Origin of the sequence: Klebsiella sp. 1SOBk5mer (assembly GCF_046603115.1) — a bacterium.
Lineage (GTDB): Bacteria > Pseudomonadota > Gammaproteobacteria > Enterobacterales > Enterobacteriaceae > Klebsiella > Klebsiella quasipneumoniae.
In genome coordinates, this window is record NZ_JBKIUU010000012.1 from 1 (window position 1) to 56,824 (window position 56,824).

The window sequence follows — 56,824 nt, forward strand, 5'->3', positions numbered from 1 at the left end:
GGTGTCATATTCAACGTGAGAGGTGTTGATGGTGATACCACGAGCTTTTTCTTCCGGCGCGTTATCGATCTGGTCGAATGCGCGAGCGGAACCACCGTAGGTTTTAGCCAGAACGGTAGTGATGGCAGCAGTCAGGGTAGTTTTACCATGGTCAACGTGGCCGATAGTACCAACGTTGACGTGCGGTTTTGTACGTTCAAATTTTTCTTTAGACACGGCTATATTCCTTACTATAGTGCTCTCCCCTTCGGAGAGAGCACGGGACTTAGGTTTTAATCCTGTGGATTATTTACCACGGGCTTCAATAACGGCCTGAGCAACGTTGTTCGGCGCATCATCATACTTCAGGAATTCCATAGTGTATGATGCACGACCTTTGGTCAGAGAACGCAGCTGAGTTGCATAACCGAACATTTCGGACAGCGGTACTTCAGCGTGGATCTTAACGCCGGTTACTTCGGATTCCTGACCGCGCAGCATACCGCGACGACGGCTCAAGTCACCGATAACGTCACCAGTGTTCTCTTCCGGAGTTTCTACTTCAACCTTCATGATCGGCTCAAGCAGAACTGGTTTTGCTTTCTTAAAGCCTTCTTTAAAGGCAATAGACGCAGCCAGTTTAAACGCCAGCTCAGAGGAGTCAACGTCGTGGTAAGAACCGAAGTGCAGACGGATACCCATATCAACTACCGGGTAACCTGCCAGCGGACCAGCTTTCAGCTGTTCCTGGATGCCTTTATCAACGGCCGGGATGTATTCGCCAGGAATTACACCACCTTTGATGTCGTTGATGAACTCGTAACCTTTCGGGTTAGAGCCCGGCTCCAGCGGGTACATGTCGATCACAACGTGACCGTACTGACCACGACCACCAGACTGCTTGGCGTGTTTACCTTCGATATCGGTAACTTTCGCGCGAATTGCTTCACGGTAAGCAACCTGAGGTTTACCGACGTTCGCTTCAACGTTGAATTCACGCTTCATACGGTCAACGATGATGTCGAGGTGCAGCTCACCCATACCGGCGATAATGGTCTGGTTAGACTCTTCGTCAGTCCATACGCGGAAAGACGGGTCTTCTTTAGCCAGACGACCCAGAGCCAGACCCATTTTTTCCTGGTCAGCTTTGGTTTTCGGCTCAACGGCGATGGAGATTACCGGCTCAGGGAATTCCATACGCTCCAGAATGATCGGCGCATCCGGGTTACACAGGGTGTCACCAGTAGTTACGTCTTTCAGACCGATTGCAGCAGCGATGTCGCCCGCGCGAACTTCTTTGATCTCTTCACGTTTGTTAGCATGCATCTGTACGATACGACCGAAACGCTCACGTGCAGCTTTCACGGAGTTCAGTACGGTATCACCAGAGTTAACCACACCGGAGTACACGCGGAAGAAGGTCAGGTTGCCCACGAACGGGTCAGTAGCGATTTTGAACGCCAGTGCAGAGAACGGCTCGTCGTCGCTTGCGTGACGCTCAGCCGGAGTATCTTTACCGTCGTCCAGGATGCCGTTGATCGCCGGAACGTCAACAGGGGATGGCAGGTAGTCAATTACCGCATCCAGCATCGCCTGAACACCTTTGTTCTTGAACGCAGAACCACAGGTTACCAGGATGATTTCGTTGTTCAGAACGCGCTGACGCAGAGCTTTTTTGATCTCTTCTTCAGTCAGTTCTTCACCACCCAGGTATTTTTCCATCAGCTCTTCAGAAGCTTCAGCTGCGGACTCGATCAGGTTCTGGTGCCATTCGTCAGCCAGATCCTGCATGTCAGCCGGGATATCTTCGTATTCGAAGGTTACGCCCTGGTCTGCATCGTTCCAGTTGATGGCTTTCATTTTCACCAGGTCAACAACGCCGGTGAAACCTTCTTCAGCACCAATTGCCAGCTGCAGCGGAACCGGGTTCGCGCCCAGACGGGTTTTGATCTGACCAACAACTTTCAGGAAGTTAGCGCCCATGCGGTCCATTTTGTTAACGAACGCGATGCGCGGAACTTTATATTTGTTTGCCTGACGCCATACGGTTTCAGACTGCGGCTGAACACCACCAACTGCGCAGTAAACCATTACCGCACCATCAAGAACACGCATGGAACGTTCTACTTCGATAGTGAAGTCAACGTGCCCCGGGGTGTCGATGATGTTTACACGGTGCGGTTCATACTGCTTAGCCATACCAGACCAGAATGCAGTAGTCGCAGCGGAAGTGATGGTGATACCACGTTCCTGCTCCTGCTCCATCCAGTCCATGGTAGCGGCGCCGTCATGAACTTCACCGATTTTGTGGTTTACACCGGTGTAGAACAGAATACGTTCGGTAGTAGTGGTTTTACCGGCGTCGATGTGCGCACTGATACCGATGTTACGGTAGCGTGCGATGGGTGTTGTACGAGCCATTTGATTCCTCGTTTATTTCTTTAGGCGTTCAGTTAAGTTATCCAGAGCGGGCGACTCATCTGAAGCGCCCGCCTGGTGACTATGACTCCGAAGGGATTACCAACGGTAGTGAGCGAACGCCTTGTTGGCTTCGGCCATACGGTGAACGTCTTCACGTTTCTTAACTGCAGTACCTTTGTTGTCTGCAGCATCAGTGAGTTCGTTCGCCAGGCGCAGAGCCATGGATTTATCACCGCGTTTACGAGCAGCTTCAACGATCCAACGCATTGCCAGGGCATTACGACGGACCGGACGAACTTCAACTGGAACCTGATAAGTAGAACCACCTACGCGGCGGGACTTAACTTCGACAGTCGGGCGCACGTTTTCGAGCGCAACTTCGAAGGCTTCCAGTTCAGATTTACCAGAACGCTGAGCCAGGGTCTCCAGCGCGCTGTATACGATAGTTTCTGCAGTAGATTTTTTACCATCTACCATCAGGATATTGACAAATTTAGCCAGCAGTTCTGATCCGAACTTCGGATCCGGCAGAATTTTACGCTGACCAATGACGCGACGACGTGGCATGGAAATACTCCGTTGTTAATTCAGGATTGTCCAAAACTCTAAGAGTTTAGTATGACATTAAGATAAATCAGTTTGGCCTTACTTAACGGAGAACCATTAAGCCTTAGGACGCTTCACGCCGTACTTGGAGCGAGCCTGCTTACGGTCTTTAACGCCGGAGCAGTCAAGCGCACCACGAACGGTGTGGTAACGAACACCCGGAAGGTCTTTAACACGACCGCCACGGATCAGGATCACGGAGTGCTCCTGCAGGTTGTGACCTTCACCACCGATGTAGGAGGTGACTTCGAAACCGTTAGTCAGACGCACACGGCAAACTTTACGCAGTGCGGAGTTCGGTTTCTTAGGAGTGGTGGTATATACGCGAGTACATACGCCACGTTTCTGCGGGCAGGCTTCCAGCGCTGGCACGTTGCTCTTTGCAACTTTGCGCGCGCGTGGTTTGCGTACCAGCTGGTTAATTGTTGCCATTAAATAGCTCCTGGTTTTAGCTTTTGCTTCGTAAACACGTAATAAATCGCCTCATATATTATGAGGACGCAGAATTTTAGGGCGGTGCCGAAAAGGTGTCAAGAAATATACAACGATCCCGCCATCACCAGGCCAACTGACCGGCATGTTTGACTGTGAGTCTGACGAAATCAGTATAGCTAACCCTGCCGACACTGTCCGCAATTTGACCAGTTAGCCCGCGGGCGTCAACGTCGTCTTGCAGCACGTAAAGGGTTATGGGGGCGGATTGCAGGATCTCAAGGAAGCGACCGCCGGCGATAGCCGCCGCGATGCCATCAGACAGCAGTAACAGATCGTCACCCTGCTCCATCAAGCGAAGCATTGCTGCGATATCGGCATGCCAGGGAGAAACACTGAGCGTATGGAGCATGGGGGCCTCAGAAACGCAAAATCACATCAAATTCATGCAGACGGGCGCGCAGGGCATCCGGCGCCAGGCATTCGACATCCACCACCCACGGGGTCGCGGGGTCCAGGCCGCGCTCTCGCGCCGACTCCGCGCACAGCCAACACTGGTCGATATCATATAGCGACAGCAGTTTAAAAGTGGCGATGTAATCGCGGGCCAGCACAGCGCCAGGCCGCTGAGCGGGCAACAGCTGAAACACGCCGTCGCCCACGAAAAACACGCCAATCCCGTCGGTGAGGGCGGAGGTGGCTAATAAGGCGTCGAGGCCTTCCCTGCCGGCGGCGCTGCCGTGCGGCGCGGAGGAAAAAACGAAAGCCACACGTTTCATCAAAACTGTACCATCCGATCGCAAGTAAGCGCCGCTTCCGCCAGCGCGCCAAGTCCGCTCAACGTAAAACCCGGCTGCAGATTATGGCCAGGCAGAGCGAGCTGTTGCGCTTCGCGCTCGTCCGTTACGCCACGACGCAGGGCGGCCGCCACGCAGATATGCAGCGCGACGCCGTGCTCATCGTGGAGGGATTGCCACCCGCGCACCAGATCGAACTCATCGCTGGCGGGCGCCGTCAGCTGGTTAGCGTTAAGCACGCCTTCGCGATAGAAAAAAACGCACGCCAGCTCATGGCCTTCCTGCAGCACGGCCTGCGCAAATTGCCAGGCGCTGCTCGCCTGCTGCGTGCCATAGGCAGGGCCGGTCACCGTGAGGGCAAAACGCATTACTTATCCAGCCCCTGGAAATCGCCGCTTTTGAACTGGCGAATATAGAGGTAGACGGTGTGCTTGGAGATGTTCAGACGATCGGCCACCTGGTTAATGGCGTCTTTAATATCGAAGATCCCTTTCTCGTAGAGATTCAGCACGATTTGACGGTTTTTAGCATTGTTGGATACGCTGCGATCGGCATTCACCTCTTCGATGGTGAATTCCAGAGTCTGGGCGACCAGATCGTCAACCGAGGAAGCAAAGTTCACCGGCGAGTTAACCTCGGGCGTTTCTGGCGGAATAAAGGTGCTCATGATCTGGGAAAACGGCACATCCAGATTCATATTGATGCACAGCAGACCAATCACCCGGTGATCGCGGTTGCGGATGGCAATCGTCACCGACTTCATCAGGACGCCGCTTTTGGCGCGGGTAAAGTAGCATTTGGAAACGCTGCTATCGGCGCCCGTCATATCGTGCAGCATGCGCAGCGCAAGATCGGTAATCGGTGAACCGATTTGGCGGCCGGTATGTTCACCATTGGCGATACGGATGGCAGAGCATTTCAGATCCTGCAAAGAATGCAGCACGATTTCACAGTGCGAACCGATGAGCATCGCCAACCCGTCCACCACCGCTTCATAAGATTTAAGAATATCGAAATCGGTCTGGTCAAAGGGACGTTGATCCAGCAGGTCAAGCTCGCTGGTTTCGTTGGTTAAAAGCGACCTGGACATGAAAAAAAGCACTCCTTTTCAGGAGCCTGTCGTTATTGTCAGGGCAGGCTCATCATCATTATTAAGCTATCTAAAGTAATACAGCGCCTGAGGATCTTTCCAGTTTTAATTATATCTGCGCTCAATAAAAAAGCCGCCGCCTCTGACGAGACGGCGGCCTGAACCCGATTACTTCTTAGCGTCAGCTTTCGCGTCCGCGGCTTTCGCATCGCCAGCGGCTTCCGGCTGAGCATCTGCCTTCGGCGCCGGTTTGATATCCAGCAGCTCTACATCAAAGACCAGCGTAGAGTTGGCCGGGATGCCCGGGACGCCGGTTTTGCCGTAGGCCAGATCTGGCGGAATGACCAGCTTGATTTTGCCGCCTTTCTTGATGTTCTTCAGGCCTTCAGTCCAGCCCGGGATCACCCCGTCGAGACGGAAAGAGAGCGGCTCGCCGCGGGTATAAGAGTTATCAAACTCTTTGCCGTCGATCAGCGTACCTTTGTAGTTAACCACCACGGTGTCGCTGTCTTTCGGCGCATCGCCAGTGCCTTCTTTCTCGACTTTATACAGCAGGCCAGTTTTCGACGTTTTCACGCCCTTCTCTTTGGCAAAGCTGTCGCGGAAAGCTTTACCTTTGGTTTCGTTCTCAGTGGCGTCTTTTTCCATTTTCTGCTGAGCCGCGGTCTTCACGCGCGTTTCAAAGGCCTGCAGAGTCTGTTCGATCTCCTGGTCGGACAGTTTGCTCTTATCGGCAAACGCGTCCTGTACGCCGGCGATCAGCTGGGCTTTATCCAGCTTAATGCCGAGTTTTTCTTGTTCTTTCAGGGAGTTTTCCATGTAACGCCCCAGGGACGCGCCCAGCGCATAGGCCGATTTCTGATCGTCATTTTTAAATGCCGATTTACTCTCAGCCGCCGGGGCTGCTTTCGCCGCGGTATCTGCAGCAAAGGTCAGCGGTGCATTCAGGGCGACGGCCATTGTGGTCGCCAGCAGCGTTACTTTAAACAGTGATTTCATCCATTTCTCCAGGGCCGGGGCCTCTCACCCCAGGGTTATCGTAAAAAGCAAAAAACGTACTATAGAACGTCGCCGTTAAAATCTACATACGGACGTTCCTGAATATCGCCTCTTTTAGGACTATTTTTGTATGAATAAGTTTCCTGTAGGACGCAGCGATGCTGCGCGCCGGGGGAAACTTAAGTAGAATCCGCCCGCAGGATCAGACTAAAGAGGTTACCCATGCACGATAGCACATTAGAAACGCGCCTTGCGGAGCTGGAAAGCCGGCTGGCGTTTCAGGAAATCACCATCGAAGACCTCAATAAAACCGTGACCGCCCACGAGATTGAGATGGCGAAGATGCGCGAGCATATGCGTCTGATGATCGAGAAGCTGAAGGCGACCCAACCCTCCCATATCGCCTCCCAGGCCGAAGAGACGCCGCCGCCGCATTATTGAGGCGTAAAAAAAGCGGGTCTCCCCGCTTTTTTGTCGTCTTCGTGCCGAAGCGCGAAGATTAGTGGCAACCGCAGCCACCGTGGCCGCCGCAGCCGCCTTTACCATGGTCGTGGCCATGATCGTGGTCGTGACCGTGACCGCCGCAGCAGCCATCGTGACCATGATCGTGGTCGTGATCATGACCATGCGCGCCGTGCACGTGACCGTGCTCCAGCTCTTCAGCGGTCGCTTCGCGGATGGCGACAACTTCCACATTGAACTTCAGGTTCTGGCCTGCCAGCATGTGGTTGCCATCAACCACAACGTGGTCGTCTTCAACTTCAGTAATCTCTACGGGTACCGGACCCTGATCGGTTTCCGCCAGGAAGCGCATGCCAACCTGCAGTTCATCAACGCCCATGAAGACGTCTTTCGGTACACGCTGCACCAGGTTTTCGTCATACTGACCGTAAGCGTCGTTAGCGCCAACGGCTACGTCAAATTTGTCGCCCACTTCGTGGCCATCCAGCGCGTTTTCCAGGCCGGAAATCAGGGAGCCGTGACCGTGCAGGTAATCCAGCGGCGCGCTTACCGGAGACTCATCAACCAACACACCGTCTTCTGTACGTACCTGATAGGCCAGGCTGACCACCAGGTCTTTTGCTACTTTCATGATATCTCCTGAGATGGGAAGAATAGTGGCGCAGATTGTAGCGGAATTCTGCTGCCGTGTACCCTTTAGCTTAAAAAAAGCCGACGGATAACGCTAGTCGGGATGAAAAATGCCAATCACCTGCTCCTCTTTGCGTACATGCTCACGGGCCTCTTTATCCGCCTCACGCATCTGATGACCGCACTTAACGCATTCAACAACATCGACATTATTTTCACGCCACATCGCCAGTGAATCCTGCGCCTGGCACGCCGGACATTTCGCCCCGGCAATAAAACGTTTACGTACTGCCATATGATTTACCTTTATTCAAACTCGTCCCAGCCGTCCAGCTGCCGGCTCTCTTTCTGCATTTCGCGCTGAAAAATCTCTTCCAGTTCGCGCCGGGCTTCCCGCACGCGTGATATCTGTACCGTATCAGTATGCACCGGCATTAACTCACGCAGCATTCGCATATCGAGGCGTCGGAAGTGCAGCTGCGCGCGCTGGGCCTGGTGAGGATGCATCCCGAGGGTGATGAGCGCTTTACGCCCCAGCTCCAGCGCGCTGGAGAAAGTCTCACGGGAAAACTGCGTCACGCCGGCCTGCAGAAGCTCATGCGCCTCGACGCGCCCGCGAGCGCGCGCCAGGATGTGCAGATGTGGAAAGTGTTGTTGACACATCTCCACCAGCCGCATGGTGTCTTCCGGCTCATTACAGGTAATGACGATCGACTGCGCCTCCTCCGCCCCCGCCGAGCGCAGCAGCTCCAGCTGGGTGGCGTCGCCAAAATAGACTTTATAGCCATAGTTGCGCATCAGATTCACCGCGCTGATGTCTCGCTCCAGCACCGTAATACGCATCTTATTGGCCATCAGCAGGCGACCGATGACCTGGCCGAAACGGCCAAAGCCAACAATAATCACCTGCGGTTTATCGTCCTCTACCCACGGCGCCTCATCGGTATCCTCCGCTGGATTCAGGCGTCGCGACAGTATCTTATCGATCCCTTTCATCAGCAGCGGCGTGGTCATCATCGACAAGGTGACGGCCACCAGCAGCAGCGCCATCTGGTCGTGCTGGAACAACCGCTGAGAAGCGGGCAGCGAAAAGAGGACAAACGCGAACTCGCCGCCCTGGCTTAATACGCCCGCAAACTGCATACGCTCGGAACTCCGCAGGCCATAGAGACGGGCCAGCAGATAGAGCACCAGCATTTTTACCGCCACCAGCACCGCCACGCTCACTGCCACCCACAGCAGATGGGTGTACAGCACGCCAAGGTTCAGCGCCATACCGACGGAGATAAAGAACAACCCAAGCAGCAGCCCCTTGAACGGATCGATGGCGATCTCCAGTTCATGGCGATACTCACTTTCCGCCAGCAGCACGCCGGCGATAAAAGTACCCAGCGCCATCGACAGCCCCAGCGCCTCCATAAACAGGGCTGATCCAAGGACCAGCAGCAGCGTGGCGGCAGTGAACACTTCCCTGACCCCGGAGCTGGCGATAAAGCGGAACACCGGCCGCAGTAAGTAGCGTCCGCCAATCAGCATCCCGGCAAACGCCAGGACCTTCATGCCGACCGTTAGCCAGTTCACATGCTCATCCGCGGAACCCGCCAGCAGAGGCACCAGCGCCAGCGCCGGGATCACCGCCAGATCCTGAAACAGCAGGACCGAAAAGCCTAACTGCCCTGATTCGCTGCGGCTCATTCCCTTCTCGCGCATCAGCTGCAGTGCCATCGCGGTAGAGGACATCGCCAGGCCGATCCCGCCGACCACCGCCGCCTGCCATGAAAATCCTGTCGTCATCAACAGACCGCCGAGGATCGCCGCGCTGAGCATCACCTGCGCCGCGCCAACGCCGAAGATGGAGCTTCGCAGCCGCCATAGCTTGGCGGGATTGAGCTCCAGGCCGATGATAAACATCAGAAACACCACGCCGAGTTCAGAGAAATGGAGAATTTCATCCACATCGCTGATAAACCCGAGCCCCCACGGACCAATGGCGATCCCGGCCAGCAGATAGCCCAGCACCGCGCCAATCCCCAGTCTTGAAGCCAGAGGGACGGCGATAACGGCCGCGAACAAAAACAGCACCCCCGCCAGCAGCAAATCAAATCCCGCCATGGACACCTCCGGCGGCAAGGGGGTTGGCCAGCCAGTCCCGATAGGCCAGGGCGCGGCTGCGTAGCTCCTCTGGCTGTTGCCGCCGGGCCCAGTAGACGATAATGGGGCTCATCCAGTGCATACGGCACATGCCGGCGGTCAGTTCAAAAGGACGTAAAATATCGTTCATCGGATAGCGATTCGCATCGCGACGGTAGGCGCTCTCAGGTTCGCCGGTGGTGATCACGCTGCGCCAGTACTTTCCCGCCAGTTCGTTCCCTCCGGCGCCGCTGGCGAAGCCGCGGCTTAAGACACGATCCAGCCACTCCTTGAGCAGCGCCGGACAGCTCCAGGTATATAAAGGATGCTGGAAAACGATCACCTCATGCTGGCGCAGCAGGTCCTGTTCGTGAGCAATATCGATAAAAAAATCCGGATAGTGCGCGTAGAGATCGTGCACGGTGACGTTTGGCAACTGTAAGGCCGGTTGTAATAAAACCCGGTTGGCCACGGAATCCTGAGATTCTGGGTGGGCATACAGCAGCAACACTTTCGCTGTCTGAGACATCATTCCCCTCCCGTAGGTCTTCTGGCGGCCTGCACAGCCCTGGCGTTTTGACACAGCCAGAATGACTTTGTGTATCGTCTTCGTTTTGGGCTACCATGGCGGCCCGGTGAAGCGATTCGCTTCCACACTACATTATCATAATGACAAATTAACATAGTCTGAACATACGGCGCCTTATGATTGTTTTCTCCTCGTTACAAATTCGTCGCGGCGTACGCGTCCTGCTGGACAACGCCACCGCTACCATCAACCCTGGCCAGAAGGTCGGTCTGGTGGGGAAAAACGGCTGCGGGAAATCGACGCTGCTATCGCTTTTGAAAAACGAGATAAGCGCTGACGGCGGCAGTATGACCTTTCCCGGCAACTGGCAGCTGGCCTGGGTGAATCAGGAAACCCCGGCCCTGCCGCAGCCGGCAATCGATTATGTCATTGACGGCGATCGCGAATATCGCCAGCTGGAAGCCGCGCTCCAGCAGGCTAACGAGCGCAACGACGGCCATGCCATCGCCACCGTCCACGGCAAGCTGGACGCCATCGACGCCTGGACCATCCGCTCCCGCGCCGCCAGCCTGCTGCACGGCCTGGGTTTCAGCAATGAACAGCTCGAGCGGCCGGTCAGCGATTTTTCCGGCGGCTGGCGTATGCGTCTTAACCTCGCGCAAGCGCTGATCTGCCGCTCCGATCTGCTGCTGCTCGATGAACCGACTAACCACCTCGACCTTGATGCGGTGATCTGGCTGGAGAAGTGGCTGAAGGGCTACACGGGGACGCTGATCCTGATCTCCCACGATCGCGATTTCCTCGATCCTATCGTCGACAAAATTATCCATATCGAACAGCAGACGATGTTTGAGTACACCGGCAACTACAGCTCGTTTGAAGTGCAGCGCGCCACCCGGCTCGCTCAGCAGCAGGCGATGTACGAAAGCCAGCAGCAGCGTGTCGCGCATCTGCAAAGCTATATCGATCGCTTCCGCGCCAAAGCCACCAAAGCCAAGCAGGCGCAGAGCCGTATTAAAATGCTGGAGCGGATGGAACTCATCGCCCCGGCGCACGTGGATAACCCGTTCCACTTCAGCTTCCGCCAGCCGGAGAGCCTGCCAAACCCGCTGCTGAAGATGGAGAAAGTCAGCGCCGGCTATGGCGAGCGTATTATCCTCGACTCCATTAAGCTCAATCTGGTGCCGGGGTCGCGTATCGGCCTGCTGGGCCGCAACGGCGCAGGGAAATCGACGCTGATTAAGCTGCTGGCTGGCGAACTCCAGCCCGTGAGCGGCGAGATCGGCCTCGCCAAAGGCATCAAGCTCGGCTACTTCGCCCAGCATCAGCTGGAGTTCCTGCGCGCCGATGAGTCGCCGCTGCAGCACCTGGCGCGCCTGGCGCCGCAGGAGCTGGAGCAGAAGCTGCGCGATTATCTGGGCGGCTTTGGTTTCCAGGGGGATAAGGTCAGCGAAGAGACCCGCCGCTTCTCCGGTGGAGAAAAGGCGCGTCTGGTGCTGGCCCTGATCGTCTGGCAGCGCCCTAACCTGCTGCTGCTCGACGAACCGACCAACCATCTCGACCTCGATATGCGTCAGGCCTTAACCGAAGCGCTGATCGACTTTGAAGGGGCGCTGGTGGTCGTATCGCACGATCGCCACCTGATCCGCTCCACCACCGACGATCTGTACCTTGTCCACGATGGTAAAGTCGAACCGTTCGACGGCGATCTGGACGATTATCAGCAGTGGCTCAGCGACTCGCAAAAACAGGAGTCCCAGAGCGGCGACGCGCCAAAAGAGAGCGGCAACAGCGCGCAAGCGCGCAAAGACCAGAAGCGTCGGGAAGCGGAGCTGCGCAGCCAGACCCAACCGCTGCGCAAAGAGATCGCCCGTCTGGAGAAAGAGATGGACAAGCTCAACGCGCAGCTGGCCAGTGCGGAAGAGAAACTTGGCGACAGCGAACTCTACGACGCCTCGCGGAAAGCGGAACTGACTGAATGCCTGCAGCAGCAGGCCAGCGCGAAATCCGGGCTGGAAGAGTGCGAAATGGCCTGGCTGGAGGCTCAAGAGCAGCTGGAGCGCATGCTTCAGGAAGGCTAACGCCGCCTCATCATTCTGCCTGCGACGGCGCGGGCAGAATGGGTTTCTGCCATTCCCATGCTCAGGCCATCAATGACATCAATGGTTTGTTTTCGGTGTCACCGGGCGTCATTGGCCACAAGACCACATATTGGCTAACTCCCGCGCGCCCTGCGCGGTATAGTCATCATCACGTTTATTAATTATTCTGGTGCTATGGTTGAAATCATCCCCACAGACATGACGCCCCCCGAAAACGATTCGCGTGAGTTCCATCCCATGCGCGGCGTGGGCAATCGTCATCTGCAAACCATGCTGCCGCGGCTGATCCGCCGTAAATTGCGCTTTACCCCGCACTGGCAGCGCCTTGAGCTGCCGGACGGCGATTTTGTCGATCTCGCCTGGAGCGAAGACCCGCACCAGGCGCGCCACAAGCCGCGCCTCGTCGTCTTTCATGGTCTGGAAGGGAGTCTGCACAGCCCGTATGCCCATGGCCTGATCCACGCGGCGATGCAGCGCGGCTGGCTGGGCGTGGTCATGCACTTTCGCGGCTGCAGCGGCGAACCTAACCGCAATCACCGCATCTATCACTCCGGCGAAACGGAAGATGGCACCTGGTTTCTCCACTGGCTGCAGCGCGAGTTTGGCCCCGCGCCGACCGCCGCCGTCGGCTATTCGCTGGGCGGCAACATGCTGGGCTGCCTGCTGGCAGAAGAAGGCGACCGCTGCCCGCTGGATGCGGCGGTGATCGTTTCCGCGCCTTTCATGCTGGAAGCCTGCAGCTATCATATGGATAAGGGCTTCTCGCGAGTTTATCAGCGCTATCTGCTCAATCTGTTAAAAGCCAACGCCTCACGTAAGCTGAAAGCGTATCCTGGCTCGCTGCCCGTCGATTTACGCCAGCTCAAAGGGATGCGCCGCATCCGGGAATTTGACGACATGATCACCGCCAAAATCCATGGTTTCGCCGATGCGCTGGATTATTACCGGCAATGCAGCGCTATGCCGCGGCTCAGCGATATCACTAAGCCGACGCTCATCATCCATGCGAAAGACGACCCGTTTATGGACCACCACTCCATTCCCCCGCAGGAGCAACTGCCGGCGAACGTTGAGTATCAATTGACTGAACAAGGCGGCCACGTCGGCTTCGTCGGCGGCACCCTGCGTAAACCGGAGATGTGGCTGGAAAGACGCATTCCCGACTGGTTAAACCGCTGGCTGGAGGTTCCCGTATGATTATTCCCTGGCAGGATCTGGATCCCGAAACGCTGGATAACCTGATTGAAAGCTTTGTGTTACGCGAAGGCACCGATTATGGTGAACATGAACGTTCACTTGCCGATAAAGTCGCCGATGTAAAACAGCAGCTGAAACGCGGAGAGGCGGTCCTCGTGTGGTCGGAACTGCATGAGACGGTCAATATTATGCCGCGCGCCCTGTTTAACGGCTAAGGCGACGCCACTACATCGTTTAACCAGGGAGTTGTTATGTCTGCCAAACATCCGGTGATCGCCGTCACGGGCTCCAGCGGCGCGGGCACTACCACCACCAGCCTCGCCTTTCGCAAAATCTTCGCGCAGCTAAATCTTCACGCCGCGGAGGTGGAAGGCGACAGCTTTCATCGCTACACCCGCCCGGAAATGGACATGGCGATCCGCAAAGCGCGGGATCAGGGCAAACATATCAGCTACTTTGGCCCGGAGGCGAACGACTTCGGCCTGCTGGAGCAGACCTTTGTCGACTATGGCCGCCATGGCAAAGGCCAGTCGCGTAAATACCTGCACACCTATGACGAAGCCGTGCCGTGGAATCAGGTGCCGGGAACCTTCACCCCATGGCAGCCGCTGCCGGAGCCGACGGACGTGCTGTTCTATGAGGGGCTGCACGGCGGGGTTGTCACGCCGCAGCATGATGTCGCCAGCCATGTCGACCTGCTGGTCGGGGTCGTGCCTATCGTTAACCTGGAGTGGATCCAGAAACTCATTCGCGACACCAGCGAACGCGGCCACTCCCGGGAGGCGGTGATGGACTCTGTCGTCCGATCGATGGAAGATTACATTAACTTCATCACCCCGCAGTTTTCCCGCACCCACATCAACTTCCAGCGCGTGCCGACGGTGGACACCTCCAACCCGTTTGCCGCGAAAGCGATCCCCTCTCTGGACGAGAGCTTTGTGGTGATCCATTTCCGCAATCTGCAGAACATCGACTTCCCCTGGCTGCTGGCGATGCTACAGGGCTCGTTTATTTCGCACATGAACACCCTGGTGGTGCCGGGCGGTAAAATGGGGCTGGCGATGGAGCTTATTATGGCGCCGCTGGTCGAGCGTCTGATGGAAGGCCGAAAGATCGGCTAACAGAAAAAACCCCGGCCAGGCCGGGGTTGAGATAATTCACATCAGCAGGCGAAGACTACGCCTCGATCACTTCATAGGAGTGGGTGATCTTCACCGCTTTTTCCAGCATCAGCGCCACCGAGCAGTATTTCTCTGCCGACAGATCCACCGCGCGGGAGACTGCGGCATCTTTCAGCGCCTTACCGGTGACGATAAAGTGCAGATTAATATGCGTGAACAGGCGCGGCGCCTCTTCCCGACGCTCAGAGGTCAGCTTCACTTCGCAGTTGGTCACGTCGTGACGCCCTTTTTGCAAAATAGAGACCACATCGATCGCACTGCAACCGCCCGCCGCCATCAGCACCATCTCCATCGGGCTGGGCGCCTTATCTCCGGAGTTGCCATCCATCAGAATCTGGTGTCCTGACGCGGACTCCCCGATAAAGGTTAACCCTTCAACCCATTTCACACGCGCTTGCATAAAATTTAACTCCAGTATCGCAATATTCCTGTCAGATTACGCGCACATAACAATTCTCGCAACGGAAGGCGACCTGCGTCATGCTGAAGCGAGACACCAGGAGACATGCGGCGAAAGCTATGCTAAAACAGTCTGGATGCTACAGTAATACATTGATGTACTGCATGTATGCAGAGGAGTTCACATTACCGGCTGTCGAAAAATCATCAGCCAGCTTCCCAGGTATAGGGAAACAATACGATTGCATGCCCGGACGCCGTGTAGTGTCGGCGCCCGGAGATAGCTTATAACAGAGGATAACCGCGCATGGTGCTTGGCAAACCGCAAACAGACCCTACCCTTGAATGGTTCTTGTCTCATTGCCACATTCATAAGTACCCATCAAAGAGCACGCTGATCCACCAGGGTGAGAAAGCAGAAACGCTGTACTACATCGTTAAAGGCTCCGTGGCTGTACTCATCAAGGATGAAGAAGGTAAAGAGATGATCCTCTCCTACCTCAACCAGGGCGATTTCATCGGTGAATTAGGCCTGTTTGAAGAGGGTCAGGAGCGTAGCGCCTGGGTACGGGCGAAAACCGCATGTGAAGTGGCCGAGATCTCTTATAAGAAATTCCGTCAGCTGATCCAGGTGAACCCGGACATTCTGATGCGTCTCTCTTCGCAAATGGCTCGCCGTCTGCAGGTGACGTCTGAGAAAGTGGGCAACCTCGCTTTCCTCGACGTGACGGGCCGTATCGCCCAGACGCTGCTGAACCTGGCGAAGCAACCCGATGCCATGACCCACCCGGACGGTATGCAAATTAAAATTACCCGTCAGGAAATTGGTCAGATCGTCGGCTGTTCTCGTGAAACCGTTGGCCGTATTTTGAAAATGCTGGAAGATCAGAACCTGATTTCCGCCCACGGTAAAACTATCGTCGTCTACGGCACCCGTTAAGTTGCTAAGCGGCGTATTGCTCCTGCAGTACGCCGTTTTTGTTTTTCCCTCATGTGGCGCAGGCTGATTTACCACCCGGAAGTCAACTATGCACTGCGGCAAACGCTGGTGCTGTGTCTGCCTGTGGCCATCGGTCTTCTGCTCGGCCATCTCCAGCAGGGACTCCTGTTTTCCTTAGTTCCCGCCTGCTGCAATATCGCCGGTCTCGACACTCCGCATAAGCGCTTTTTTAAGCGTCTGATTATCGGCGGCTGTCTGTTTGCCGGATGCAGCCTGGTGGTGCAGCTGCTGCTCGCCCAGACCATACCTTTGCCGCTTATTCTCAGCGGCCTGGCGCTATTGCTCGGCGTCACCGCGGAAATCAGTTCGCTGCACGCGCGCCTGCTGCCCGCGTCGCTGATCGCCGCCATCTTTACCCTGAGCCTGGCGGGCAATATGCCCGTCTGGGAGCCGCTGTTGATCTACGCCTTCGGCACGCTATGGTACGGCGTGTTTAACTGGTTCTGGTTCTGGCTGTGGCGCGAACAGCCGCTGCGGGAGTCGCTCAGTCTGCTCTACCGGGAACTGGCCAATTATTGCGAAGCCAAATATAGCCTATTGACCCAGCATACCGATCCCTCGACCGCCCTGCCGCCGCTGCTCATCCGCCAGCAGAAGGTGGTCGATTTAATCACCCAATGCTATCAGCAGATGCATATGCTGGCCGCCAACCAACGTAACGACCACAAACGTCTTCTGCGAGCGTTCCAGATGGGGCTGGATCTACAGGAGCATATTTCGGTCAGCCTGCATCAGCCGGAAGAGGTGCAAAAGCTGGTTGAGCGCAGCCATGCCGAAGCGGTGATCCGCTGGAACGCGCAGACCGTCGCCGCCCGCCTGCGGGTGCTGGCGGATGACATGCTCTATCATCGTTTTCCGCAGCGTTTCCAGATGGATAAACAGATCGGCGCCCTGGAAAAAATCGCCCGCCAGCATCCGGATAACCCGGTCGGCCACTTCTGCGCCTGGCACTTCAGCCGCATCGCCCGGGTGCTGCATACCCAGCGCCCACTGTATGCCCGGGATCTGATGGCTGACAAAGAGCGTCGTTTACCGTTGTTTCCCGCGCTAAAGAACTATCTGTCGCTGAAGTCGCCCGCGCTGCGCAACGCCGCCCGCATCAGCGTGATGCTGAGCATCGCCAGCCTGATGGGCAACGCCCTGCATTTGCCGAAGCCCTACTGGATCCTGATGACCGTCCTCTTCGTGACACAGAACGGCTATGGCGCCACGCGGGTACGTATTGTCCACCGGGCGGCGGGGACGCTCGCCGGCCTGATCATCGCCGGGCTGACCTTGCACTTTCACGTTCCGGAGAGCTATACCCTGAGCGGGATGCTGCTGATCACCCTGCTCAGCTATCTGATCATCCGCAAACACTATGGCTGGGCGATGGTGGGGTTTACGGTGACGGCGGTATATACCCTGCAGCTGCTGACGCTTAACGGCGAACAGTTTATTATCGCCCGGCTGATGGACACGCTGATCGGCTGCCTGATCGCCTTCGGCGGGATGGTCTGGCTGTGGCCGCAGTGGCAGAGCGGCCTGCTGAAAAAAAACGCCCACGATGCGCTGGAGGCCGACCAGCAGGCGATTCGCCTGATCCTCAGTCCCGACCCCAAAGCGCCCGCGCTGGCCTACCAACGCATGCGCGTCAATCAGGCGCACAACGCGCTCTACAACTCCCTGAATCAGGCGATGCAGGAGCCCGGGTTTAATACCCACTACCTGGAAGATATGAAGCTATGGGTGACGCACAGCCAGTTTATCGTCGAACACATCAACGCCATGACCACTTTGGCCCGGGAGCATACGATGCTCACCCCGGATCTTGCCCAGCGCTATCTCGAATCCTGTGAGATTGCCCTGCAGCGCTGTCAGCAGCGGCTGGACAGCGATGGCCCCGGCAGCGCAGGGGATGTCAATATTATGGAGTCACCGGAAAGCGAGGTGCCGATCGGTCCGTTAAGCACCCTGGAGCAGCATCTGCAACGCATTCTGGGCCATCTGAACACCATGCACACCATTTCGTCAGTGGCATGGCGTCAGCGGCCGCATCACGGCATCTGGCTGCGGAAGATCAGCCGTTAATCACCTTTGCCACGGCCTGGGCAAAGCGCGCCATCCCCTCGGCAATATCCTGCTCTTCGATGATCAGCGAGGGAACAAAACGCATCACGTCCGGCCCGGCGTTAAGCACCATGACGCCGGCTTCCGCAGCGGCATAGAGAAAATCACGCGCGCGGCCCTTGTGCTGCGGCTTGAGTTCGGCGCCAATCAGCAGGCCCATCCCGCGAATATCACTGAACAGATCAAACTCGGCATCCAGCTGCTGCAGGTGTTTGACGAACAGTTCGCGTTTGGCGTTCACGCCATCCAGCACCGCCGGGGTATTGATCAGATCGAAAGCGGCGTTGGCGACCGCGCAGGCCAGCGGGTTGCCGCCGTAGGTTGAGCCATGGGAACCCGCATGGAAGGCGCTGGCGATCTCGTGGGTAGTCAACATGGCGCTGACCGGGAAACCGCCGCCCAGCGCTTTGGCGCTGGTGAGAATATCCGGGGTTACGCCATAGTGCATATAGGCAAACAGCGATCCGGTACGCCCCATTCCGCACTGCACTTCATCAAAGACTAACAGCGCCTGGTGTTGATCGCACAGTTCGCGCAGCCCCTGCAGGAACGCCGGCGTCGCTGCCGTCACGCCGCCTTCGCCCTGAATCGGCTCCACCACCACCGCGCAGGTGTGGTCATCCATCACCGCTTTTACCGCCTGCAGGTCGTTGAAGGGAACATGGACAATATCCGCCGGTTTCGGGCCGAAACCATCGGAGTACTTCGGCTGCCCGCCGACGGAGACGGTAAACAGGGAGCGACCATGAAAGGCATTATGGAAAGCGATGATTTTGGTTTTGTACGGGCTATGGCGGGTCACCGCATAGTGACGCGCCAGCTTAAAGGCCGTTTCATTGGCTTCGGTACCGGAGTTCATAAACACCACTCGCTCGGCGAAGGTGGCATCGACAAGTTTACGTCCCAGGCGCAGCGCTGGCTCATTGGTAAAGACGTTGCTGGTATGCCACAGCGTTTCGCCCTGCTCGTGGAGCGCCGCCACCAGCGCCGGGTGGCAATGGCCGAGCGCCGTCACCGCGATACCGCCGGCGAAATCAACATACTCTTTGCCCTGCTGATCCCAGACGCGGCTGCCTTTTCCCTTTACCGGGATGAATTCTGCCGGTGCATAAATTGGCAAAATAACTTCATCGAATGTGGCGCGGGTGATTGCCGGTTGTTCAGTTGCCATGTCTTGCCCATCCCTCTTCGTTATGCAGATGCGATTATGATAATCTAATCACAAAATATGCATAAAAAATCAGTCAATGGCAACCGAAATCACCGCTTAATAAAGTTCGCCAGCAATTGATGGCCCTGTTCGCTGAGGATGCTTTCCGGATGGAACTGCACGCCCTCGAGATCCCAGTCGCGATGACGGATCCCCATAATCTCACCGCTGGCGCTGCGGGCGGTGACGATAAACTCAGGCGGCAGCGTCGGCGGGTCAATCACCAGCGAATGATAGCGGGTCACCGTCAAAGGATTATTCAGCCCCAGAAACACCCCTTCGCCGTTATGCTCGATAAGCGAGGTTTTTCCATGCATCACCTGCGCCGCCCGCACAATGGTCGCGCCAAACGCCTGGGCTATCGCCTGATGCCCGAGGCAGACGCCCAGCAGCGGCGTTTTCCCTGCATAGTGACGGATTACCGCGAGGGAAATCCCCGCTTCATCCGGCGTACAGGGACCAGGCGAAATCACTATCTTCTCCGGCGCCAGCGACGCTATCTCCTCCAGCGTCAACGCATCGTTGCGCCTGACCAGCACTACCGCCCCCAGTTCGCAAAAGTACTGATACAGATTCCAGGTGAAAGAGTCATAGTTATCGATAAGCAGGATCATAGCGGCTCCGGAACAATCAAACCGGGCTATTCTACTCAGATTCCCGCGCTTCGCTTACCACTTTGCGAAAGATCGCCGCCAGCGGGTCCGGATCGCCCATCGCGCCCTGCTGACAGGCGGTGCTCCAGGCGGCAGGATCGACGTCACGCCAGTCAAGAAGGTAGCCGGCATGTATCGCCAGCTGTTCAAAGAAAATGCGCTGGGTCAGGCCATTGCCGAGACGAAAAGGGTGCAGCACATTAATTTCACCATAGAACCAGCTCAGGCGTTCGATAAAGGTATCCCGCGGCAGACCGCAGAGATAATCCTCCTGCTCCAGAGCCTGCATCAGGGCATTCCCCTCCTCTTCGATGCGGGCAAAGTGGCAGAACGGCGTATCGCCCAGGTAGAGGTTCACTTCACGCAGCCTACCCGCCCAGTCAAACAGATCCTGATACAGCTGATGATGAATAGCGCACAGATAGGGTAAGCCGCGCACCCGCGGGCCCAGCGGCAGAGTGGCCGCCCGCAGGGACGTCATCTCCAGGGCAGCCTGCTGCAGCGTTTTAGCCTGGCGGATGCCGAGGCGGTTGCGCAGGACGTTCAGCGCCGGATAGAGGTAAGGATCGCGTTCATCGCCAAATTTATCGCTCATACTCCCTCCGCAGCGTCGCGAGGCGAGCCTGCGCCTCCTCGGCAGTCAGCGTAACCAGCGGCACCGATACGCCTTCGAGGCGACGGCTGGCCTGAAAATTGCTATTACGTGTCTGTTCCCAGAGCCGGGATTTTTGCTTATCGGTGAGTGGACGCATCGTCGCCCCCCTTATCGTCCCCTGTGTGCCACAAGTATAAGCAGCAATTACAGGTTATGCCGGGAGGCAACCGGGCGCGGCGATAAACCACCGCGCCGCGGGAGGATTAGGGCAGCACTTTCGCAGAGAGGATAACAACCGGTTTAGACGGCACATTCTGGTATGGGCCGACGTTATGGGTCTGGACCTGGGAGATCTTATCCGCAACGTCCATGCCTTTGACTACCTTGCCAAACACCGCATAGCCAAAGTCGCGCTGGCCATGGTCGAGGAAGGCGTTATCCGCCACGTTGATAAAGAACTGGCTGGTGGCGCTATCCTGATCGGCGGTACGCGCCATCGCGATGGTGCCGCGGGTGTTGCGCAGGCCGTTGTCTGCTTCATTCTTGATCGGCGGGTTAGGCTGTTTCTGCTGCATCTGCTCGTTAAAGCCGCCGCCCTGCACCATGAATCCCGGGATCACGCGGTGGAAGGTGGTGTTGTTGTAGAAGCCGCTGTTAACGTACTTCAGGAAGTTATCCACGGAAATCGGGGCTTTCTGGCTGTTTAACTCAAGCTCAATGTTACCTGCCGAGGTGGTCAGCAGCACATGCGGATCGCCCTTTGCCGCCATGGCCGGGGAGAAAGCTGAAATGGCGAAAACGGCAGCCATCGCCGCCAGTGTTGATTTGAGCATGGAAATTCCTTAACGGAGCAGAATAAAAGCGAGTGCCTTGATTCTAAAGAGCCTTTGCATCCTGGGCCAGCCTTTTACCAAATTTTACTTAGCTGTAATAATTGTAACCGCGCAAACGTTCTCCCTGGCGTCGAAAAAAGCGTGATGCAAGTCACATTAAAACATGCAAAAGATAACGTATTTCACAATAAACATTTAATTACATCACCTGAACGACTAAAATCTGTCCGCCCGGCGCAGCGTCAACGCGCTTTACCTTTCTATTCACAGGCCAGTCATGACTAACAGCAACCGTATTAAGCTCACATGGATCAGCTTCTTCTCCTACGCCCTGACCGGCGCGTTGGTGATCGTCACCGGTATGGTGATGGGTAACATTGCGGATTATTTCCATCTGCCCGTTTCCAGTATGAGCAACACCTTTACCTTCCTGAACGCCGGTATTCTGATCTCCATCTTCCTCAATGCCTGGCTGATGGAGATCGTGCCGCTGAAAACTCAGCTGCGTTTTGGCTTTATTTTAATGGTGCTGGCGGTGGCCGGCCTGATGCTCAGCCACAGCCTGGCGCTGTTCTCCGCGTCGATGTTCGTTCTCGGCCTGGTCAGCGGGATCACCATGTCGATCGGGACCTTCCTGATCACCCATATGTATGAAGGCCGTCAGCGCGGGGCGCGTCTGCTGTTTACCGACTCCTTCTTTAGCATGGCGGGAATGATTTTTCCGATGGTCGCCGCGGTCCTGCTGGCGCGCAGCATCGAGTGGTACTGGGTCTACGCCTGTATCGGTCTGGTGTATGTCGCTATTTTCGTCCTGACATTCGGCTGTGACTTCCCGGTGCTCGGCAAAAAAGCGCAGAGCGAAAACAGCCAGCCGGTGGTGAAAGAGAAGTGGGGCATCGGCGTGCTGTTCCTCTCCGTCGCGGCGCTGTGCTACATCCTCGGTCAGCTGGGCTTTATCTCCTGGGTACCGGAATATGCCAAGAGCCTGGGCATGAGCCTCGGCGATGCCGGTAAACTGGTGAGCGATTTCTGGATGTCCTACATGATCGGCATGTGGTCATTCAGCTTTATCCTGCGCTTCTTCGACCTGCAGCGCATCTTAACCGTCCTCGCCGGCCTCGCGACGGTGCTGATGTACCTGTTTATCAATGGTTCGCCGGAGCATATGCCGTGGTTTATTCTGACCCTGGGCTTCTTCTCCAGCGCCATCTACACCTCGATCATTACGCTCGGTTCGCAGCAAACTAAAGTCGCTTCACCAAAGCTGGTGAACTTTATCCTCACCTGCGGCACCATCGGCACCATGCTGACTTTCGTGGTTACCGGCCCGATTGTGGCTGCCAGCGGTCCGCTGGCAGCGCTGCACACCGCTAACGGCCTCTACGCCGTGGTGTTCGTGATGTGCTTTATCCTCGGCTTCGTCTCCCGTCACCGCCAGAACAACGCGCAGGCGGCGTCTCACTAAGCCTTCGGCCCCTTTGCGTTCGCAAGGGGGCTGTTCCTCATAAAAGAGAGCGCCTCGCCACCGCGGTCGGTCTGGATCCAGGTTTGCGCCAGCTGGGTAATCGCGATCACCCTTCCCTGGCGAATTGACCAGCGCACCGGCACCTGGCAGCGTACCGCCTCAAAGCCATTCTCCGCCGGGAGGATGATCAGGTTAGCCGGGTTGCCGCTGACGATGCCGTAATCGGCCAGGCCAAACGTGCGAGCGCTGTTGTCAGTGATAAGCTGCAGGCCGTCGTTAATCTGCTGGTAGCCCATCAGCTGGCAAACGTGCAGCCCCATATGCAGGACCTGCAGCATATTACCGGTCCCCAGCGGGTACCACGGGTCAAAGACATCATCATGACCAAAGCAAACGTTGATCCCCGCCGCCATCAGCTCCTTCACCCGGGTAATGCCCCGTCGCTTCGGGTAGTCGTCAAACCGGCCCTGCAGATGAATATTGACCAGCGGATTGGCGACAAAGTTGATGCCGGAGAGCTTTAGCAGGCGGAACAGGCGCGAGGTATAGGCGCCATTATAGGAGTGCATGGCGGTGGTATGGCTGGCCGTCACCCGTGGCCCTATCCCCGCCTTCAGCGCCAGCGCGGCAACGGTTTCAACAAAGCGCGACTGTTCATCGTCAATTTCATCGCAGTGAATATCCAGCGGGCGGTCATATTTCTGCGCCAGTCGAAAGGCGATATGCAGCGATTCCACCCCATATTCACGGGTGAACTCAAAGTGCGGGATCGCCCCGACGACATCCGCCCCCAGCTTCAGGGCCTCTTCCAGCAGCGCCTCGCCGTTGGGGTAAGAGAGGATCCCCTCCTGCGGAAAAGCGACAATCTGCAGCTCGACCCATGGCGCCACCTCCTTTTTGACCTCCAGCATCGCCTTTAGCGCCGTCAACGTTGGATCGGAGACATCGACATGGGTACGGACAAACTGCACGCCATTGGCGATCTGCCACTTGAGGGTTTTCCACGCCCGGGCTTTAACGTCCTCATAGCTGAGCAGCGCTTTCCGCTCCGCCCAGCGCTCAATCCCCTCGAACAAGGTGCCGGACTGGTTCCAGTTCGGCTCACCGGCCGTCTGGGTGGTATCCAGATGGATATGCGGCTCAATAAAAGGCGGGATCGCCAGTCCGCCGCGAGCGTTCAGCACCTCGTAGCTTTCGTCCCGCGCCTCCCCCATCGGTGTGATCTCGCCAAAGCGGCCCTTATCTATCGCTATCTGCCACAGGCCGTCGCGGTCTGCCAGGCGTACGTTCTGAATCAACCAAAGCGGCGCTGCTGTCATATCACCCTCTCTATTCAATACGGCTTGTTTTCTACTCAACCCCAATCGCGACCCACCCAATTCTTGTACACAAAATCGGCAAAAAGGAAAAGCCAGCGTTTTCCACAACTTAGAAAATTACAGACAAATCAATTATATACCCATTAAGTGGTAGGTGAAGTTGTCATTGATTTGCATCAATAAGCCTGATGGCTGAATCGTTAAGGTAGGCGGTAATAGAAAAGAAATCGAGGCAAAAATGAGCAAAGTCAGAATCGCTATTATCGGTAACGGCATGGTTGGCCATCGCTTTATCGAAGAGCTTCTCGATAAGGCGCCTGCCGGACAGTTCGACATTACCGTGTTCTGTGAAGAACCGCGTATCGCCTACGACCGTGTCCACCTGTCGTCTTATTTCTCCCACCATACCGCAGAAGAGCTGTCGCTGGTCCGCGAAGGTTTCTATGAGAAACACGGCGTCAAGGTGCTGGTCGGCGAACGGGCCATCACCATCAACCGCCAGGAGAAAGTGATCCACTCCAGCGCCGGGCGCACGGTGTTCTACGACAAGCTGATTATGGCGACCGGCTCATACCCCTGGATCCCGCCGATTAAAGGCGCGGAAACTCAGGATTGCTTCGTCTATCGCACCATTGAAGATCTTAACGCCATTGAATCCTGCGCCCGTCGCAGCAAACGCGGCGCGGTGGTCGGCGGCGGCCTGCTCGGCCTGGAAGCCGCAGGCGCCCTGAAAAACCTCGGTGTCGAAACCCATGTTATCGAATTCGCGCCGATGCTGATGGCCGAGCAGCTCGACCAGATGGGCGGCGAGCAGCTGCGGCGCAAAATTGAAAGCATGGGCGTGAAAGTTCACACCAGCAAAAACACCAAAGAGATCGTTCAGCAGGGCACCGAGGCGCGCAAAACCATGCGCTTCGCCGACGGTAGCGAGCTGCAGGTCGATTTCATCGTCTTCTCTACCGGGATCCGCCCGCGCGATAAACTGGCCACCCAGTGCGGACTGGCGGTTGCCCAGCGCGGCGGCATCATGGTCAACGATAGCTGCCAGACCTCCGACCCGGATATCTATGCCATCGGCGAATGCGCCAGCTGGAACAACCGCGTGTATGGCCTCGTCGCGCCGGGTTATAAAATGGCCCAGGTGGCCGTCGACCACCTCCTCGGCAGTGAAAACAGCTTCACCGGCGCCGACCTCAGCGCCAAGCTGAAGCTGCTGGGTGTAGACGTGGGCGGTATCGGCGATGCCCACGGCCGCACGCCGGGCGCCCGTAGCTACGTCTATCTCGACGAAAGCAAAGAAGTTTATAAGCGTCTGATCGTCAGCGCCGACAACAAAACCCTGCTCGGCGCGGTGTTGGTCGGCGACACCAGCGACTACGGCAACCTGCTGCAACTGGTGCTGAACGCCATCGAGTTGCCGGAGAATCCGGATTCGCTGATCCTCCCGGCCCACGCCGGCAGCGGCAAGCCGTCGATCGGCGTCGATAAACTGCCGGACAGCGCGCAAATCTGCTCCTGCTTCGACGTCAGCAAAGGCGACCTGATCGCCGCCATCAATAAAGGCTGCCATACCGTCGCGGCGCTGAAAGCGGAAACCAAGGCCGGTACCGGCTGCGGCGGCTGTATCCCGTTGGTCACCCAGGTGCTCAACGCCGAGCTGGCGAAACAGGGTATCGAGGTCAACAACAACCTGTGCGAACATTTCTCTTACTCCCGCCAGGAGCTGTTCCACCTGATCCGCGTGGAAGGCATCAAAACCTTCGACGAACTGCTGGCCAAACACGGCCAGGGCTACGGCTGTGAAGTGTGTAAACCGACCGTCGGCTCCCTGCTGGCCTCCTGCTGGAATGAGTACGTCCTCAAGCCTCAGCACACGCCGCTGCAGGACACCAACGACAACTTCCTCGCCAACATCCAGAAAGATGGCACCTACTCGGTCATTCCGCGCTCCGCGGGCGGCGAAATCACGCCGGAAGGGCTGGTCGCCGTGGGCCGTATCGCTCGTGAATTCAATCTGTACACCAAAATCACCGGTTCCCAGCGCATCGGCCTGTTTGGCGCGCAGAAAGACGACCTGCCGGAGATCTGGCGGCAGCTGATTGAAGCGGGCTTCGAAACCGGCCACGCCTACGCCAAAGCGCTGCGGATGGCGAAAACCTGCGTCGGCAGCACCTGGTGCCGCTACGGGGTCGGCGACAGCGTCGGCTTCGGCGTCGAACTGGAAAATCGCTACAAAGGCATCCGTACGCCGCACAAAATGAAGTTCGGCGTCTCCGGCTGTACCCGCGAATGTGCGGAAGCCCAGGGCAAAGACGTCGGGATCATCGCCACCGAGAAAGGCTGGAACCTGTACGTGTGCGGTAACGGCGGGATGAAGCCGCGCCACGCCGATCTGCTGGCCGCGGACCTCGATCGCGAGACGCTGATTAAGTATCTCGACCGCTTTATGATGTTCTACATCCGCACCGCCGATAAGCTGACCCGCACCGCGCCGTGGCTGGACAACATGGAAGGCGGGATCGACTATCTGCGCAGCGTCATCATCGATGACAAGCTCGGTCTGAACGACCATCTGGAAGAGGAGCTGGCTCGCCTGCGCGCCGCCTTCGCCTGCGAGTGGACCGAGACCGTCAATAACCCGGCGGCGCAGACCCGCTTCAAACACTTTATCAACAGCGACCAGCGCGACCCGAACGTTCAGGTGGTGCCAGAACGTGACCAGCATCGCCCGGCCACGCCGTATGAGCGCATCCCGGTTACTCTGGTGGAGGAAAAAGCATGAGCCAGTGGGTAAACATCTGCAACATTGACGACATCCTGCCCGCCACCGGCGTCTGCGCCCTGCTCGGTCAGCAGCAGGTGGCGATCTTCCGTCCCTATCATGACGACAGGGTGTTCGCTATCAGCAACATTGATCCGTTCTTTAACGCCAGCGTACTGTCTCGCGGCATTATCGCCGAGCATGACGGCGCCCTGTGGGTTGCCAGCCCGCTGAAAAAACAACGTTTCCGCCTGAGCGACGGCCTGTGTATGGAAGATGCCAGCCACTCTATCGCCCGTTTCGACGCCCGGGTAAAAGACGGCCACGTTCAGCTTAAGGCGTGAGTCCCGCATCCTCCCCCCGGCCACGGGGGGAGATATAAGTAACACTTCTGACCGACAGCGCATGAGTGCGGGATATGTCGCATGTTTTGTATTACCTTTGCTGCTATTCTACGACCACTCATTTTCTACCCCTTATTTTTATGAGGTTATTCTGTGGATCACTTACCCATATTCTGCCAGTTGCGCCAGCGTGATTGTTTACTGGTTGGCGGCGGGGATGTCGCCGAACGCAAGGCCCGTCTGCTGCTGGATGCTGGCGCAAACGTCACGGTCAATGCGCTCGACTTTACCCCGCAGTTTCATGTGTGGGCCGATTCACAGATGCTAACCCTGGTGCAGGGGGAGTTTATCCCCTCGCTGCTGGACAACTGCTGGCTGGCCATCGCCGCTACCGATAATGAGACGGTGAACCAGCAGGTCAGCGACGCGGCCGAAGCGCGGCGTATCTTCTGTAACGTGGTGGATGCCCCACGCCAGGCCAGCTTTATCATGCCGTCCATTATCGACCGCTCGCCGCTGATGGTCGCCGTCTCCTCGGGCGGGACATCCCCGGTGCTGGCGCGCCTGTTGCGCGAGAAGCTGGAGTCAGTCTTACCCCTGCATCTTGGCCAGCTGGCCCGCTACGCCGGCCATCTGCGCGCGCGCGTGAAGCAGCAGTTTGCCACCGTAGGCGAACGCCGCCGCTTCTGGGAGAAGCTGTTCGTTAACGACCGGCTGGCGCAGTCGCTGGCCAATGACGATCGGCAGGCGGTGGCGGATACCACCGAGCAGCTGCTGACCGAGCCGTTAGAGCATCGCGGCGAGGTCGTCCTGGTTGGCGCCGGCCCTGGTGACGCCGGGCTGCTCACGCTCAAGGGCCTGCAGCAGATCCAGCAGGCCGACGTGGTGGTCTATGACCGGCTGGTCTCCGACGACATTATGAATCTGGTGCGCCGCGATGCCGACCGGGTGTTCGTCGGCAAGCGCTCAGGCTATCACTGCGTGCCGCAGGAGGAGATCAACCAGATCCTGCTGCGCGAAGCGCAAAAAGGAAGACGCGTGGTCCGGCTGAAAGGCGGCGATCCCTTTATCTTTGGCCGCGGCGGAGAGGAGCTGGAGACCCTCTGCGAGGCGGGGATCCCCTTCTCGGTTGTGCCCGGCATCACCGCCGCCTCCGGCTGCTCCGCCTACTCGGGGATCCCGTTGACCCATCGCGATTTCGCCCAAGGCGTCCGCCTGGTCACCGGCCATCTGAAAACCGGCGGCGAGCTGGACTGGGCGAACCTGGCGGTGGAGAAGCAAACCCTGGTGTTCTACATGGGTCTGAACCAGGCGCCGGCGATCCGCGAGAAGCTTATCGCCCACGGCATGGCGGAAGATATGCCTGCCGCCATCGTCGAGAACGGCACCGCCGTGACGCAAAAAGTGGTCAGCGGCACCTTAGGACAGCTAGATATTCTGGCGCAGCAGATGGCCAGCCCGGCGCTGATCATTGTCGGCCGCGTGGTCGGTCTGCGGGATAAACTGAACTGGTTTTCGAACCATTAACCTTCGCCTGACGGCGTGAACGACAGGCATAAAAAAGGGCGGGATAATCCCGCCCTTTTTAGCTGTTGCGTCGCTTACGGCTTGGCGACAAAGCCAATCGCTTCGTATACCGCTTTCAGGGTTTGAGAAGCCCGCGCGCTGGCCTTTTCTGCGCCGTCCTTCATCACCTGATTGAGAAACGCTTCGTCGTTACGGAAACGGTGATAGCGCTCCTGCAGGTCAATCAGCATGCCCGATACCGCTTCGGCGACTTCGCCTTTCAGGTGGCCATACATTTTGCCTTCGAAATGCTGCTCCAGCTCAGGAATGGTTTTCCCGGTGACCGCGGAGAGGATATCCAGCAGGTTGGAGACGCCCGCTTTCTCTTTCAGGTCGTAGCGCACCACCGGCGGCTCGTCGGAGTCGGTGACCGCACGTTTGATCTTCTTGACCACCGATTTCGGGTCTTCCAGCAGGCCGATGACGTTGTTGCGGTTGTCGTCGGACTTGGACATCTTTTTCGTCGGCTCCAGCAGCGACATCACGCGCGCGCCGGATTTAGGGATAAACGGCTCAGGCACTTTAAAAATATCGCCGTAGATGGCGTTAAAACGCTGGGCGATATCGCGGCTCAGTTCAAGGTGCTGTTTCTGATCTTCGCCCACCGGAACCTGGTTGGTCTGGTACAGCAGAATGTCAGCGGCCATCAGTACCGGATAATCAAACAGACCGGCGTTGATGTTCTCCGCGTAGCGCGCGGACTTGTCTTTAAACTGGGTCATGCGGCTCAGTTCGCCGAAATAGGTGTAGCAGTTCAGCGCCCAGCCTAACTGGGCATGTTCCGGCACGTGAGACTGAACGAAAATAGTGCTTTTCTGCGGGTCGATGCCGCAGGCCAGATACAGCGCCAGGGTGTCCAGCGTCGCCTTACGCAGCTGCTGCGGATCCTGGCGCACGGTGATGGCGTGCTGGTCCACGATGCAATAGATGCAGTGGTAATCGTCCTGCATGTTTACCCACTGACGCAGCGCACCCATGTAGTTGCCAATGGTCAGTTCACCTGAGGGCTGTGCGCCACTAAAAACGATGGGCTTAGTCATGTTTCAATTCCTGAGTTTCACTGTGCGGTAACCCGAGAGCGGGTAAGAGTTCATTAAACTGGTCGAAGAGATAGTCCGGCTCGCTCAGCGCAAGCGGTTCGCCATAGTTATAGCCGTAGGTCAGGCCAACAGAGCAGCAGCCTGCCGCTTTGGCCGCCTGAATATCATTACGGGAATCGCCGACGAACAGCAGCGCCTCCGGCGTCAGGCCGAGCTTTTGCGCCACCAGCAGCAGCGGTTCCGGATGCGGCTTTTTGTTCTGTACGTCATCGCCGCCGATCACCACGGTAAAATATTTCGCAATATCGAGCGCGTCCAGCAGCGGGGCGACGAACGGCGTCGGCTTATTGGTCACCAGCGCCAGCGGCAGGCCTTTGGCCTGCAGCGCGCCGAGCGTATCGGCCACTGCCGGAAACAGGAAACTGCCCTCTTCCGCCGCTTCGGCGTAATAGCGGTCAAACAGTTTACGCAAAATGCGCAGCTGTTCGTCTTGCGGAATATCATGATCGTCGACGGAAGGCTTGCCCATCGCCGCACGTAACGTTGCACGCTCCTGACGAGCCCAGGTCAGCGCCCGCTCCATCAGAACATCGGCGCCGTTGCCGATCCAGGTCACGACGCGTTCTTCTCCCGCCACCGGCAGCTCCAGGGCGTAGAGGGCGTTATCAACGGCGGCGGTCAGACCCGGCGCGCTGTCCACCAGCGTGCCGTCGAGATCAAACGCGATGCCGCGGATCGCCTGTAATTTATCCATGACTTACCTTCGCTAATTCATTACGCATGTGATCAATGACTTTCTTGTAGTCCGGCTGGCCGAAGATCGCCGAACCGGCAACGAACATATCCGCACCCGCCGCGGCGATTTCGCCGATATTGCTCGCTTTCACTCCGCCATCCACTTCCAGGCGAATATCGTAGCCGGACGCATCGATGCGCTGGCGCACTTCACGCAGTTTATCCAGCGTCTGCGGAATAAAGGACTGGCCGCCAAAGCCCGGGTTAACCGACATCAGCAGGATCACGTCCAGCTTATCCATCACGTAATCGAGATAGCTCAGCGGCGTCGCGGGGTTAAACACCAGGCCCGCTTTACAGCCGTGCTCTTTGATAAGCTGCAGGCTGCGGTCGACGTGTTCGGAGGCTTCCGGGTGGAAGGTGATGATGCTGGCGCCAGCTTCGGCAAAATCAGGAATGATGCGGTCGACCGGCTTCACCATCAGGTGGACGTCGATCGGCGCGGTAATACCGTAGTTACGCAGCGACTTCAGCACCATCGGGCCAATCGTCAGGTTCGGCACGTAGTGGTTGTCCATGACGTCGAAGTGCACGACATCCGCACCCGCCGCCAGCGCCTTCGCGGTATCCTCACCCAGACGGGCAAAATCAGCCGACAGAATCGAAGGGGCAATCAAATACTGCTTCATCCGCATCTCCTTGAAATTTATTTGGTCTTAGGCGGACGGTAGAGCGCTAAGAGCTCGTCCACCTTTTTACGCGTACCACCGTTGCTGCTGATGCTGCGCCGAACCTTCACAATATGCGTTTCTGCCGCGTTTTTATACCACTCCTGCGTCAACGGCGTGCGGTGGTTGGAAATCAGCACCGGGATCCGTTTCTTCATCAGCGATTCCGCCTTTTGCGCCAGCAGCACCTGTTGCTCCAGGTTGAAGCTGTTAGTGTGGTAGGCGGTAAAGTTCGCCGTCGCCGTCAATGGCGCATAGGGCGGATCGCAATACACCACCGTGCGGCTATCCGCACGCTGCATGCACTCTTCATAAGATTCGCAGTAAAACTCAGCGTTTTGCGCCTTGTCGGCAAAATGATAGAGCTCAGCCTCGGGGAAATAGGGCTTCTTATAGCGGCCAAACGGCACATTGAATTCGCCGCGCAAATTGTAGCGACACAGGCCGTTGTAGCCGTGACGGTTCAGATACAGGAACAGCACCGCGCGACGCAGCGGATCCTGGCTCTGGTTGAATTCATCTCGGTACTGGTAGTAGCGCTCAGCGACGTTGTTTTCCGGGGTAAACATCTCGCGGGCGGCAGCGACATACTCGTCGGTGCGCAATTTGACGATGTTGTACAGGCCGATTAAATCACTGTTGATATCCGCGAGGATATAACGAGAAAAGTCGGTATTGAGAAATACCGACCCGGCGCCCACAAAGGGCTCGATTAAGCACTCACCTTCCGGCAAATGCTTTTTAATATCGTCAAGCAGGGGGTACTTCCCCCCTGCCCACTTTAGAAAAGCGCGATTCTTTTTCATGCTGCCTAACTAATTACACATTCTCCGGCTGTGGAGAAAGCTCCGACAGCATCCTGCGCTTAAGACTACCCCACGGCATTATTTCAGATCAGCCTGAACCTGATGCAGTGGTTTTGCCCATGGATTTTTCGCCTGCACGTCCGGCGGCAGCGAGGTGACCGCGCGTTTCGCTTCATCTTTCGATGAATAGATACCGCTCACCAGCACGTACCACGGTTGGCCGTTACGCGACGTTTCATAGACAACATATCTGTCCAGCTTCTCTTTCTTCGCCCAGTTGTTCAGGTTTTCATAGTTAGAGGAGCTGCTGAGCTGCAGGGTATAGTTACCCGACGGCGCAGATTTCATCGAGCTGACGTCACCTGCCGTTTTACCGCTCTTCGCCGCCGGCGCTGCCGCGGCTGCCGTTGCAGCTGGCGCTGCGGTCGTCGCGGTCGTGGCTGGTTTGCTCTGCGCGGTGGCTGCCGGTTTACTTTCGCTGACGGTCGTTTTCGCCGGAGCGGTAGTGGCCGCGCTTTCAACATGCTTCGGCTGGACCGGTTTCGTTTCTACCGGCGCTTTCGCCACCGCCTGTGGTTTCGGCTGCGGCTTCGCTTCGATGACGGTGTGCTTACGCTCGGCCGGACGCGGCGTTGCCGCCGTCTGACGTTCGGTCGTCTGGCGCGGCGCCGCGGCGCCACTGGCGCCATTACGGATCGGCGCGACGGTTGCCGGTTCAGTTGGCAGCGTCGAGTTAGCTACGGCGCCGTCCAGCTGGCCCTGCTGCTGGGTCAGCGCGTTATTCAGATCGCCCTGAACTTCAACACGCTGCTGGCCCTGCGGCTCTGCCGCTGCCTGGCCCTGGGTCGGGTTCGCGGCAATAGGCGGTACCGTGACGTCCTGCTGTGTGGTGGTATTGGCGGCTGTCTGATCCTGGCCGGCAGCTGGCGTGCTGGCGGACTGGTCGTCAGATAGATTAATGCTCTTCTCGCCGGAAGCGGTCTGCTGGCTGGACGAAGATGGCGATTTCAGCGCGGAACCGATACCTACGATTAACAGCAACAGCACCAGAATCCCCACGCCCATCATGATGTACTGGCGGGAAGCGGGTTTCGCCGGCGCTTTTTTACGCTTACGCGGACGACGCTCTACAGGCTGCTCTTCGAGCATCTCCTCATCTTCCGCATCCAGTTCTTCTTCGAACTCTTCCTCTTCACGCTCACGACGGGCCTTGCCGGCGCGCGTCGGACGGCCTTCATCGGCATCAAGATCAACATCGTCAAAATTGATCTGCGGATCGGCATCACGCTCGGAAGACTGACGGGAACGACCAGCACGACGATCGTTGCGATCGGCTTTCATATCGTCTTCTGGTTTGAAATCATCCATTTAACACCCCACTAAAAGGCTTATGCTCACGATTATTGCACATCACCCGAAATGATAACGCCGCGCGAACGCGGCCAGACCTTCTTATTGTTGCGCCTGCTGAGTATCAGCAATCGCGCCAAGAACCACATCATGCGGCACTCCGCCGCGCAGCTCGCTGCTTCCTATTGCGAGCGGGAGCACCAGCCGCATTTCGCCAGCCAGTACTTTCTTATCGCGCATCATATGGGGCAAATACGCCTGCGCACTCATTTCCTGCGGGCCGCGTACCGGTAAACCTGCACGCTTGAGCAGATCGATAAGGCGCTGAGTATCCTGCGAGCGGAACTGCCCCAGCCGCTCGGACGTATGCGCTGCCATCACCATACCTGCCGCCACCGCTTCGCCGTGCAGCCAGTTACCGTAGCCCATTTCAGCCTCGATAGCATGGCCGAAGGTATGTCCAAGATTGAGTAAAGCACGTAACCCGGTTTCACGCTCGTCGGCAGCCACAACTTCCGCTTTCAGCTCACAGCAACGGCGAATGCAGTACGCCATGGCCTTTTCATCCAGCGCCAGCAGGGCATCAATGTTGTTTTCCAGCCAGCTGAAGAATGCGCCGTCGAGGATCACCCCATACTTGATGACCTCAGCCAGTCCGGAAGCGAGTTCGCGCTTCGGAAGCGTCTTCAGACAGTTAAGATCAACCACCACGGAAACCGGCTGCCAGAAGGCGCCAATCATGTTTTTGCCGAGAGGGTGGTTCACTGCGGTTTTGCCGCCGACCGACGAGTCGACCTGCGACAGCAAGGTGGTAGGGACCTGGATAAAACGCACGCCGCGCTGATAGCTTGCCGCGGCGAAACCGGTTAAATCACCGATAACACCGCCGCCGAGCGCCACCAGCGTGGTGTCGCGGCCATGGGGTTTTTGTAACAGCGCGGTAAATACGGTATCCATCACCGCCAGGCTTTTATACTGCTCGCCGTCGGGCAGGATCACGCTGTCAACGTTGACCCCTGCCTGCTCCAGTGCAGAGCGGACGGTATCCAGATAAAGCGGCGCCAGCGTTTCGTTGGTGACCAGCATAGCCTGGTCGCCCGACTTGAGTGGCAGGAAGGAAGCTGGATCGTTAAACAAACCAGCCGCGATGGTAATCGGGTAACTACGTTCCCCGAGGGTAACAGTAAGCCTCTCCATAACGCGACATCCACCTCAATGACTTTTACTCTGACGCACTTTTATTAAGCCAGAATCAGTTGCTTTCCAGCATATGAATAATCTGGTTCGCGACGACTTTCGCACTCTGATCGTCTGTGCGGATAGTCACATCGGCGATCTCTTCATACAGCGGGTTACGCTCGTCAGCCAGCGCTTCCAGTACTTCACGAGGCGGCGCATCGACTTGTAGCAAAGGACGCTTTTTATCGCGCTGCGTACGGGCCAACTGCTTCTCGATCGTTGTTTCCAGGTAGACCACCACGCCGCGGGCGGAGAGACGGTTACGCGTTTCACGGGATTTTACAGAGCCGCCGCCAGTCGCCAGCACAATCCCCTGTTTTTCCGTCAACTCATTGATAATTTTTTCTTCACGGTCGCGGAAGCCTTCTTCGCCTTCAACATCGAAGACCCAGCCCACATCAGCGCCAGTGCGTTTCTCAATCTCTTGATCAGAATCGTAAAATTCCATGTTGAGCTGTTGGGCTAACTGGCGCCCAATAGTGCTTTTGCCGGCACCCATAGGCCCAACCAGAAAGATATTGCGTTTCTCTGCCATTTTTTCGGTACTACTAAGACTATTCGTTAATGATAAACCCGCTTCGCAGACACCCAGCGCCGCAGGGCATGAACTGAAACCTCATATGCAATAGAGCGAGAGTCAGACTAAAAATTATCTCAATACTCCGGCTGGTTTGGCAACTGAATAAAATCGCCGGACAATAAAGGGAGGATTGATGTCGTACCCGACTCTCAAATCGGTACCCCTTGTATGCTAAATCCGTCCTCACGTCAAACACCTGAAACGTGTTTAGCATGAAAAACCTGCTTAACGTACTGCCAGAATCCGTGGCGTAATAAAGACAACCAGTTCACGGCGTTCATTATCTTTCCCGTCGCGGCGAAACAGACGCCCCAGCACCGGGATATCGCCAAGCAGCGGGACGCTGTCGCGGGCGGTTTTGTTTTTCTGCGAAAAGATGCCGCCCAACGCCAGGGTCTCGCCGCTGCGGACTTCCACCAGGGTCTCGATCTCCTGTTTATCAATGGCCAGCGCCTCGCCGTTATCCTGCTTCAGCACCTGACCTGGCGTGTTCTCGCTTATTCGCAGCTTCAACCGCACTCTCCCCTGCTGCAGCACCGTCGGCGTCACCTCCATGCCCAGCACCGCCTCTTTAAACTCCACCGACGTGGCGCCGCTTTCACCGCTGGAGACCTGATAGGGGATCTCGCTCCCCTGCTTGATGCTGGCGGGCTGCATATGGGAGGCGAGCAAACGAGGACTGGCGATAATCTCGACCTGCTGCTTGCGCTCCAGCGCGGAAAGCTCCAGCTCAAGCAAGCGCCCGTTAATTTTGCCGATGTTAAAGCCTGCGCGGGTGCTGGCATCGTTGACCGACACATCGCTGCTTAGGGTGGTGATGTGCCCGGATCCCGGGGTGCTTTCAGCCTCCGCCAGCCGCCACTTCACCCCCAGTTCACGCAGGCTGGTTTCGCTCATCGACACGATATGGGCGGCCAGCTCCACCTGTCCGACCGGCAGATCCATCTCCTGCGCCCAGGCCTTCAGCGCCGGCAGATGCCGCGCATCATCGCGGATCAGCAGCCGATTGGTCCGCTTGTCCGCCATCAGGTTTCCCCGGGCGCTAAGCAACTTACCGCCGCTTTTAGCCAGCTCCTCGGCATCGGCATAGTGCAGCGTCACGCTCTCCGCCAGCAGCGGCAGGTTCTGCAGACGTTTCGCCTGTTCAGCTTCGCGCTGCGCCAGATTGGCTTTTTGCCAGGCCTGCGTATGCGCGTAGATGACCGTCCCCTGCTGTTGCAAAGAGAGGCCTGCGCTATCCGCCACTGCCCGCAGCGCCTGGGTCCAGGGGACCTTCTGCAGGCGCAGGGAGAGCGTGCCGCTGACGTCCGGTGCGACAACGAGGTTCTTATGGTTCATTTCGGCCAGGGCTTGCAGCACCTGGGCCACTGGCGCGTCGTCAACGACCAGCGAAACCGGCTTGTCATTTCGCGCGGCGACCACCGCCAGCGGTAGCAGCAGAAGCAGCAGGCTTATCCATCGCATCATCTTGTTTTCCTTCACGTTGCCAGCGCCACGCTGGCGGTTCACATCCCGGGGGCGTGACGATGTCCAGCTCGCCGGCCGTCAGCCGACTCACCCGCCAGCCCGTGGGCAATTGCTCATCCAGGCGTACCCGTCGCCACATGCCGCTTCCGTCCTGCAAAAACCCCGTCCAGCCTGCGCCATCGCCGGCCGCGCCGCCATAGCGCCATTGCGACAGCTGCGCCGTGCGGCAAGGATCTTCAACCGGCAGGAAAGGATCGCGCCCGGCCGCCAGCAGCGACAGCGGCAACCACAGAAAAATCCAGCATTTACCGCCCATCTTCCGCCTCCAGCTGCAGCCGCATGCGCAGCGCCTGCCCCTCGCGCTCCAGCGAGAACGAACGCGGGTTCATCCCGCAGCGCGCCAGCCATGAGAACAGGGCGGGTACCGTCGGCCAGGAGAGAGTCAGCGCCATCTCACCGCCGCTCCCCTGCGGATGCCAGGCGATTAGCTTCGCGCCGGCGAGCGGAATGGCGATGGGCGAGAACGGCTGCTTGTCGATGCGTTCCCCGGAACTTTCACCGGCGGGGATGCGCAGCGCCATGATCCGCCGCCACTGCGTTTGCAGAGCGCCATCGCGGGACAGCGCCGCCAGCGGCTGGGGGGCATCGCGCCAGAGCGCCACGCTGCCCCCCATCAGCCCCATCGCGAGCAGGATCAACAGCCCCGCCCGGGTGCGCCGGGTGTTAATCCGCATCGGTGCGCGCTCCCGACAGGGTAAAACTGAACCGCCAGCGCCCCTCGGCGTCGCGCTGCGTTCCGCCGGCTTTAGCCGGCGCGAATCCCGCGACGCTGGCCAGAGCAGCCTCCACCCGGGCCAGCGCCTGCAGGTTGAGGGCCAGACCATCCAGCGTCAGGCGCGCCCCCTGGTACTCCAGCCGCGTCAGCCATGCCTGAGCGGGCAGGCCTGCCGCGAGCGCCATTAGTCGGGGTTGCCAGGCGGCGATCGTCGATCTGCGCTGGCGCTGCTCGCGCTGGCGTTGATGCTGCTGCCATGCCTCGCGCATCGCCTGTTCGCGCTGTTTGAGCGAGGCGAGCAACGCTGCGTCGGCTGTCGTGTGGATCCTCGCCAGGGCGTCGCGCTGTAGACCCGCTGTTCGCCCCGCCTGCAGAGTCGTCCCCACCAGCAGCACGATACCGGTGGCTAACAACAGGGCGTAGCGCAGGCGCTGGCGGCGACGCAGGTCACGCCAGGGGAGAAGATTAACGACATACGTCATGGCGCCCGCCTCCCAGCGCCAGCCCAAGGGCAATGGCGTAGCGATCGCCGTCGGCTGGCAGCGGAGGCTGCCGGCGGTGAACCACCTGCCAGACATCAAAACGACTGCCCTCGTCGCCCGCATCAGCGCACAGGCGCAGAGGAACCTGAAGTTGCCCCGCCAGCTGGCTTAAGGATCCTATCGCATCGCAGGCGTCACAGCCCCAGGCCTCCTGGGTCGCCCATAGCCAGTACTTTTCATCCCGCCACGCCAGGCCTTGCTCTGCTGCCGTCACCCAGGGGAAAAAGGCGCCGAGCGCGCTGGCATCCGGTACGATGGCCGCCACCCGCAGCCGCAGCCGCCCTGCCAGCTCCCGCAGAACATTGATATCCAGCCGCTGCGCCGCCGTCACCTGCCAGCCGTCATCCCGCGAGGTGGGCGCATAATCAATACATAGAGAGGAGGCGGGCATCGCCAGCTGTTGGGTCATGGCGCTGGCTATCCACGTCGCCTGTTCCCGCTCTCGCAGGGCGAACTGGGGATAAGGCAGGCGTTTTTGCAGCGTGCGAGCCGCGGGAAAGGCGATACTGATCTGATGCTGCACCGGTAGCTCCCGCCGCCAGTCGGCCAGCCGTGAGCCGAGGGCGCTAACGTCCTCCACCATCCCCTGCCGCACCAGACCTGGCGGCAGCGGAATGCGCCACCAGCGGCGCAGTGCCCAGTGTGAGCGCTCATGCAGTAGCGCGACAATGGCAATGCTATCCTGTTGGATATGCATTCCGATCCGCCAGTTTCTGAAAGCCATGCTTACGATCTCCTTATCCGGCAAAACTGTCCGGCTATATCAATGCACCTGGCTTGCCTTTATACTACCGCGCGTTTGTTTATAAACTGCCCAAATAAAACTAAATGGGAAAACACCGGTGAAGTTCGTAAAGTATCTATTGATCCTTGCAGTCTGTTGCGTACTGCTGGGAGCAGGCTCGATTTTTGGCCTCTACAAATACATAGAGCCGCAACTCCCCGACGTCGCAACCCTGAAGGATGTGCGTTTGCAGATCCCGATGCAGGTCTATAGCGCCGACGGTGAGCTTATTGCGCAGTACGGCGAAAAGCGCCGTATCCCTGTAACGTTGCAGCAAATTCCCCCCGAGCTGGTGAAAGCGTTTATCGCCACCGAAGACAGTCGTTTCTATGAGCATCACGGCGTCGATCCGGTGGGTATTTTCCGCGCCGCCAGCGTGGCGATGTTCTCAGGCCACGCCTCGCAGGGCGCCAGCACCATCACCCAGCAGTTAGCGCGTAACTTCTTCCTCAGCCCCGAGAAGACGTTGATGCGTAAGATTAAAGAGGCCTTTCTGGCCATCCGCATCGAGCAGCTGCTGAACAAAGATGAAATCCTTGAGCTGTATCTGAACAAGATTTACCTCGGCTACCGCGCCTATGGCGTCGGCGCCGCGGCGCAGGTCTATTTTGGCAAACCTATCGACCAGCTGACCCTCAGCGAAATGGCGGTGATTGCCGGTCTGCCGAAAGCCCCGTCCACCTTTAACCCGCTCTATTCGATGGATCGCGCCACAGCCCGTCGCAACGTGGTGCTGTCGCGTATGCTGAGCGAGGGGTACATCACCCAGGCGCAATACGATGAAGCGCGCAGCGAACCCATCGACGCCAGCTACCACGCGCCGAAAATCGCCTTCTCAGCGCCTTATCTGAGCGAAATGGTGCGCCAGGAGATGGTGAATCGCTATGGCGAGCAGGCCTATGAAGATGGCTACCGGGTGTACACCACGATTACCCGCAAAAACCAGCAGGCGGCCCAGCAGGCGGTCCGCAATAACGTGCTGGATTACGATATGCGTCACGGCTACCGCGGCCCGGCCAGCGTGCTGTGGAAGGTCGGCGAAACGCCGTGGGAGGCGAAAAAGATCGTCGACGCCCTGAAGCGCCAGCCTGGCTTAGGCCCGCTTTCTCCTGCGGTGGTCACCTCCGCGAATGCCCAGGAGGCCGTCGCGCTGTTGGCTAACGGCGACTCCGTTTCACTGACGATGGACGGCGTGCGCTGGGCTCGTCGCTTTATCTCCGATACGCAGCAGGGGGCGACTCCGCGTAAAGTCAACGACGTCGTGCAGGCCGGGCAGCAGATCTGGGTTCGCAAAGTGGGTGACAGCTGGTGGCTGTCGCAGGTCCCGGACGTCAACTCGGCGCTGGTCTCCATTAACCCGCAAAACGGCGCGATTATTGCCCTTGTCGGTGGGTTTGACTTTAACCAGAGCAAGTTTAACCGCGCCACCCAGGCGCTGCGCCAGGTCGGCTCCAACATCAAGCCGTTCCTCTACACCGCTGCGATGGATAAAGGCTTAACTCTGGCCAGCATGCTCAACGATGTGCCAATCTCGCGCTGGGACGCCGGGGCCGGCTCCGACTGGCGGCCGAAAAACTCGCCGCCGCAGTATGCCGGTCCGATTCGTTTACGCCAGGGCCTGGGGCAGTCGAAAAACGTGGTAATGGTGCGCGCCATGCGCGCCATGGGCGTTGACTATGCCGCCGAGTACCTGCAGCGCTTTGGTTTCCCGGCGCAAAACATTGTCCACACCGAATCGCTGGCGCTGGGCTCCGCCTCCTTTACGCCTCTGCAGGTCGCCCGCGGGTATTCGGTGATGGCCAACGGCGGCTTCCTGGTCAACCCGTTCTTTATCAGTAAGATTGAGAATGATCAGGGTGGGGTCCTCTTCGAGGAGCGCCCGAAAATCGCCTGCCCGCAGTGTGATTTACCGGTGATTTACGGCGATACGCCAAAATCCAATGTGCTGGAAAACAAAGATGTGGAAGATGTCGCCACCTCGACGGAACCGCAGAATGGCAACGTGCCGCCGCAGCCGCAGCTGGAGCAGGCCAATCAGTCACTGGTGGCGCAGAGCGGCGCCCAGGAATACGCGCCGCATGTGATCAATACCCCGCTGGCCTTCCTGATCAAGAGCGCGCTGAACAGCAACATCTTTGGCGAACCGGGCTGGATGGGAACCGGCTGGCGCGCCGGCCGGGATCTGCAGCGGCATGATATCGGCGGCAAAACCGGAACCACCAACAGCTCGAAGGACGCCTGGTTCTCAGGCTACGGGCCGGGCGTGGTGACCTCGGTTTGGATCGGCTTTGACGATCATCGTCGCGATCTTGGCCGGACCACCGCATCAGGGGCGATTAAAGATCAGATCTCCGGTTACGAAGGCGGCGCCAAAAGCGCCCAACCGGCCTGGGACAGCTTTATGAAGAGCGTGCTGGAAGGCGTTGCGGAAGAGCCGTTAACGCCGCCGCCGGGAATCGTCACGGTGAATATCGATCGCAGCACCGGTCAGCTGGCGAACGGGGGCAACAGCCGGGCGGAATACTTTATTGAGGGTACCCAGCCCACGCAGCAGGCGGTCCATGAGGTGGGCACCACCCTGACGGACGGCGGCGGTGAAACCCACGAGCTGTTCTGACAAAAAAAGCGCCTGCGGGCGCTTTTTTATTGCTGCTTAGCGTGAACGCTCGTTCAGAGTCTCCCCTGGGCCTGCAGCCATTCCCGCACTAAAAACAGCGCGCTGACGTTGCGGGCCTCGTTAAAATCTTCTTCATCCAGCAGCGACATCAGCTGCGCCAGCGGCCAGCGCACCTGCGGCAGCGGCTCGGGCTCATCGCCCGGCAGCGACTCCGGATAGAGATCTTCCGCCACCAGGATATTCATTTTGCTGGAGAAGTAAGAGGGAGCCATACTGAGCTTCTTCAGGAACGTCAGCTTATTGGCGCCGAAGCCAACCTCTTCTTTCAGCTCGCGATTGGCCGCTTCATCCACGGTTTCACCCGGATCAATCAGCCCTTTGGAGAAGCCCAGCTCGTAGGATTCCGTCCCGACGGCATACTCGCGAATCAAAATAATATGATCATCCACAATCGGCACAATCATTACCGCTTCGCGGGTGGAAGGCCGCATACGTTCATAAACACGACGCACACCGTTGCTGAATTCCAGATCGACGCTTTCGACATTAAAGAGGCGCGAACGGGCGACAGTTTCAACATTGAGAATGGTGGGTTTTTGTAATGATTTGCTCATTGTCATCGGTCTATGCTGTGATTAAGCAGTCATTGTGCGATACGCAACACGCTTTCGGCAATCCAAATCGCCACTTATTTACAGAGTTGTAACCTTTTCCCTGCAAAGGTGAAAGTAATAAAGATAAAAAAGTCAATAGCTTGAATTCTGTTTGAGAATTTACCGATTTCTGCGCTTTAACGTTTTTGGTAAGCTTATACACTGCTGCATGACATATTCACTACCCTGCAAGCAGGTGCGCCGCTAACACTGCAGCTTGACGTTAGTCTTCACGTTCACCGACGATTTCGTAAGAAAAATATAACTATGATGGGATGGGCATGGGCACCTTTCTGATATTCCTTACAGCTCTGCTAATCTGCGTATTGCTCATTGGATGGTGGTATCGCACGCACGCCAGACGCCGCCGGCTCCCCCTACTGCACGCCTTTAGCGATGCCACCACGCGGCCGCTCCCTGCCGATGAGCGCCAGGCCATCGAAAAGTATCTTGCCGAACTGAGCCGCGCCCAGCAGGTGCCCGCGTCCGGCGCCACCAGCGCGCCCGTCGCTCTGGCGCTAAACGAACAGAGCGATACCGTCTATGGGTTGACGCGAGCCATCACCCGCTACGGGATCACCACCGACGCGCCGAATAAATGGCGCTATTTTCTCGATTCGGTGGAGGTACATCTGCCGCCGTTCTGGGAACAGCATATCAACGATGAAAACAGCGTTGAGCTGATCCCCACCGACAGCCTGCCGCTGGTTATCACCCTTAACGGTCATACCCTGAGCGACTATCGTCAGGAAGCGCAAAGCTACGCTCTGGAACGCGCCTCGGCCACCCAGGCCTCGATTCGCGGCGAAGAGAGCGAACAGGTAGAGCTGCGGCAGATCCGGCGGGAAAGTCCGGAAGAGCACGCCCTGAATCGCCCGGACGGTCTGCGGGAAGCGATCCTGATCGTCGCCTCTTTCCTGGTCTTTTATTTCAGCCTGATTGGGCCAGCCGTCTTTACCCCGTGGCTGGTAGCCGCCGGTTTGCTGCTGCTCGCCGCCGGCCTGTGGGGGATCTATGCCGCGCCGCGCCGCGCCGCGCTGCGCGAAATCCACTGCCTGCGCGGCGTCCCGAAGCGCTGGGGGCTGTTCGGCGAAAACGATCAGGAACATATCAATAATATCTCGCTGGGCATTATCGATCTCATCTATCCGCGCCACTGGCAGCCCTGGATCGCCCAGGACCTCGGACAGCAGACCGATATTGATATCTATCTCAACCGCCATGTGGCCCGTCAGGGACGCTACTTGTCGCTTCATGATGAAGTGAAAAATTTCCCGCTGCAGTACTGGCTGCGCAGCGCGATTATCGCCGCCGGCGCCCTGGTGGTGGTGATCATGCTATGGGCCAGCGTACCGCTGAATATGCCGTTTAAGTTCACCCTGTCGTGGCTGAAGGGGGCGCAGACGATTGAAGCCACGACCGTCAGCCAGCTGGAAAAGGCCCATGTGCGCATTGGCGATACGCTGCGCCTGACCGGTACCGGGATGTGCAACATCCGCACGCCGGGCAGTTGGACGGCCAAAGAGGATTCGCCGTTCCTGCCTTTCGATTGTTCGCAGATTGTGTGGAACGATGCCCCTCCTCTGCCGCTGCCGGAGTCTGACATTGTCAGCAAAGCGACCGCCCTGATGGAGTCCGTCCAGCGTCAGCTGCACCCGGAAACCGACGACGACTCCCGCGTCAGCCCGGCGCTGCGCTCCGCCATTCAAAAATCTGGCATGGTGCTGCTGGATGATTTCGGCGATATCGTTCAGAAAACTAACGATCTCTGTTCGGCTGCCGATGATTGCCTGCGCCTGAAGAACGCGCTGGTTAATCTCGGCAATACCCGTAACTGGGAGACGTTAACCAAGCGCGCGTCCGCCGGGAAACTGGATGGTGTGAACGTGCTCCTGCGACCAGTCAGCGCCGAGTCGCTGGAGAATCTGGTGACCACCTCAACCGCCCCCTTTGTAATGCGTGAAACCTCGCGAGCGGCGCAGGCGCTCAACAGCCCGGCCCCGGGCGGCTTCCTCATCGCCAGCGACGAGGGCAGCGTGCTGGTCAATCAGCCGTGGCCGGCGGTAAGCCTGTATGATTACCCGGCGCATGAGCAGTGGGGCGAACTGCGGCGGCTGGCCGGTATGCTGATGCATACCCCCTTCCATGCCGAAGGGATCGTCACCAATCTGTTTACTGACGCCAACGGCACCCAGCATATCAACCTGCACCGCATTCCCGACCGCAGCGGCCTGTGGCGCTATCTGGGCATCACCCTGCTGCTGCTGTCGATGGTGGGATGCATGGCTTACCACGGCGTGCAGGCGCTGCGTCGTTATCAACGCCATCGCCAGCGTATGGAAGAGATTCAGAAATATTACGAAAGCTGCCTGAACCCGGTGCTGCTCCCCTCGTCTGACCCGCAAGATTAATTTCCCCGGCGGCAGGGTGTGATACCCTGTCGCCCATTTCCCGCTCGCTGGAGAGTCATCATGCATTTTGATATCGCCTGGCAGGAGGTCGATACCGTTCTGCTGGATATGGACGGCACGCTCCTGGATCTCGCTTTCGATAACTATTTCTGGCAAACGCTGGTGCCGGAAACCTGGGGGGCCGCCCGCGGCCTCAATCTGCAACAGGCGAAAGAGGCCATGCACCAGGAGTATCATGCCGTGCAGCATACGCTAAACTGGTACTGTCTGGATTACTGGAGCGAGCGCCTGGGTTTGGATATTTGTGCGATGACCAGCGAACAGGGTCCGCGCGCCACGCTGCGTGAGGATACCGTGCCGTTCCTTGATGCGCTCAAGGCCAGCGGTAAGCGACGTATTCTGTTGACCAATGCCCATCCCCACAATCTGGCGGTGAAACTCAAACACACCGGCCTGGATGCGCACCTTGATTTATTACTTTCCACCCACACATTTGGTTATCCGAAAGAGGATCAGCGTCTGTGGCGCGCCGTGGCGGAGGAAACCGGCCTTGAGGCGCATAAAACGCTGTTTGTCGACGACAGCGAGGCGATTCTGGATGCCGCGAGGGAGTTTGGCATTCGCTACTGCCTGGGCATTACCAATCCCGACTCCGGGCTGGCGGAAAAGCAGTATCTGCGCCATCCGGGGCTGAATGATTACCGACGACTGATCCCTTCGCTTACCCCGAAGGAGAGGCGATGAAAGAGAAGCCTGCCGAAACCGTCAGACTGGATAAATGGCTTTGGGCCGCCCGCTTTTACAAGACCCGCGCGCTGGCGCGGGAGATGATTGAAGGCGGCAAGGTGCATTACAACGGACAACGCAGCAAACCAGGGAAAATCGTCGAACTGGACGCCATGCTGACGCTGCGTCAGGGCAACGACGAGCGGACGGTGCGCATCGTCGGTATCACCGAGCAGCGCCGCCCGGCAAGCGAAGCCGTCACCCTGTATGAAGAGACGGCGGAGAGTATCGAGAAGCGTGAAAAAATGGCCCTGGCGCGCAAAATGAACGCCCTGACCATGCCGCACCCTGACAGACGTCCGGACAAGAAAGAGCGCCGCGACCTGATGAGATTTAAACACGGCGAGAGTGAGTAACTCGCGCCAGAAAGAGAGATGATTATGACTCAACACGATCAATTACATCGTTATCTGTTTGAAAACTATGCCGTGCGCGGCGAGCTGGTGACGGTGTCGGAAACCCTGGAACAGATACTGGCGAATCACACTTATCCCCAGCCGGTGAAAACGGTGCTGGCGGAGCTGCTGGTCGCCACCAGTCTGCTGACTGCGACCCTGAAGTTTGCCGGCGACATTACCGTGCAGCTGCAGGGCGATGGGCCTTTACAGCTGGCGGTGATCAACGGCAATAACCAGCAGCAGCTGCGCGGCGTCGCGCGCGTGCAGGGCGAGATTGCGGACGATGCGGATCTGAAAGCGATGGTCGGCAACGGTTATCTGGTCATTACCATCTCCCCGGAAGAGGGTGAGCGCTATCAGGGCGTGGTCGGTCTGGAAGGCGATACGCTGGCCGCCTGCCTGGAAGATTACTTCCAGCGTTCAGAGCAGCTGCCGACGCGCCTTATCATCCGCACCGGCGAACATGAAGGCCAGCCGATGGCGGGCGGGATGCTGCTGCAGGTGATGCCGGCCCAGGATGCCCAGACTGCCGACTTTGAGCACCTGGCGACGCTCACCGAGACCATCAAGGCGGAAGAGCTGTTCACCCTGCCGGCGAACGATGTGCTGTGGCGTCTGTACCATGAAGAAGAAGTCACGGTCTACGATCCGCAAAGCGTGGAGTTCAAGTGCACCTGCTCCCGCGAACGCTGCGCCGGCGCGCTGAAGACGCTGCCGGACGAAGAGATAGATAGCATCCTTGCCGACGAAGGCGAGATTGATATGCACTGCGACTACTGCGGTAACCACTATATCTTCAACGCCATGGACATCGCCGAGATCCGTAACAACGCCTCTCCGGCCGACCCGCAGGTCCATTAATCCTCACTTCTTCTTCAGGCGCCGGGCGGCGATGTGGTTTGTCGCCCGGTGCCTGACTTTTATTTATTCACGAGTTGAATCGATTCTCGCTGAAAGAGTTACGTAATTTTATTCCAGGAAAGCGATTACATTCACATTTCAGCAGTTTTTTTAATTACTTTTTAACCATTGAGAAACATCTAACCCCACCATCCGGCCATTTCCTGAGATAATCCACTTCACTTCGTGACAGGAGTCACCGTTTTTTTCGTCATTCTGCGGAATGTCGAGATACGTAAATCTATGAGCCTGGTCGCGGTCAATACCCGGTAATAAACCCTACAATTTACAGCAGTACATCTTGGCTAAGGAGCAGTGACATGCGCGTTAATCATGGTTTAACCCCGCAGGATCTCAAGGCTTATGGTATCAATGACGTTCAGGATATCGTCCACAACCCCAGCTACGACATGTTGTTTCAGGAAGAGCTCGACCCCAACCTGGAAGGCTACGAACGTGGCGTATTAACCAGTCTGGGTGCTATCGCCGTCGACACGGGCATTTTTACCGGTCGTTCTCCGAAAGATAAGTACCTCGTGCGCGACGACACCACCCGCGATACCGTCTGGTGGTCCGATAAAGGCAAGGGTAAAAACGACAACAAGCCGCTTTCGCAGGAAACCTGGCAGCATCTGAAAGGGCTGGTGACACAGCAGCTGTCCGGTAAACGCCTGTTTATCGTCGACGCCTTCTGCGGCGCTAACGCCGATACCCGTCTCAGCGTACGTTTCATTACCGAAGTGGCCTGGCAGGCGCACTTCGTGAAGAACATGTTCATTCGCCCGAGCGACGAAGAGCTGGCGGAATTCGCGCCGGACTTCATCGTGATGAACGGCGCGAAGTGCACCAACCCGCAGTGGAAAGAGCAGGGCCTGAACTCGGAAAACTTCATCGCTTTCAACCTCACCGAGCGCATTCAGCTGATCGGCGGCACCTGGTACGGTGGCGAAATGAAGAAAGGGATGTTCTCGATCATGAACTACCTGCTGCCGCTGAAGGGCATCGCCTCCATGCACTGTTCTGCCAACGTCGGCGAGAAAGGCGATGTCGCCATTTTCTTCGGCCTCTCAGGCACCGGCAAAACCACCCTTTCCACCGATCCGAAACGCCGCCTGATTGGCGATGACGAACATGGCTGGGATGACGATGGGGTGTTTAACTTCGAAGGGGGCTGCTACGCCAAGACCATCAAGCTCTCTGAAGCGGCCGAGCCGGATATCTATCACGCCATCCGCCGCAACGCCCTGCTGGAAAACGTGGTGGTGCGCGCCGACGGCACGATCGATTTCGATGACGGTTCAAAAACCGAAAACACCCGCGTCTCCTACCCCATCGACCATATCGATAATATCGTCAAACCGGTCTCCAAAGCGGGTCACGCCACCAAAGTGATCTTCCTGACGGCCGATGCGTTCGGCGTACTGCCGCCGGTCTCCCGCCTGACCGCCGATCAGACGCAGTACCATTTCCTGTCCGGGTTTACCGCCAAACTGGCCGGCACCGAGCGCGGCGTGACCGAACCCACGCCAACCTTCTCCGCCTGCTTCGGCGCCGCCTTCCTGTCGCTGCATCCGACGCAGTACGCCGAAGTGCTGGTCAAACGTATGCAGGCGGCTGGCGCGCAGGCTTATCTGGTCAATACCGGCTGGAACGGCACCGGCAAGCGCATCTCGATTAAAGATACCCGCGCCATCATCGACGCCATCCTCAATGGCTCGCTGGACAACGCGGAGACCTTTACCCTGCCGATGTTTAATCTGCAGATCCCGACGGCGCTCCCGGGCGTGGATACCCAGATCCTCGATCCGCGCAGCACCTATGGTTCCCCGGAGCAGTGGCAGGAAAAAGCCGACCAGCTGGCGAAGCTGTTTATTGAGAACTTTGAGAAGTATACCGATACGCCAGCGGGCGCCGCGCTGGTGGCGGCAGGGCCGCAGCGCTAACGGACGCAGAGAGGAAAAAGCCGGGCTTGCCCGGCTTTTTATTGCGCAACGTTTTGACCAGCCAACCGCGGGCGCGATCAGCTCTCTTTGGTCGGTTTCATCGGCGTCAGCACCCGGTGCACCGGCAGCCAGGCGCGGATCAGTAACCCGCCGCGTTCGCTGGAGCCAATCTCCAGCCGGCCGTTGTGATTGTCGATAATACGCTGAACAATCGCCAACCCCAGCCCGGTTCCGCTGGTGCTGCGGGCGCTGTCGCCGCGCACAAACGGCTGAAACAGGTGCTCCCGCTGCTCAGGTTTAATCCCCGGTCCGTCATCTTCAACCTGGAACCACGCCCGGCTCGCTTCGCTGCCGCTGCTGACCTTGATCCAGCCATTGCCATAGCGGGCCGCGTTGACCACCATATTCGCCAGCGCGCGCTTGATAGACAGAGGATGCATGCGTACCGGAATTTCGCCGGCCTGCAGGGCGGTGGCGATCTCCCGCTCATAGCCGCTCTCCGCAGCGATCACTTCCCCCAGCACCGCATTCAGATCCGCCAGTTCCAGCGGCATCTCCTGCCCGGTGCGCAGGTAGTCGATAAACTGCTCGATGATGGCATTGCACTCTTCGATATCTTTGTTGATCGACTCCGCGAGATAGCCGTCCTGCTCGCCCATCATCTCGGTGGCCAGACGAATGCGGGTCAGCGGAGTACGTAAATCATGGCTGACCCCGGCCATCAGCAGCGTACGGTCGTCGGCCAGCTGCTTCACGCCCGCGGCCATGTGGTTGAAGGCGCGGGTCACCGATCGCACCTCAGAGGCGCCGTACTCGCGCAGCGGCGGCGGGATAATGCCGCGCCCGACCTGCAGCGCCGCATGCTCCAGATCCACCAGCGGGCGGTTCTGAATACGGATAAACAGCCAGGCGCCGCCTATCGCCAGCAGCATGATCGCCAGGGTATAGCGGAACAGCGGCGAGAAGTCGCCCTGATGGATCTCGGTCAGCGGCACCCGCACCCAGATATTGGGCGACAGCCAGGTCTTCAGCCACACCACGGGGGAGCTTTTATTGACCTCCACCCGCACCTCAGTGGGGCCGCCAAGCTGATGAGCCATCTGCTGGCTCAAGAATTCATAATGCTGCGCCCAGCGCAGGCCTGCGTCTTCCGCCGCTTCATTGGAATAGAGCGAAATCCCCAGCTCGCGATAAATTTCACGACGAAACGCCGGGGGCACCACCAGTTGGGTGCCATCCTCCAGCTGCAGCTTATCGGTCATCAGCATACGCACTTCGTAGGCCAATACTTTATTAAACTGCTGGAGGCTCGGCAGGATCGCGAAATTCAGTACCACCAGATAGGTCGTCACCAGGCTGACGAACAGCAAGGTGACGATCAGGAGCAGCGTGCGAGCAAAGGAGCTGCGCGGCGAAAAGCGCACGCGTTTCATGCCTTAGAACCGTCCGGGACGAAGACGTAGCCCAGACCCCAGACGGTCTGGATATAGCGCGGATGCGCCGGGTCCTCTTCCACCATGCGGCGCAGGCGGGAGATCTGTACGTCGATGGAACGCTCCATCGCAGAGTATTCGCGGCCGCGAGCGAGGTTCATTAACTTATCGCGCGACAGCGGCTCACGAGGATGGCTCACCAGCGCCTTCAGGACCGCGAACTCGCCGCTGGTCAACGGCATCGGCTCGTCTTCACGGAACATTTCGCGGGTGCCCAGGTTCAGTTTGAATTTACCAAAGGCGATAACCGCCTCTTCCTGCGACGGCGCGCCCGGCAGCTCGTTCGCCTGACGGCGCAGCACCGCCCGGATGCGGGCCAGCAGTTCGCGCGGGTTGAACGGCTTCGGAATATAGTCGTCAGCCCCGATCTCCAGGCCCACTATCCGATCGACCTCTTCGCCTTTCGCCGTCACCATAATGATCGGCATCGGGTTGCTCTGGCTGCGCAGACGGCGGCAAATCGAGAGACCATCTTCCCCGGGCAGCATCAGATCCAGCACCATCAGGTGGAAGGATTCGCGGGTTAACAGACGATCCATCTGTTCGGCGTTCGCCACGCTACGAACCTGGAAGCCCTGCTCGGTCAGATAACGTTCGAGCAGCGCACGCAGGCGCATGTCGTCATCCACAACCAGAATCTTATAATTCTCTTGCATTGTTTGTACTCCCAAAGGTTCACTGCAATAGTCAGTGCGTATTCTCAAAAAAGCCCGGCGCGCTCACCAGCTAAATCTGGTATACATTCCAGGCTAAATTGTTACAAAGCATATTTAACAGCAGGTTAAGTATACATTTAATCATAAGACACAGTATTTATCCTGTCGGTATTATTGCGCGCTACAAATTGTGCGCAACGACAGACTGTCAGAAGGTTGAACTCACGATGAAAACGCCGCTGATCACCCGCGAGGGATATGAAAAACTGAAGCAGGAGATGGACTACCTGTGGCGCCAGGAGCGCCCGGAAGTGACCAAAAAGGTGACCTGGGCCGCCAGCCTTGGCGACCGCAGCGAGAACGCGGATTACCAGTACAACAAAAAGCGCCTGCGCGAGATCGATCGCCGGGTCCGCTATCTGACCAAATGTCTGGAACAGTTAAAGATCGTCGATTACTCCCCGCAGCAGGAGGGCAAAGTCTTCTTCGGCGCCTGGGTAGAAATTGAAAACGATGAAGGCGATATCAAGCGCTTTCGCATCGTCGGTTACGATGAAATTTTTGGCCGCAAAGACTATATCTCCATCGACTCGCCGATGGCGCGCGCGCTGTTAAAAAAAGAGGTCGGCGATCTGGCCATCGTTAACACGCCGGCGGGGGAAGCCAGCTGGTATGTCAACGAGATCGAATACGTAAAATAGACAAGAACTTTCCGAGAGACGCCGGGCGCGGCTGGCATTTTCAGCCGCCAGTCCGTATAACTAGTCCCTGTTTTTTGACCCTAAAGATGAATTAAAAGCCATGATGAATGATTCGCTCTGCCGCATTATTGCGGGTGAACTTCAGGCCAGAGCCGAACAGGTAGAAGCTGCCGTTCGCCTGCTTGATGAAGGGAACACCGTGCCGTTTATTGCACGATATCGTAAAGAAGTCACCGGCGGTCTGGATGACACGCAGCTGCGTAATCTGGAAACCCGCCTCGGCTACCTGCGCGAACTCGAAGACCGTCGTCAGGCGATCCTCAAATCCATCGCTGAACAGGGCAAACTGACCGACGCGCTGGAAAAAGCCATCAATACCACGCTCAGCAAAACCGAACTGGAAGACCTCTACCTGCCGTACAAGCCGAAGCGCCGTACCCGCGGACAGATCGCCATCGAAGCCGGGCTGGAGCCGCTGGCTGACCTGCTGTGGAACGAACCGTCCCACGATCCGGAAACGGAAGCCGCAAAATATATTGACGCCGATAAAGGCGTGGCCGACAGCAAAGCGGCGCTGGATGGCGCGCGCTATATTCTGATGGAGCGTTTTGCCGAAGACGCCGCGCTGCTGGCGAAGGTCCGTGACTATCTGTGGAAAAACGCCCACCTGGTCTCCACCGTCGTCAGCGGCAAAGAAGAGGAAGGCGCCAAATTCCGCGACTACTTCGATCACCACGAACCGATCGCCGCCGTGCCGTCGCATCGCGCGCTGGCGATGTTCCGCGGCCGCAACGAAGGCGTCCTGCAGCTCTCTTTAAACGCCGACCCGCAGTTTGACGAGCCGCCGAAAGAGAGCCACGGCGAGCAGATTATTATCGACCACCTGGGCCTGCGCCTGAACAACGCCCCGGCGGACAGCTGGCGTAAAGGCGTCGTCAGCTGGACCTGGCGGATCAAAGTCCTGATGCACCTCGAAACCGAGCTGATGGGCACCGTGCGCGAGCGCGCCGAAGACGAAGCCATTAACGTCTTCGCCCGCAACCTGCACGACCTGCTGATGGCCGCGCCCGCCGGGCTGCGCGCCACCATGGGCCTTGACCCGGGCCTGCGCACCGGGGTGAAAGTGGCCGTGGTTGACGGTACCGGCAAACTGGTGGCGACGGACACCATTTACCCCCACACCGGCCAGGCCGCCAAAGCGGCCGTCGCCGTCGCCGCGCTGTGTGAGAAGTACAACGTTGAGCTGGTGGCCATCGGCAACGGTACCGCCTCGCGTGAAACCGAGCGTTTCTTCCTCGACGTGCAGAAGCAGTTCCCGAAGGTCACCGCCCAGAAGGTGATCGTCAGCGAAGCCGGGGCTTCCGTTTACTCCGCCTCCGAGCTGGCGGCGCAGGAGTTCCCGGACCTCGACGTGTCGCTGCGCGGCGCGGTCTCCATCGCCCGCCGTCTGCAGGATCCTCTGGCCGAGCTGGTGAAAATCGACCCGAAATCCATCGGCGTCGGTCAGTATCAGCATGATGTCAGCCAGACCCAGCTGGCGCGTAAGCTGGACGCGGTGGTGGAAGACTGCGTGAACGCCGTCGGCGTTGACCTGAACACCGCCTCCGTGCCGCTGCTGACCCGCGTTGCCGGCCTGACCCGCATGATGGCGCAGAACATCGTCGCCTGGCGCGACGAGAATGGCCAGTTCCAGAACCGTCAGCAGCTGCTGAAGGTCAGCCGTCTGGGGCCGAAAGCCTTTGAACAGTGCGCCGGCTTCCTGCGTATCAACCACGGCGACAACCCGCTGGACGCCTCCACCGTTCACCCGGAAGCCTATCCGGTGGTCGAGCGCATTCTGGCGGCGACTCAGCAGGCGCTGAAAGATCTGATGGGCAACAGCAGCGAGCTACGGAACCTGAAAGCCGTCGATTTCACCGATGAGAAGTTCGGCGTGCCGACGGTTTCCGACATTATCAAAGAGCTGGAAAAACCGGGCCGCGACCCGCGTCCTGAGTTCAAAACCGCTCAGTTCGCCGACGGCGTGGAGACTATGAACGACCTGCTGCCGGGGATGATCCTCGAAGGCGCGGTGACTAACGTCACCAACTTCGGCGCGTTTGTTGATATCGGCGTTCACCAGGACGGCCTGGTGCATATCTCTTCCCTTTCGAACAAGTTCGTTGAAGACCCGCATACGGTGGTGAAAGCGGGCGACATCGTGAAGGTCAAGGTCATGGAAGTCGATCTGCCGCGTAAGCGTATCGCCCTGACCATGCGTCTCGACGAGCAGCCGGGCGACAGCAACGCCCGCCGCGGCGGCGGTCAGGATCGCCCGCAGGGCAATCGCCCGGCCGCGAAAGCCGCCAAACCCCGCGGTCGCGACGCGCAGCCTGCCGGCAACAGCGCGATGATGGATGCCCTCGCCGCGGCGATGGGTAAAAAACGCTAATCCCTCCCTGCCCCTTTTCAGGGGCAGTTTTCCTTTTCATTGTCACTGACCTATAGCCGCCTTTTCGCGCAAATGGCTCTCAGTTATTTCTGATAACCTGCATTTATTCCGCGCCGGGCAGATAGCGAAATTAATATTTTCATTTCGTTAACTTAAGAAACCTTAATTAAACATTAGAGCGACGAAATAATATTTCGCATATTTTCGATCACTGGCGGACTTTGCGGCATATCAATAAAAAGGTGAATTTCACTTTAAAAATGGCATAAAGCGCATCATATGTATTGATGATAAAAACCATTCTCATTATCATCGCTTGCAGAATGTTTTTTCTTTTTCGTTGGCTACGGTCCCCGGCGCAACTGCCTCCAGGCGTCCGGAAAATTCTTCTTCGGTTAGCGATAGACAAGTAGGCCCTATGCAATTCACACCTGATAGTGCGTGGAAAATTACCGGATTTTCCCGCGATATTAGCCCAGCATACCGTCAGAAATTGCTCTCCCTCGGCATGCTGCCCGGATCCTCTTTTCATGTGGTGCGCGTGGCGCCGCTCGGCGATCCTGTTCATATTGAAACCCGACGCGTCAGTCTGGTATTACGCAAAAAAGATCTCGCCTTAATCGAACTGGAAGCGGTTGCACAATAACGGCTGACCCGGCACAAGAGTTTGAAATATGAAAAAATTAACCGTTGGTTTAATTGGTAATCCTAATTCCGGCAAGACTACCCTGTTTAATCAGCTGACCGGCGCCCGCCAGCGCGTGGGCAACTGGGCCGGGGTCACCGTTGAGCGTAAAGAGGGCGTGTTCGCCACCACTGACCACCAGGTCACGCTGGTCGACCTCCCGGGAACCTACTCTCTGACCACCATCTCTTCGCAAACCTCGCTGGACGAGCAGATCGCCTGCCACTACATCCTCAGCGGCGACGCCGACATGCTGATTAACGTGGTCGACGCCTCCAACCTCGAGCGAAACCTCTATTTGACGCTGCAGCTGCTCGAGCTGGGGATCCCCTGCGTCGTGGCGCTGAACATGCTGGATATTGCCGAAAAGCAGCAGGTGCGTATCGATATCGATGCCCTCGCCGCACGCCTTGGCTGCCCGGTCATTCCGCTGGTTTCGACCCGCGGACGCGGGATCGAAGCGCTGAAGATTGCCCTCGACCGTCATCAGGCGAACAGCGATATCGAGCTGGTCCACTATCCACAGCCGCTGCTGCGCGAAGCCGACCTGCTGGCGCAGCAGATGTCAGCGCAGATCCCGGCCCGGCAGCGGCGCTGGCTCGGTCTGCAGATGCTGGAGGGCGACATCTACAGCCGGGCCTATGCCGGCGACGCCGCCGATAAACTGGATATCGCCCTGGCGAATCTCAGCGACGAGATCGACGACCCGGCTCTGCATATCGCTGACGCGCGCTATCAGACCATCGCCGCCATTTGCGACGCCGTCAGTAACACCCTGACCGCCGAGCCAAGCCGCTTCACCGCGGCGATGGACAAAGTGATCCTCAACCGCTTCCTCGGGTTGCCGATTTTTCTCTTTGTTATGTACCTGATGTTCCTGCTGGCCATCAACATCGGCGGCGCGCTGCAGCCGATTTTCGACGCCGGCTCGGTCGCGGTCTTTATTCACGGTATTCAATGGCTGGGTTACACCCTGCACTTCCCGGACTGGCTGACCGTCTTCCTCGCCCAGGGGATCGGCGGCGGTATCAACACCGTACTGCCGCTGGTGCCGCAGATCGGCATGATGTATCTGTTCCTCTCCTTCCTCGAGGACTCCGGCTACATGGCGCGCGCCGCCTTTGTCATGGACCGCCTGATGCAAGCTCTCGGCCTGCCGGGGAAATCCTTTGTCCCGTTGATTGTCGGTTTCGGCTGCAACGTGCCGTCGGTGATGGGCGCCCGCACCCTCGACGCCCCGCGCGAACGTCTGATGACCATTATGATGGCGCCGTTTATGTCCTGCGGCGCGCGGCTGGCGATCTTCGCCGTCTTCGCGGCCGCCTTCTTTGGTCAGAACGGCGCGCTGGCGGTCTTCTCGCTCTACGTGCTGGGCATTGTGATGGCCATTCTCACCGGCCTGATGCTGAAGCACACCATTATGCGCGGCGAAGCCTCGCCGTTCGTGATGGAGCTGCCGGTGTACCACGTCCCGCATATTAAGAGCCTGATTATCCAGACCTGGCAGCGCCTGAAAGGCTTTGTGCTGCGCGCCGGGAAGGTGATCGTCATTGTCAGCATCTTCCTCAGCGCGCTGAACAGCTTCTCGCTGAGCGGTAAGGTCGTCGACAACATCAACGACTCCGCGCTGGCCTCGGTGAGCCGGGTCATCACTCCGCTGTTTAAGCCGATCGGCGTGCATGAAGATAACTGGCAGGCCACCGTGGGCCTGTTTACCGGCGCAATGGCGAAGGAGGTGGTGGTCGGTACGCTGAACACCCTTTATACCGCCGAAGATATCCAGAACGAGGAGTTCAATCCGCAGACCTTCAGCCTCGGCGAGGAACTGCTGGCCGCCGTCGACGAAACATGGCAGGGACTGAAAGACACCTTCAGCCTCAGCGTCCTGGCCAACCCCATCGAAGCCAGCAAAGGTGATGGCGAAATGGCCACCGGCGCGATGGGCGTGATGGGCAGTAAATTTGGCAGTGCCGCGGCGGCTTACAGCTACCTGATCTTCGTTCTTCTCTATATCCCCTGCATCTCGGTGATGGGGGCCATCGCCCGCGAATCGAGCCGCGGCTGGATGACCTTCTCCATTCTGTGGGGACTGAATATCGCCTATTCGCTCTCGACGCTCTACTACCAGACCGTCAGCTTTAGCGACCATCCGCGCTACAGCCTGGTGTGTATCCTGGCGGTGATATTGTTCAACGTGGTGCTCTTCGGTCTGCTGCGTCGGGCGCGCAGCCGGGTTGACGTCTCGCTGCTGGCCACCCGGAAAACGCCGGCCTCCTGCTGTTCCAGCCCGGCTGG

Annotated in this window: 56 protein-coding genes (1 of these 56 cut by a window edge); 21 read left to right on the forward strand and 35 right to left on the reverse strand. The window is 58.0% G+C overall.

The window, feature by feature from the left end; all coding sequences use genetic code 11:
• The 9 genes from ACLH1U_RS21120 to fkpA all read right to left on the reverse strand — a co-directional run.
• Nucleotides 1-216: GTP-binding protein (locus ACLH1U_RS21120; protein ID WP_227545090.1), on the reverse strand; the 216-nt coding region annotated here is incomplete at its 3' end.
• A gap of 69 nt (nt 217-285) precedes the next feature.
• Entirely contained in the window at nt 286-2,400 is a 2,115-nt protein-coding gene (gene fusA / locus ACLH1U_RS21125) for an elongation factor G (protein ID WP_023291175.1), read from the reverse strand.
• A gap of 96 nt (nt 2,401-2,496) precedes the next feature.
• Nucleotides 2,497-2,967, reverse strand: a complete 471-nt coding sequence (rpsG, locus tag ACLH1U_RS21130) for a 30S ribosomal protein S7 (RefSeq protein WP_002920113.1) — start codon at nt 2,965-2,967, stop codon at nt 2,497-2,499.
• Nucleotides 2,968-3,063: 96 nt separating this feature from the next.
• The gene (gene rpsL / locus ACLH1U_RS21135; protein ID WP_002920115.1) at nt 3,064-3,438 is read right to left on the reverse strand and encodes a 30S ribosomal protein S12; all 375 of its coding nucleotides are present in this window, start codon (nt 3,436-3,438) and stop codon (nt 3,064-3,066) included.
• A gap of 124 nt (nt 3,439-3,562) precedes the next feature.
• Nucleotides 3,563-3,850, reverse strand: coding sequence for a sulfurtransferase complex subunit TusB (gene tusB, locus ACLH1U_RS21140; RefSeq protein WP_085551788.1), 288 nt, complete (start codon nt 3,848-3,850; stop codon nt 3,563-3,565).
• A 7-nt stretch (nt 3,851-3,857) separates the two neighbouring features.
• Nucleotides 3,858-4,217 (reverse strand): sulfurtransferase complex subunit TusC, encoded by a 360-nt coding sequence (gene tusC, locus ACLH1U_RS21145; RefSeq protein WP_085551787.1) that lies wholly within the window; start codon nt 4,215-4,217, stop codon nt 3,858-3,860.
• The gene (gene tusD, locus ACLH1U_RS21150; protein ID WP_002920128.1) at nt 4,217-4,603 is read right to left on the reverse strand and encodes a sulfurtransferase complex subunit TusD; all 387 of its coding nucleotides are present in this window, start codon (nt 4,601-4,603) and stop codon (nt 4,217-4,219) included. Before tusD ends, tusC begins: the two co-directional genes overlap by 1 nt.
• A complete protein-coding gene (locus ACLH1U_RS21155; RefSeq protein WP_002920130.1) occupies nt 4,603-5,325 on the reverse strand; it encodes a transcriptional regulator in 723 nt (240 codons plus the stop codon). The genes tusD and ACLH1U_RS21155 overlap by 1 nt, the downstream gene beginning before the upstream one ends.
• 168 nt (nt 5,326-5,493) lie before the next feature.
• The gene (gene fkpA, locus ACLH1U_RS21160; protein WP_004202215.1) at nt 5,494-6,324 is read right to left on the reverse strand and encodes an FKBP-type peptidyl-prolyl cis-trans isomerase; all 831 of its coding nucleotides are present in this window, start codon (nt 6,322-6,324) and stop codon (nt 5,494-5,496) included.
• A 222-nt stretch (nt 6,325-6,546) separates the two neighbouring features.
• Here fkpA and ACLH1U_RS21165 point away from each other — a divergent pair, with 222 nt between their 5' ends.
• Nucleotides 6,547-6,765, forward strand: coding sequence for a protein SlyX (locus ACLH1U_RS21165; RefSeq protein ID WP_002920136.1), 219 nt, complete (start codon nt 6,547-6,549; stop codon nt 6,763-6,765).
• A 58-nt stretch (nt 6,766-6,823) separates the two neighbouring features.
• Here the strand turns inward: ACLH1U_RS21165 and slyD are convergent, their stop codons facing one another.
• The 4 genes from slyD to kefG form a co-directional block, all read right to left on the reverse strand.
• Nucleotides 6,824-7,417: a peptidylprolyl isomerase gene (gene slyD / locus ACLH1U_RS21170; RefSeq protein WP_004202213.1), complete on the reverse strand. Its 594-nt coding sequence runs from the start codon at nt 7,415-7,417 to the stop codon at nt 6,824-6,826.
• 93 nt (nt 7,418-7,510) lie between these two features.
• Nucleotides 7,511-7,711 carry a YheV family putative zinc ribbon protein gene (locus ACLH1U_RS21175; RefSeq protein WP_002920143.1) on the reverse strand — a complete coding sequence of 67 codons (201 nt, stop codon included), beginning with the start codon at nt 7,709-7,711 and terminating at the stop codon, nt 7,511-7,513.
• An 11-nt stretch (nt 7,712-7,722) separates the two neighbouring features.
• Nucleotides 7,723-9,528 (reverse strand): glutathione-regulated potassium-efflux system protein KefB, encoded by a 1,806-nt coding sequence (gene kefB, locus ACLH1U_RS21180; protein WP_004202210.1) that lies wholly within the window; start codon nt 9,526-9,528, stop codon nt 7,723-7,725.
• Nucleotides 9,515-10,078, reverse strand: a complete 564-nt coding sequence (gene kefG / locus ACLH1U_RS21185) for a glutathione-regulated potassium-efflux system ancillary protein KefG (RefSeq protein ID WP_004202208.1) — start codon at nt 10,076-10,078, stop codon at nt 9,515-9,517. The genes kefB and kefG overlap by 14 nt, the downstream gene beginning before the upstream one ends.
• A 173-nt stretch (nt 10,079-10,251) precedes the next feature.
• Here kefG and ACLH1U_RS21190 point away from each other — a divergent pair, with 173 nt between their 5' ends.
• The 4 genes from ACLH1U_RS21190 (at nt 10,252) to ACLH1U_RS21205 (ending at nt 14,495) form a co-directional block, all read left to right on the forward strand.
• Entirely contained in the window at nt 10,252-12,156 is a 1,905-nt protein-coding gene (locus tag ACLH1U_RS21190) for an ABC transporter ATP-binding protein (protein WP_023291178.1), read from the forward strand.
• Between the two features lie 219 nt (nt 12,157-12,375).
• Nucleotides 12,376-13,374, forward strand: a complete 999-nt coding sequence (locus tag ACLH1U_RS21195; protein ID WP_072096663.1) for a hydrolase — start codon at nt 12,376-12,378, stop codon at nt 13,372-13,374.
• Nucleotides 13,371-13,589: a YheU family protein gene (locus tag ACLH1U_RS21200; RefSeq protein ID WP_002920151.1), complete on the forward strand. Its 219-nt coding sequence runs from the start codon at nt 13,371-13,373 to the stop codon at nt 13,587-13,589. Before ACLH1U_RS21195 ends, ACLH1U_RS21200 begins: the two co-directional genes overlap by 4 nt.
• 36 nt (nt 13,590-13,625) lie before the next feature.
• Nucleotides 13,626-14,495: a phosphoribulokinase gene (locus ACLH1U_RS21205; RefSeq protein WP_004202201.1), complete on the forward strand. Its 870-nt coding sequence runs from the start codon at nt 13,626-13,628 to the stop codon at nt 14,493-14,495.
• 55 nt (nt 14,496-14,550) lie between these two features.
• Here the strand turns inward: ACLH1U_RS21205 and ACLH1U_RS21210 are convergent, their stop codons facing one another.
• On the reverse strand, nt 14,551-14,955 hold the full coding sequence (locus ACLH1U_RS21210; RefSeq protein WP_023291180.1) for an OsmC family protein: 405 nt from the start codon (nt 14,953-14,955) through the stop codon (nt 14,551-14,553).
• Between the two features lie 306 nt (nt 14,956-15,261).
• On the opposite strand from ACLH1U_RS21210, the gene crp reads away from it, so the two are divergent.
• Nucleotides 15,262-15,894: a cAMP-activated global transcriptional regulator CRP gene (gene crp / locus ACLH1U_RS21215; protein ID WP_000242758.1), complete on the forward strand. Its 633-nt coding sequence runs from the start codon at nt 15,262-15,264 to the stop codon at nt 15,892-15,894.
• A 51-nt stretch (nt 15,895-15,945) separates the two neighbouring features.
• Nucleotides 15,946-18,024: a YccS/YhfK family putative transporter gene (locus ACLH1U_RS21220; protein ID WP_275256995.1), complete on the forward strand. Its 2,079-nt coding sequence runs from the start codon at nt 15,946-15,948 to the stop codon at nt 18,022-18,024.
• On the opposite strand, the gene ACLH1U_RS21225 is transcribed toward ACLH1U_RS21220, so the two are convergent.
• The 5 genes from ACLH1U_RS21225 to ppiA form a co-directional block, all read right to left on the reverse strand.
• Complete coding sequence (locus ACLH1U_RS21225; protein ID WP_032454216.1) at nt 18,014-19,234, reverse strand: aspartate aminotransferase family protein; 1,221 nt, start codon at nt 19,232-19,234, stop codon at nt 18,014-18,016. The genes ACLH1U_RS21220 and ACLH1U_RS21225 overlap by 11 nt on opposite strands.
• Nucleotides 19,235-19,323: 89 nt before the next feature.
• Nucleotides 19,324-19,887, reverse strand: coding sequence for an aminodeoxychorismate synthase component 2 (gene pabA, locus ACLH1U_RS21230; RefSeq protein ID WP_411299447.1), 564 nt, complete (start codon nt 19,885-19,887; stop codon nt 19,324-19,326).
• Nucleotides 19,888-19,918: 31 nt separating this feature from the next.
• The gene (locus tag ACLH1U_RS21235; RefSeq protein WP_032454217.1) at nt 19,919-20,521 is read right to left on the reverse strand and encodes a putative adenosine monophosphate-protein transferase Fic; all 603 of its coding nucleotides are present in this window, start codon (nt 20,519-20,521) and stop codon (nt 19,919-19,921) included.
• Nucleotides 20,511-20,678, reverse strand: coding sequence for a YhfG family protein (locus tag ACLH1U_RS21240; RefSeq protein WP_004202194.1), 168 nt, complete (start codon nt 20,676-20,678; stop codon nt 20,511-20,513). Before ACLH1U_RS21240 ends, ACLH1U_RS21235 begins: the two co-directional genes overlap by 11 nt.
• A 106-nt stretch (nt 20,679-20,784) precedes the next feature.
• A complete protein-coding gene (ppiA, locus tag ACLH1U_RS21245; protein ID WP_032454218.1) occupies nt 20,785-21,354 on the reverse strand; it encodes a peptidylprolyl isomerase A in 570 nt (189 codons plus the stop codon).
• Between the two features lie 277 nt (nt 21,355-21,631).
• Here ppiA and tsgA point away from each other — a divergent pair, with 277 nt between their 5' ends.
• The gene (gene tsgA / locus ACLH1U_RS21250; protein WP_004202192.1) at nt 21,632-22,819 is read left to right on the forward strand and encodes an MFS transporter TsgA; all 1,188 of its coding nucleotides are present in this window, start codon (nt 21,632-21,634) and stop codon (nt 22,817-22,819) included.
• Here the strand turns inward: tsgA and ACLH1U_RS21255 are convergent.
• A complete protein-coding gene (locus ACLH1U_RS21255; RefSeq protein WP_121936537.1) occupies nt 22,816-24,138 on the reverse strand; it encodes a cytosine deaminase in 1,323 nt (440 codons plus the stop codon). The two genes, tsgA and ACLH1U_RS21255, sit on opposite strands and share 4 nt — an antisense overlap.
• Nucleotides 24,139-24,376: 238 nt before the next feature.
• On the opposite strand from ACLH1U_RS21255, the gene nirB reads away from it, so the two are divergent.
• From nirB to cysG, 3 genes are all read left to right on the forward strand, one after another.
• Entirely contained in the window at nt 24,377-26,920 is a 2,544-nt protein-coding gene (gene nirB / locus ACLH1U_RS21260) for a nitrite reductase large subunit NirB (protein WP_411299448.1), read from the forward strand.
• Nucleotides 26,917-27,243, forward strand: coding sequence for a nitrite reductase small subunit NirD (gene nirD / locus ACLH1U_RS21265; protein WP_023291187.1), 327 nt, complete (start codon nt 26,917-26,919; stop codon nt 27,241-27,243). The genes nirB and nirD overlap by 4 nt, the downstream gene beginning before the upstream one ends.
• A gap of 153 nt (nt 27,244-27,396) precedes the next feature.
• Entirely contained in the window at nt 27,397-28,770 is a 1,374-nt protein-coding gene (gene cysG / locus ACLH1U_RS21270; protein WP_023291188.1) for a siroheme synthase CysG, read from the forward strand.
• 74 nt (nt 28,771-28,844) lie between these two features.
• Here the strand turns inward: cysG and trpS are convergent, their stop codons facing one another.
• From trpS to ACLH1U_RS21330, 12 genes are all read right to left on the reverse strand, one after another.
• Nucleotides 28,845-29,849: a tryptophan--tRNA ligase gene (gene trpS / locus ACLH1U_RS21275; protein WP_002920253.1), complete on the reverse strand. Its 1,005-nt coding sequence runs from the start codon at nt 29,847-29,849 to the stop codon at nt 28,845-28,847.
• Nucleotides 29,842-30,603: a phosphoglycolate phosphatase gene (gph, locus tag ACLH1U_RS21280; RefSeq protein ID WP_023291189.1), complete on the reverse strand. Its 762-nt coding sequence runs from the start codon at nt 30,601-30,603 to the stop codon at nt 29,842-29,844. Before gph ends, trpS begins: the two co-directional genes overlap by 8 nt.
• On the reverse strand, nt 30,596-31,273 hold the full coding sequence (gene rpe, locus ACLH1U_RS21285) for a ribulose-phosphate 3-epimerase (protein ID WP_023291190.1): 678 nt from the start codon (nt 31,271-31,273) through the stop codon (nt 30,596-30,598). Before rpe ends, gph begins: the two co-directional genes overlap by 8 nt.
• Nucleotides 31,274-31,290: 17 nt before the next feature.
• Nucleotides 31,291-32,118 carry an adenine-specific DNA-methyltransferase gene (dam, locus tag ACLH1U_RS21290; protein ID WP_004202178.1) on the reverse strand — a complete coding sequence of 276 codons (828 nt, stop codon included), beginning with the start codon at nt 32,116-32,118 and terminating at the stop codon, nt 31,291-31,293.
• 78 nt (nt 32,119-32,196) lie between these two features.
• Complete coding sequence (damX, locus tag ACLH1U_RS21295; RefSeq protein ID WP_032429003.1) at nt 32,197-33,486, reverse strand: cell division protein DamX; 1,290 nt, start codon at nt 33,484-33,486, stop codon at nt 32,197-32,199.
• An 84-nt stretch (nt 33,487-33,570) separates the two neighbouring features.
• On the reverse strand, nt 33,571-34,665 hold the full coding sequence (gene aroB, locus ACLH1U_RS21300; protein WP_023291192.1) for a 3-dehydroquinate synthase: 1,095 nt from the start codon (nt 34,663-34,665) through the stop codon (nt 33,571-33,573).
• 55 nt (nt 34,666-34,720) lie between these two features.
• The gene (gene aroK / locus ACLH1U_RS21305) at nt 34,721-35,242 is read right to left on the reverse strand and encodes a shikimate kinase AroK (protein WP_002920267.1); all 522 of its coding nucleotides are present in this window, start codon (nt 35,240-35,242) and stop codon (nt 34,721-34,723) included.
• Nucleotides 35,243-35,512: 270 nt separating this feature from the next.
• Complete coding sequence (gene hofQ / locus ACLH1U_RS21310; protein ID WP_032429004.1) at nt 35,513-36,754, reverse strand: DNA uptake porin HofQ; 1,242 nt, start codon at nt 36,752-36,754, stop codon at nt 35,513-35,515.
• Nucleotides 36,690-37,070, reverse strand: a complete 381-nt coding sequence (locus ACLH1U_RS21315; protein ID WP_064154974.1) for a HofP DNA utilization family protein — start codon at nt 37,068-37,070, stop codon at nt 36,690-36,692. The genes hofQ and ACLH1U_RS21315 overlap by 65 nt, the downstream gene beginning before the upstream one ends.
• On the reverse strand, nt 37,060-37,488 hold the full coding sequence (locus ACLH1U_RS21320) for a pilus assembly protein PilO (protein ID WP_411299449.1): 429 nt from the start codon (nt 37,486-37,488) through the stop codon (nt 37,060-37,062). Before ACLH1U_RS21320 ends, ACLH1U_RS21315 begins: the two co-directional genes overlap by 11 nt.
• A complete protein-coding gene (locus ACLH1U_RS21325) occupies nt 37,478-38,011 on the reverse strand; it encodes a PilN domain-containing protein (protein WP_411299450.1) in 534 nt (177 codons plus the stop codon). The genes ACLH1U_RS21320 and ACLH1U_RS21325 overlap by 11 nt, the downstream gene beginning before the upstream one ends.
• Nucleotides 37,995-38,795 (reverse strand): pilus assembly protein, encoded by an 801-nt coding sequence (locus ACLH1U_RS21330; protein ID WP_411299451.1) that lies wholly within the window; start codon nt 38,793-38,795, stop codon nt 37,995-37,997. Before ACLH1U_RS21330 ends, ACLH1U_RS21325 begins: the two co-directional genes overlap by 17 nt.
• Before the next feature lie 118 nt (nt 38,796-38,913).
• On the opposite strand from ACLH1U_RS21330, the gene mrcA reads away from it, so the two are divergent.
• On the forward strand, nt 38,914-41,472 hold the full coding sequence (mrcA, locus tag ACLH1U_RS21335; protein ID WP_032454231.1) for a peptidoglycan glycosyltransferase/peptidoglycan DD-transpeptidase MrcA: 2,559 nt from the start codon (nt 38,914-38,916) through the stop codon (nt 41,470-41,472).
• A 53-nt stretch (nt 41,473-41,525) separates the two neighbouring features.
• Here the strand turns inward: mrcA and nudE are convergent, their stop codons facing one another.
• Complete coding sequence (nudE, locus tag ACLH1U_RS21340; protein ID WP_004202164.1) at nt 41,526-42,086, reverse strand: ADP compounds hydrolase NudE; 561 nt, start codon at nt 42,084-42,086, stop codon at nt 41,526-41,528.
• A 320-nt stretch (nt 42,087-42,406) separates the two neighbouring features.
• On the opposite strand from nudE, the gene ACLH1U_RS21345 reads away from it, so the two are divergent.
• From ACLH1U_RS21345 to pckA, 5 genes are all read left to right on the forward strand, one after another.
• Complete coding sequence (locus ACLH1U_RS21345) at nt 42,407-44,536, forward strand: intracellular growth attenuator family protein (protein ID WP_102002069.1); 2,130 nt, start codon at nt 42,407-42,409, stop codon at nt 44,534-44,536.
• A gap of 60 nt (nt 44,537-44,596) precedes the next feature.
• The gene (gene yrfG, locus ACLH1U_RS21350; protein ID WP_004202162.1) at nt 44,597-45,280 is read left to right on the forward strand and encodes a GMP/IMP nucleotidase; all 684 of its coding nucleotides are present in this window, start codon (nt 44,597-44,599) and stop codon (nt 45,278-45,280) included.
• On the forward strand, nt 45,277-45,678 hold the full coding sequence (hslR, locus tag ACLH1U_RS21355) for a ribosome-associated heat shock protein Hsp15 (RefSeq protein WP_023291201.1): 402 nt from the start codon (nt 45,277-45,279) through the stop codon (nt 45,676-45,678). Before yrfG ends, hslR begins: the two co-directional genes overlap by 4 nt.
• A gap of 18 nt (nt 45,679-45,696) precedes the next feature.
• Nucleotides 45,697-46,581 carry an Hsp33 family molecular chaperone HslO gene (hslO, locus tag ACLH1U_RS21360; RefSeq protein WP_017899960.1) on the forward strand — a complete coding sequence of 295 codons (885 nt, stop codon included), beginning with the start codon at nt 45,697-45,699 and terminating at the stop codon, nt 46,579-46,581.
• A 359-nt stretch (nt 46,582-46,940) separates the two neighbouring features.
• A complete protein-coding gene (gene pckA, locus ACLH1U_RS21365) occupies nt 46,941-48,563 on the forward strand; it encodes a phosphoenolpyruvate carboxykinase (ATP) (RefSeq protein ID WP_023291202.1) in 1,623 nt (540 codons plus the stop codon).
• A 77-nt stretch (nt 48,564-48,640) separates the two neighbouring features.
• Here pckA and envZ read toward each other — a convergent pair whose 3' ends face one another.
• A complete protein-coding gene (gene envZ / locus ACLH1U_RS21370; RefSeq protein WP_032454233.1) occupies nt 48,641-49,996 on the reverse strand; it encodes a two-component system sensor histidine kinase EnvZ in 1,356 nt (451 codons plus the stop codon).
• The gene (gene ompR / locus ACLH1U_RS21375) at nt 49,993-50,712 is read right to left on the reverse strand and encodes a two-component system response regulator OmpR (protein WP_001157751.1); all 720 of its coding nucleotides are present in this window, start codon (nt 50,710-50,712) and stop codon (nt 49,993-49,995) included. The genes envZ and ompR overlap by 4 nt, the downstream gene beginning before the upstream one ends.
• 227 nt (nt 50,713-50,939) lie before the next feature.
• Here ompR and greB point away from each other — a divergent pair, with 227 nt between their 5' ends.
• From greB to feoB, 4 genes are all read left to right on the forward strand, one after another.
• Nucleotides 50,940-51,413, forward strand: a complete 474-nt coding sequence (gene greB, locus ACLH1U_RS21380) for a transcription elongation factor GreB (RefSeq protein WP_002920503.1) — start codon at nt 50,940-50,942, stop codon at nt 51,411-51,413.
• Between the two features lie 100 nt (nt 51,414-51,513).
• Nucleotides 51,514-53,844: a Tex family protein gene (locus ACLH1U_RS21385; protein ID WP_023291204.1), complete on the forward strand. Its 2,331-nt coding sequence runs from the start codon at nt 51,514-51,516 to the stop codon at nt 53,842-53,844.
• Between the two features lie 418 nt (nt 53,845-54,262).
• Entirely contained in the window at nt 54,263-54,490 is a 228-nt protein-coding gene (feoA, locus tag ACLH1U_RS21390; protein WP_002920506.1) for a ferrous iron transporter A, read from the forward strand.
• Nucleotides 54,491-54,518: 28 nt separating this feature from the next.
• On the forward strand, nt 54,519-56,824 hold the 5' portion of the coding sequence (feoB, locus tag ACLH1U_RS21395) for a Fe(2+) transporter permease subunit FeoB (RefSeq protein ID WP_032454235.1). The gene runs 13 nt beyond the window's last position; only the first 2,306 of its 2,319 coding nucleotides appear in the window; it begins with the start codon at nt 54,519-54,521; the stop codon falls past the right edge of the window.

Coding starts and splice junctions, on each gene's coding strand:
- ACLH1U_RS21225 (WP_032454216.1), bottom strand. CDS start 19,234: ATGGCAACTGAACAACCGGCAATCACCCGCGCCACATTCGATGAAGTT.
- nirD (WP_023291187.1), top strand. CDS start 26,917: ATGAGCCAGTGGGTAAACATCTGCAACATTGACGACATCCTGCCCGCC.
- tsgA (WP_004202192.1), top strand. CDS start 21,632: ATGACTAACAGCAACCGTATTAAGCTCACATGGATCAGCTTCTTCTCC.
- ompR (WP_001157751.1), bottom strand. CDS start 50,712: ATGCAAGAGAATTATAAGATTCTGGTTGTGGATGACGACATGCGCCTG.
- ACLH1U_RS21165 (WP_002920136.1), top strand. CDS start 6,547: ATGCACGATAGCACATTAGAAACGCGCCTTGCGGAGCTGGAAAGCCGG.
- rpsL (WP_002920115.1), bottom strand. CDS start 3,438: ATGGCAACAATTAACCAGCTGGTACGCAAACCACGCGCGCGCAAAGTT.
- slyD (WP_004202213.1), bottom strand. CDS start 7,417: ATGAAAGTAGCAAAAGACCTGGTGGTCAGCCTGGCCTATCAGGTACGT.
- dam (WP_004202178.1), bottom strand. CDS start 32,118: ATGAAAAAGAATCGCGCTTTTCTAAAGTGGGCAGGGGGGAAGTACCCC.
- aroK (WP_002920267.1), bottom strand. CDS start 35,242: ATGGCAGAGAAACGCAATATCTTTCTGGTTGGGCCTATGGGTGCCGGC.
- ACLH1U_RS21195 (WP_072096663.1), top strand. CDS start 12,376: ATGACGCCCCCCGAAAACGATTCGCGTGAGTTCCATCCCATGCGCGGC.
- ACLH1U_RS21325 (WP_411299450.1), bottom strand. CDS start 38,011: ATGACGTATGTCGTTAATCTTCTCCCCTGGCGTGACCTGCGTCGCCGC.
- crp (WP_000242758.1), top strand. CDS start 15,262: ATGGTGCTTGGCAAACCGCAAACAGACCCTACCCTTGAATGGTTCTTG.
- ACLH1U_RS21385 (WP_023291204.1), top strand. CDS start 51,514: ATGATGAATGATTCGCTCTGCCGCATTATTGCGGGTGAACTTCAGGCC.
- ACLH1U_RS21200 (WP_002920151.1), top strand. CDS start 13,371: ATGATTATTCCCTGGCAGGATCTGGATCCCGAAACGCTGGATAACCTG.
- hofQ (WP_032429004.1), bottom strand. CDS start 36,754: ATGATGCGATGGATAAGCCTGCTGCTTCTGCTGCTACCGCTGGCGGTG.
- ACLH1U_RS21255 (WP_121936537.1), bottom strand. CDS start 24,138: ATGACAGCAGCGCCGCTTTGGTTGATTCAGAACGTACGCCTGGCAGAC.
- rpsG (WP_002920113.1), bottom strand. CDS start 2,967: ATGCCACGTCGTCGCGTCATTGGTCAGCGTAAAATTCTGCCGGATCCG.
- ACLH1U_RS21220 (WP_275256995.1), top strand. CDS start 15,946: ATGTGGCGCAGGCTGATTTACCACCCGGAAGTCAACTATGCACTGCGG.
- nudE (WP_004202164.1), bottom strand. CDS start 42,086: ATGAGCAAATCATTACAAAAACCCACCATTCTCAATGTTGAAACTGTC.
- gph (WP_023291189.1), bottom strand. CDS start 30,603: ATGGATAAATTACAGGCGATCCGCGGCATCGCGTTTGATCTCGACGGC.
- fusA (WP_023291175.1), bottom strand. CDS start 2,400: ATGGCTCGTACAACACCCATCGCACGCTACCGTAACATCGGTATCAGT.
- nirB (WP_411299448.1), top strand. CDS start 24,377: ATGAGCAAAGTCAGAATCGCTATTATCGGTAACGGCATGGTTGGCCAT.
- kefB (WP_004202210.1), bottom strand. CDS start 9,528: ATGGCGGGATTTGATTTGCTGCTGGCGGGGGTGCTGTTTTTGTTCGCG.
- tusD (WP_002920128.1), bottom strand. CDS start 4,603: ATGCGTTTTGCCCTCACGGTGACCGGCCCTGCCTATGGCACGCAGCAG.
- damX (WP_032429003.1), bottom strand. CDS start 33,486: ATGGATGATTTCAAACCAGAAGACGATATGAAAGCCGATCGCAACGAT.
- ACLH1U_RS21330 (WP_411299451.1), bottom strand. CDS start 38,795: ATGGCTTTCAGAAACTGGCGGATCGGAATGCATATCCAACAGGATAGC.
- yrfG (WP_004202162.1), top strand. CDS start 44,597: ATGCATTTTGATATCGCCTGGCAGGAGGTCGATACCGTTCTGCTGGAT.
- tusB (WP_085551788.1), bottom strand. CDS start 3,850: ATGCTCCATACGCTCAGTGTTTCTCCCTGGCATGCCGATATCGCAGCA.
- ACLH1U_RS21320 (WP_411299449.1), bottom strand. CDS start 37,488: ATGCGGATTAACACCCGGCGCACCCGGGCGGGGCTGTTGATCCTGCTC.
- trpS (WP_002920253.1), bottom strand. CDS start 29,849: ATGACTAAGCCCATCGTTTTTAGTGGCGCACAGCCCTCAGGTGAACTG.
- kefG (WP_004202208.1), bottom strand. CDS start 10,078: ATGATGTCTCAGACAGCGAAAGTGTTGCTGCTGTATGCCCACCCAGAA.
- hslO (WP_017899960.1), top strand. CDS start 45,697: ATGATTATGACTCAACACGATCAATTACATCGTTATCTGTTTGAAAAC.
- ACLH1U_RS21205 (WP_004202201.1), top strand. CDS start 13,626: ATGTCTGCCAAACATCCGGTGATCGCCGTCACGGGCTCCAGCGGCGCG.
- ACLH1U_RS21190 (WP_023291178.1), top strand. CDS start 10,252: ATGATTGTTTTCTCCTCGTTACAAATTCGTCGCGGCGTACGCGTCCTG.
- ACLH1U_RS21175 (WP_002920143.1), bottom strand. CDS start 7,711: ATGGCAGTACGTAAACGTTTTATTGCCGGGGCGAAATGTCCGGCGTGC.
- ACLH1U_RS21235 (WP_032454217.1), bottom strand. CDS start 20,521: ATGAGCGATAAATTTGGCGATGAACGCGATCCTTACCTCTATCCGGCG.
- ACLH1U_RS21240 (WP_004202194.1), bottom strand. CDS start 20,678: ATGCGTCCACTCACCGATAAGCAAAAATCCCGGCTCTGGGAACAGACA.
- tusC (WP_085551787.1), bottom strand. CDS start 4,217: ATGAAACGTGTGGCTTTCGTTTTTTCCTCCGCGCCGCACGGCAGCGCC.
- fkpA (WP_004202215.1), bottom strand. CDS start 6,324: ATGAAATCACTGTTTAAAGTAACGCTGCTGGCGACCACAATGGCCGTC.
- pckA (WP_023291202.1), top strand. CDS start 46,941: ATGCGCGTTAATCATGGTTTAACCCCGCAGGATCTCAAGGCTTATGGT.
- ACLH1U_RS21315 (WP_064154974.1), bottom strand. CDS start 37,070: ATGGGCGGTAAATGCTGGATTTTTCTGTGGTTGCCGCTGTCGCTGCTG.
- ppiA (WP_032454218.1), bottom strand. CDS start 21,354: ATGCTCAAATCAACACTGGCGGCGATGGCTGCCGTTTTCGCCATTTCA.
- hslR (WP_023291201.1), top strand. CDS start 45,277: ATGAAAGAGAAGCCTGCCGAAACCGTCAGACTGGATAAATGGCTTTGG.
- ACLH1U_RS21210 (WP_023291180.1), bottom strand. CDS start 14,955: ATGCAAGCGCGTGTGAAATGGGTTGAAGGGTTAACCTTTATCGGGGAG.
- pabA (WP_411299447.1), bottom strand. CDS start 19,887: ATGATCCTGCTTATCGATAACTATGACTCTTTCACCTGGAATCTGTAT.
- aroB (WP_023291192.1), bottom strand. CDS start 34,665: ATGGAGAGGCTTACTGTTACCCTCGGGGAACGTAGTTACCCGATTACC.
- envZ (WP_032454233.1), bottom strand. CDS start 49,996: ATGAAACGCGTGCGCTTTTCGCCGCGCAGCTCCTTTGCTCGCACGCTG.
- feoA (WP_002920506.1), top strand. CDS start 54,263: ATGCAATTCACACCTGATAGTGCGTGGAAAATTACCGGATTTTCCCGC.
- ACLH1U_RS21345 (WP_102002069.1), top strand. CDS start 42,407: ATGGGCACCTTTCTGATATTCCTTACAGCTCTGCTAATCTGCGTATTG.
- greB (WP_002920503.1), top strand. CDS start 50,940: ATGAAAACGCCGCTGATCACCCGCGAGGGATATGAAAAACTGAAGCAG.
- ACLH1U_RS21155 (WP_002920130.1), bottom strand. CDS start 5,325: ATGTCCAGGTCGCTTTTAACCAACGAAACCAGCGAGCTTGACCTGCTG.
- rpe (WP_023291190.1), bottom strand. CDS start 31,273: ATGAAGCAGTATTTGATTGCCCCTTCGATTCTGTCGGCTGATTTTGCC.